Below are 57,346 nucleotides of genomic sequence, written 5' to 3'. Positions count from 1 at the left end.
AGGTCGGCGATCCTCGCGACCGTGACGTCGACCGGGACGTCGGGCCACACGCGAGCGGCCAAGGCCTCCAAACTCTCCCCCTCTCGCACGACCGTGGTGCCGGCGCTCTGCGAGATCACCTCATCGGTGCGCACGTGGGCGAGCACGAGGAGCATCGTGGTCGCGAGCGCGGTGAGGAGCACCGTCGTGGCCATCTGCCGCCAACTCGTGCCCTCCGCGGGCCGGCGACTGCGCGGTGCGATCTCCGAACGGCGGTGCAGGGGTTCCCGCGAGGGCGCGGCGACGCGCGGTCTCGTCCGCGCCGGGACACGGGTGCGATGGTGCAGCGTCGACGTCGCGATCGGCCGGATGCGATATGCCGCCGCCCCGGGCGCACCTGCTCCCGGCGGGCCCACGACGGTCCGCCCTGCCGTGCTCGTCCGGACTGAGGCACCGGTTCGGACCACCGCGCCCTGTCGCGCCGTACCCACCGGAACCGCCGTGTCGATCCGAACCGCTCTGCTCATCGGAAATCCTCCGTGTCGCTGTGCGTGGTCTTCCGACCCCGTCCGTGTCGCTTTGCATGGCCTTCCGACCCCGTCCGACCAATCGATCATGTGTTCGAACGAAAGTCTGTTCGAATGTTCTATCACGAGTCACAGCCTGACGGCAGCTCCTCGGAGGGTGAATCTCGAACATCTGTTTGATATACGCGCGGGATCTCGATAGATTCGAAAGGCAACTTGCAACCCATCCGACACTCGCCGCACGGAGGTCACGATGAAGGCGGACGGAACATCCACAGCCCGCCGGGGCGGACCCGCGACCGACGATCCCACCGCGAGCCTCACCGAGCGTCAGCGTCGTGTGCTCGAGGTCATCCGCGATTCCGTCAGCGAACGGGGGTACCCGCCGAGCATCCGTGAGATCGGCGACGCCGTCGGCCTCAACTCCACATCCTCCGTCGCACACCAGCTGCGCACGCTCGAACGGAAGGGCTTCCTGCGCCGGGATCCGAACCGTCCGCGTGCCGTGGACGTCCGCGGTCTCGAGCCCACCCCCGCACCCGAGTCCTCGCCCGAGGTGGTCGCCGGCTCGTCGACCGACGACATCCCTTCGGCGGCAATGGTTCCCGTCGTCGGCCGGATCGCTGCCGGTGGTCCGATCCTGGCCGAGGAATCGGTCGAGGATGTCTTCCCGCTGCCGCGCGAACTCGTCGGTCAGGGCTCGCTGTTCCTGCTCAAGGTCGTCGGCCAGTCGATGATCGACGCAGCCATCTGCGACGGCGACTGGGTGGTCGTCCGGCAGCAGAACGTCGCCGACAACGGCGATATCGTCGCCGCGATGCTCGACGGCGAGGCCACCGTCAAGACGTTCAAGCGGGTCGACGGCGACGTCTGGCTCATGCCGCACAACCCGATGTTCGAACCCATCCCGGGCAACGACGCAGTCGTCCTCGGCAAGGTCGTCACGGTCGTCCGCAAGATCTGATCCCCGGGCCACCGGAGACGAACGAGACCGGGGTGGCTCCGCACAGCGGAGCCACCCCGACCTTCTCGTACGTGCCTCAGACGTTGAGGCCGCGCCCGATGACTTCCTTCATGATCTCGTTCGTGCCGCCGTAGATCTTCTGCACGCGGGCATCGAGGTACGCCTTGGCGACCGGGTACTCGCGCATGTAGCCGTAGCCACCGTGCAGCTGCAGGCAGCGGTCGATCAGCTCGACCTGCTTGTCGGTGGTCCAGTACTTGGCCATCGCGGCCTCCTGGACGGTGAGCTTCTTCTCGTTGAGCAGCTCGATGCACCGGTCCACGAACACCCGGGCCAGCTGGGTCTCGGTGGCGAGCTCGGCGAGCTCGAAGCGGGTGTTCTGGAACTTGCCGATCGGCTTGCCGAACGCCTTGCGGTCGCGGCAGTACTGGATCGTGTCGTCGAGCACGCGCTCCATCGCAGCAGCGGCGACGACGGCGATCGCGAGACGTTCCTGCGGCAGGTTCTGCATCAGGTAGATGAAGCCCATGCCCTCCTGGCCGAGGAGGTTGGCCGCCGGGACGCGAACGTCGTTGAAGCTGAGCTCCGCCGTGTCCTGCGCGTCGAGGCCGATCTTGTCGAGGTTGCGTCCCCGCTCGAAGCCCGGCATGCCGCGCTCGACGACGAGCAGCGAGAAGCCCTGGGCGCCCTTCTCCGGGTCGGTGCATGCGACGACGATCACCAGATCGGAGTGGATGCCGTTGGTGATGAACGTCTTGGCGCCGTTGAGGACCCAGTCGTCACCGTCGCGCACCGCGCGGGTCTTGATGCCCTGCAGGTCGCTGCCGGTGCCCGGCTCGGTCATCGCGATGGCCGTGATCAGCTCACCCGAACAGAAGCCCGGGAGCCAACGCTTCTTCTGCTCCTCGTTGGCGAGCTCGAGCAGGTAGGGAGCGACGACATCGTTGTGCAGCATGAAGCCTAGACCGCTGAAGCCCAGCTTGGTGGTCTCCTCGGCCATGATGGCGTTGTAGCGGAAGTCGTCCATGCCACCGCCGCCGTACTCCTCCGGCACCGCCATGCCGAGGAAGCCCTGCGCGCCGGCCTTCTTCCACACCTCACGGTCGACGATCTTGTCCTTCTCCCACTGCTCGTGGAAGGGGGCCACCTCCTGTTCGAGGAACTTCCGGTACGACTCCCGGAAGAGGTCGTGCTCGGGCTCGAAAAGGGTGCGTTGCATCTGCGCTCCTGTGTGAGACGTCGTTCGACATACTCACGGTATGCAGACGAGGGCGCGGTGACGCTGACACAACCGAGCGCATTTTGTGACCCGGACGACCCCGGCGGGTACGCGTCGGTATCGAACGACCCGCGGGCACGGGTCGGTGTCGGCCGATGCGCCGGGTTCCGGTCAGCGGCGCAGATCCGCGAGTCTGCGCAGCAGCGGGTACGCGACGAGGATGCCGATCGAACCCCAGGCGATACCGCCGAGTTCGACCGAGCCGATCGACAGGGTCAGGTCGCCGATGCCGGCGACGAGCGCCGCGGCCGCGACCGTGAGGTTGACCGGATCCGTGAAGTCGACCTTCGCCTCCGTCCAGATGCGGACACCGAGGATGCCGATCAGGCCGTAGAGCACGAGGGTCGCGCCGCCGAGGACGCCCTCGGGCACGGTGAACACCAGCGCACCGAACTTCGGCGAGAAGGCCAGCACGACGGCGGTGACCGCCGCAACGGCGTATGCAGCGGTCGAGTACACGCGCGTGGCCGCCATGACGCCGATGTTCTCGGCATAGGTGGTCGTGCCCGAGCCGCCGCCCGCACCCGCGAGGGTGGTCGCAAGGCCGTCGGCGATGAGCGCATTGCCGGCCATGTCGTCGAGGTTTCGACCGGTCATCGCGGCGACCGCCTTGACGTGGCCTACGTTCTCCGCGACCAGCACGACGACGACGGGCAGCGCCAACAGCACGACCGACAGTTCGAAGGTGGGGCCGTGCAGATCGGGCAGACCGAACCACGCCGCGTCGCGCATGGCGTCGATGCGCTCGGACGCGATCGCCCCGGTGAACGCCGCGAAGATCCATCCGACGATCACACCGACGAGGATGCCGAGGCGGCCGAGCATGCCCGGGCCGACCACCGTCACGAGCAGTGTGACCACGAGCGTGATCGTGGCGACGAGCGGTTGGGCTTCGAACGATCCGGTGGCCGTCGGCGCGAGGTTGAGGCCGATGAGGGCGACGATCGCCCCGGTGACCACCGGCGGCATGACCGCGTCGATGATGCGCGAACCCGCCGCCTTGACCACGAGGCCGACAAGCACCAGCACGATGCCGACGGCGACGATCCCGCCGAGCTGCGCTGCCGGACCGGAACCGGCCGAGGCGCTGAGCGGCGCGATGAACGCGAAAGACGAACCGAGATAGCTGGGCACCCGGCCGCGCGTGATGATCAGGAACAGCGCGGTGCCGATACCGGAGAACAGCAGCGTGGTCGTGACGGGGAAGCCCGTGATCGTCGGCACGAGCAGGGTGGCGCCGAACATCGCGATGACGTGCTGCATCCCGATGCCGATGGTGCGCGGCCACGACAGTCGCTCGTGCGGTGCGACCACCGCACCGGGGTTGATGCGACGTCCGTCGCCGTGCAGGGTCCAGCCGCGGCGTGTGGTCGTGCGTCCGGTCGTGTTCGCTCGTTCGGTCACGACAGGTCATCGTAGAACCGGCAGCCTCATCGGCGTAGAACAGACCGCCCCGGCCGCGTAGAACAGACCGCCCCGGCCGCGTAGAACAGGCCGTCCCGGCCGCGTAGAACAGGCCGTCCCGGCCGCGTAGAACAGGCCGTCCCGGCCGCGCCGCTCAGTCCAGCAGTTTCGCTGCCGCGGCACGTGCCGCGACGGGGTCGTCGCTCGCGAGGACCGCCTCGGCCGCCTCACGGCAACGGTCCATCGGGACCGAGGAGAGCCGGGCGCCGACACCCGTCACCGCCGACGCGGCGCACGACAGGGACGTCACGCCCATTCCGGTCAGGACGCAGGCGAGGAGCGGGTCGGCCGCCGCCTCGCCGCACACCCCCACCGGCTTGCTCGCGGCCGCCCCGGCCTGCGCCGCGCGGGCCACGAGTGCGAGCACCGCGGGCTGCCACGGGTCGGTGAGTGCGGCGAGCTGCGGCGACATCCGATCGGCCGCCATCGTGTACTGGGCGAGGTCGTTGGTGCCGATCGACAGGAAGTCCAGGTGTTCGAGCAACCGATCGGCGAGCAGCGCCGCGGACGGAACCTCGATCATGACGCCGGGTGACAGCCGGCGCTCGCGCACCCGCGCGGCGAAATCGGCCGCCTCCGAGACGGTCGCCACCATCGGTGCCATGACCCACGGCGTGGCGCCGGTGCGCGAGGCCGCGGCGGCCACCGCGTCGAGCTGACGATCGAGGACTCCCGGCGCCGTGGTCGTGATGCGGATACCGCGGACGCCGAGTGCGGGATTGTGTTCGTCGGGGTGGTTGGCGAACCGGAGGGGCTTGTCGGAGCCGGCGTCGAGGGTCCGCAGGACGACCTTCCGTCCCTCGAACGCCTCGAAGACCTCCGCATAGATGTCGGCCTGCTCGTCCACCGTCGGTTCGGTGTCGCGGTCGAGGAAACACAGCTCGGTGCGGAACAGTCCGACGCCCTGCGCCGGCGTCCGGCGCGCCGCGCGGGCACCCGATCCGTCCTGCACGTTGGCGAGGATCTCGACCGGGTGACCGTCGGCGGTGGCGCCGGGACCGGACCAGCCCGCCACCCGCTCGCGCTCGACGCGGTCGCGTTCGACCTCGGCTGCGGCCTCGGCGCTGTCCGGGGAGATTACGATCCGGCCCGTCGCGCCGTCGACCAGCACCTCGGTGCCGGCAGGGACGTCGTCGAGACCTGCCACTGCGACGACACACGGGATGCCGAGCTGGCGCGCGATGATCGCGGTGTGGCTCGTGGGTCCTCCGAGGGAGGTGGCCAGCGCGACGACGACGGACGGGTCGAGTCCGGCGGTGTCGGCGGGTGCAAGATCGGCCGCGAGGAGCACGGACGGCGAATCGGGCATCTCGAGACCGGGTTCGGGGGCGCCCTGCAGTTCGGCGATCACGCGGTCGCGGATGTCGAGCAGGTCGGTGACCCGCTCGGACTGCAGCCCGCCCATCTTCTCGAACAGGGCCGCGAACTGGTCGGTGGCGGCGACGGTGGCGCCGACCGCGTCGGATCCGGACCGGATCTTCGTCGCGGTCGTCCCGCGCCAGGCGCGGTCCTCGACCAGCACAGCGGTGGCTTGGAGCACTTCTGCCGCGGCACCCGATGCACGCGAGGCGCGGGCGCGCAGCCGCTCGGCCACGACCTTCGCGGCGTCCTCGAACCGGCCCACCTCGGCCTCGCGCGCCGTGTCGGGGATCGAGGCGCCCTGCGCCGGGACCACAGGACGCGCGACGGGACGGATGACCGGCCCGTATCCGATACCGGGGACGACGGGGGTGCCGTGCAGGACGGACGCCGACTGCTCCATGGAGATCTCCTCACCGCAGTAGTTCGTTGTGACTCAGATTACTCGGAAGCCTTGACATGTCAACACAGACGGGCGTAAAACAACATAAACCAACATAGTTTTCCCCACAGATCGGGTACCCCCAGGAGTGTCGGTGTACGCAGAGGAACGGCAGCAGGCGATCGCAGCACTGGTGGCGGCACGTGGCCGCGTGTCGGTCGCAGTGCTCGCCGACCGGTACGGCGTCACCACCGAGACCGTGCGCCGCGACCTCGCACACCTCGAACGCCTGGGCCTCGTGCGGCGGGTTCACGGCGGCGCGATCCCGGCCGCCTCGCTCTCGGTGGCCGAGCCTGCCCTCTCCGAGCGCGAACACACCCGCGCCGAACACAAGGACCGCATCGCCGCCGCCGCGACGTCCTTCCTCCCGCCGTCCGGCGGAAGCGTGCTCTTCGACGCCGGCACCACGACCGGCAGGATCGTCGGAGCGCTGCCGCCCGAGGTCGACCTCACCGTCGTCACCAACTCGGTGCCGATCGCCGCGCGCCTCGCCGCAATGAGCACCGTGCAGCTGCACCTGCTCGGCGGTCGCGTCCGCGGTGTCACGCAGGCCGCGGTGGGTGCCGAGGCCCTCGCCACCTTGTCGACGGTGCACGTCGACGTGGCCTTCATCGGCACCAACGCGCTGAGCATCGACCACGGCCTGTCCACCCCCGACGCCGACGAGGCCGCGGTCAAGCGCGCGATGGTGCGCACCGCCGACCGGGTCGTCGTGGTCGCCGATTCGTCGAAGGTCGGTCGGCGCAATCTGCTGAGCTTCGCGTCGCTCGAACCGATCGACGTTCTGGTCACCGACACCGATCTCGACGACACCGACCGTCGGCAACTCATCGAACACGGAATCGAGGTGGTGACGACATGATCGTCACGCTCACGGCCAACCCCAGTCTCGATCGCACGGTCGGGCTGACGGGCCCGCTCGAGCGCGGGAAGGTGCATCGCACCGAGCGATCCACCGTCGATCCGGGCGGCAAGGGGATCAACGTCGCGCGTGTGCTGCACGCCGCGACGACCGAGGTCGTCGCCGTTCTCCCGGCCAACGCCGGCGATCCTCTGCTCGCCGCGCTGGACGAGCAGGGCATCGCCCATCGGGCCGTGCCCACCTCCGGGCCGACGCGCAACAACATCACCGTCGCCGAACCCGACGGCACCACGACCAAACTCAACGAACCCGGAACCCCCTGCACCGGACGCACACTCGGCGAGTTGCACGCAGTCCTGCTGGAATGCGCGCAGGGAGCCGCGTGGACCGTCCTGTCCGGTTCTCTTCCTCCCGGTGTGCCCGAGTCGTGGTATGCCGATCTCGTGGGTGCCCTGCGCGGTCTCGGATGCCGCATCGCGGTCGACACCTCCGAGCGGCCACTGCTCGCCCTCGCCGAGCGGTTCCCCGCGGCGGCCCCGGACGTGATCAAGCCGAACGCCGACGAACTGGCCCAGCTCACCGGCGCGGACGCCCACGAACTCGAATCCGGCGCCGCCGCAGGAGACGTCGGCGCCGTGGTCGACGCGGGACGGGTGCTGGTGGAACGCGGGGTCGGCGCGGTACTCGCGACCCTCGGCGGTGCGGGCGCGGTGCTGGTCACCGCCACCGGCGCGTGGCGGGCCACCGCCGACGACGTCACGGTCCGCAGCACGGTCGGCGCGGGCGACTCGTCGCTCGCCGGATATCTGCTCGCCGAGCAGGCCGGTCACACCCCCGACGAGTGCCTGCGCCTCGCCGTGGCGTACGGAACCGCAGCCGTCACGCTCCCCGGAACAGCCCTGCCCACAACCGATTCCGTCGATCCATCCCGAGTGCACGTCACCGACGTCCACCGCCGACCCCGACCGCTCCCCTCCCACTCCTAAGGAACGTCATGTCCGACACCACCTCCGGCTCCGCAGGCGGTTCCTCGATCATCGGCACGGAACTCGTCTCGCTCGATGTAGACCTGGGATCCGACAAGAACTCCGTCATCGCCGCGCTCGCCGAGCGTCTCGCAGCGAACGGTCGCGCATCCGACGCCGACGCACTCACCGCGGCCGTTCTCGAACGGGAGGCCAAGTCCGCCACCGGCCTTCCCGGCGGGATCGCGATCCCGCACGCACGCAGCGAAGCGGTGACCACGCCGTCGCTCGGTTTCGCCCGGCTGTCCCCGAAGGCCGACTTCGGTGCGCCCGACGGACCCGCCGACCTCGTCTTCCTCATTGCCGCGCCCGAAGGTGCGGGCGGCGACCACATGAAGCTGCTCACCGCTCTCGCTCGTGCACTCGTGCGCCCGGACTTCGTCGCGTCGCTGCGCGCGGCCGCGTCCGCGGACGAGGTCATCGCGCTGGTCGAGGACGTCCTCCCGCCCCGACCGGAGTCGTCGGGCAGCGCTCCTGCCGGCTCGACCGCAGCGCCGGAACAGCCGTCACCGACAGCCGCTGCGACGCCGGCGGTCGCGCCTCCGCAGAGCGCGGAACAGCCCGGAGGCCGCACGATCGTCGCGGTCACCGCGTGCCCGACCGGTATCGCGCACACCTACATGGCCGCCGATGCGCTGGCCGCCGCCGGTGAACGCGCGGGCGTGACGGTCCGGGTGGAGACGCAGGGATCGAGCGGCAGCACTCCCCTGCCCCCCGACGTGATCGCCGGCGCCGACGCCGTCATCTTCGCCACCGACGTGGGGGTCAAGGGCCGCGAACGGTTCGCCGGGAAGCCCGTGATCGCATCGGGCGTCAAGCGCGCGATCAACGAGCCGGACACCATGGTCGACGAGGCCCTGCGGGCCGCCACCGATCCGTCCGCACGCACCGTCGAGGGCACCGCGGGCGCCCCGGCGGGTGAGTCGGAGAGCGGCAGCGACCTCGGTTGGGGTACCCGGCTGCGGCAGATCCTGCTCACCGGTGTGAGTTACATGATCCCGTTCGTCGCGGCCGGTGGTCTGCTCATCGCTCTGGGCTTCCTGCTCGCCGGTCCCGACATCACCGACTCGGCCGCCGACATCGTCCTCGACAACACGCTCACCAACCTTCCCGAGGGTGGGCTCGGCACTTATCTCGGTGCGGTGCTGTACCAGATCGGCTCGTTGGCGTTCTCGTTCCTCGTCCCGGCACTGGCCGGGTACATCGCCTTCGCGATCGCGGACCGTCCGGGTCTGGCTCCGGGCTTCACCGCCGGTGCGGTGGCCGTCTTCGTCGGCGCCGGTTTCATCGGCGGTCTGGTCGGCGGCATCATCGCCGGCTTCGCGGCCCTGTGGGTCGGCCGTATCCCGCTGCCCACTTGGGCTCGTGGCCTGATGCCTGTGGTGATCATCCCGCTGCTCGCGAGCCTGATCGTCGGTGGGCTCATGTTCCTGCTGCTCGGTCGCCCGCTCGCCGCGATCACGACCGGTCTCACCGACTGGCTCAACGGTCTGTCCGGTGGTTCCGCGGTGCTGCTCGGTGCGATCCTCGGCCTGATGATGTGCTTCGACCTCGGCGGACCGGTCAACAAGGCCGCCTACGCCTTCGCGGTCGCGGGTCTCGACGTCGCCAACACCGGTTCGCTCGAGATCATGGCGGCGGTCATGGCCGCCGGTATGGTTCCGCCGCTCGCCATGGCACTGTCGTCGCTGGTGCGTCCGCGTCTCTACAGCACGGCCGAACGCGAGAACGGCAAGGCCGCCTGGCTGCTCGGTGCATCGTTCATCTCGGAGGGCGCCATCCCGTTCGCGGCGGCCGACCCGTTCCGGGTCATCCCGTCGATGATGCTCGGCGGCGCCGTGACCGGCGGCATCGTCATGGCGACGGGTGTCACGCTCACCGCTCCCCACGGCGGATTGTTCGTGCTGTTCGCGATGGACCGCGTCGTGTGGTTCCTGATCGCACTGGCAGCCGGTACGGTGGTCGCCGCACTCGCGGTCAGTATCGCCAAGTCGATCACGCGTCCCGCCCGGGTTGCCGCCGACGAGGCGAACCCCCAGCCCGTAGCGGCACGCTCCTGATCACAGCGGCACGCGCCTGATCTACCCGACTTCCTGCACGTCCCCACCACGAAGGAGATTCCCATGCCCAGCACCACCGTTGCCGTCGGTTCGTCCATCGGCCTGCACGCCCGTCCTGCAGGGATCATCGCCGAGGCCGTGGTCGCGGCCGGTGTCCCCGTGACCCTCGCGGTCGACGGCGGCGAGCCCGTCGACGCCGGTTCGGCCCTGATGATCATGACGCTCGGCGCAGAAAAGGGCACGCAGGTCACGATCTCGTGCGATGACGACGCGGTCCTCGCGCAGGTCGCGGAGCTGGTCGCCGCGGACCTCGACGCCTGATCTCGGCCGCGGTCGCGGCGTCTGATCTCAGCGGCGGGCGCGGCGCCGGACGACGAGTCCGAGCACCCCGAGGGCGATGACCCCGGCGGCCACGCCCGCACCGACGACCGGCAGTGCCGCGGGCGACATCTCGTCCGCGGCATCGTCGTCCGCGGGTGCGAAGAGATCGGTCGCACCGCGACGGATATGGATCGGTGGATTCTCCGTGCCTGCCGCGCCGCGCTCGGACGCGGTGACCAGGTCACCGTCGGCGGTGAATGCGACGGCTTCGCCCTGCGGTTCGCCCGGGACCGGGACGCGGAAGCGCGGACCGGCGACCAGAGCGGACGCGAGATCGCCGTCGGGGACGTGGAACAGGTAGACGTCGGTGTAGGTGCGGACCGCCGCGACCGTCCCGTCGGCGTTGACCGCACCGCCGGTGATCATCGAGGAGGACGCACCGGGAATGGGACCGCCGGGGGTGTCCGACGGTCCGAGTGCCAGCGACCCGACCCTCTCGAGGGGGGCAGGTCCCGGCACGGGGAGGCCGTCGATCGTGAGTCCGCGTGCGGGCCGGTAGACATTGCTCGAGCCGAACAGCGCCTTCGTCACGATCACAGGTTCGCCTGTCGCGGAGACGAGCACGGCCTCGGCGTCGCGGGGACCGTCGGGATAGGTCAGCCGGTGCAGATCTCCCTGCCCGGTGTCGGGGTCGAGGGAGATGAGCGCGATCGTCTCGCGGACGCGGGTGTTGTCGCCGAGATCCCCGAGCCACAACCGGCCGTCGGGCCCCGCGGCGAGATCCTCGACGTCGTAGGGATCGACGGGCGACGGAACGCGTTGCAGCACCGAGCAATCGTCGTCGAGTTCGACGATGCGTTCGTCCTCCCCGGCATCGGGCGTCGCGAACAGCCGGTCGCCGATCGTCGCGAGGCCGGACAGTTCGGTGAGCACGGGATCGTCGGGGGTACACAGCATCTCGGTCGGCAGATCCGCGACCGGAGTCCCAGCGTCCTGCGCGCCTGCGTGCGAGACCGGCACGAACGCCGCGACGGCAGCGAGCAGCGCCGCCCGGCGTACGACCCGCATCAGGCCGCGAAGTCGACCAATGCCGACGCCAGCGCTGCCGGCACCTTCGCGTGCACCCGCGTGCCGTCCACTTCGTGCTCGGACGACAGGATCTGACCGTCCGAATGGATGCGCGCGAGCAGATCACCGCGGGTGTACGGCAGGAGCAGCTTCACCTCGACGTCGGGATCCTCGAGCAGACCCGCGAGCTGGGTCTGCAACTCCTCGACGCCCACGCCGGTGTGCGCGGAGACGAACACCGCGCCGGGGATCGCGCTGCGCAACTGCGTCAGGGTGACCGGGTCGGCGGCATCGATCTTGTTGACGACGATCAGTTCCGGCGGCGGCGGTGCGTCCGATTCGCGGAGCACCTCGGTGACGACTTCGCGCACCGCCTTGATCTGCTCGGTGGGCATGGGGTCGGAGCCGTCGACGACGTGGAGCAGCACATCGGCGTCGGCGACCTCCTCGAGAGTCGACCGGAACGCCTCGACCAGCTGGGTCGGGAGGTGCCGGACGAAACCGACGGTGTCGGTGAGCACGTACTCGCGGCCGTCGGGCAGCGCCGACCGGCGGGTCGTCGGGTCGAGGGTCGCGAACAGTGCGTTCTGCACCAGGACGCCGGAGCCGGTGAGCTTGTTGAGCAGGCTCGACTTACCGGCGTTGGTGTATCCCACGATCGCGACGGACGGGATCTTGTTGCGCAGACGCCGGGTGCGCTTGGTGTCGCGCGCGGCCTTCATCGCCTTGATCTCGCGACGGAGCTTGGCCATCCGCTCACGGATCCGGCGACGGTCGGTCTCGATCTTCGTCTCACCGGGACCGCGCAGGCCCACACCGCCGTTGCTGCCGGCACGTCCACCGGCCTGCCGCGACATCGATTCGCCCCAGCCACGCAGACGCGGGAGCATGTACTCCATCTGTGCGAGGGAGACCTGTGCCTTGCCCTCTCGCGAGGTGGCGTGCTGGGCGAAGATGTCGAGGATCAGCGCGGTCCGGTCGATGACCTTGACCTTGACGACCTTCTCCAGCGCGGTGAGCTGGGCGGGGGTGAGTTCGCCGTCGCAGATCACGGTGTCTGCGCCGGTGGACAGGACGATCTCCCGGAGTTCGTCGGCTTTGCCGGAGCCGATGTAGGTGGAGGCATCGGGCCGGTCACGACGTTGGACCAGGCCTTCGAGGACCTCGGAGCCCGCAGTCTCGGCGAGCGCGGCCAGCTCGGCCAGGCTCGCTTCCGCCTGGGCGGCCGTTCCGCCCGTCCAGACACCGACGAGCACGACACGCTCGAGTCGGAGCTGGCGGTATTCGACCTCGGTGATGTCCTCGAGTTCAGTGGACAGACCGGCCACACGCCGCAACGCGCTACGGTCTTCGAGTTGCATCTCGCCGACGGACGGATCCTCGGCGGTCCAGCCTCCGGATGCGTCGTACGCGGTCGGAGTGCTGTCATCTGTGGTTGCGCGATGCATGCGCTGTGTGTTCGTCATACACCTCCATGGTGTCACGAAGCCCGAATCGGTGCATTCGAGTTTTTCTGCCGCATCCGCGCGGGGGGTACCCAAGTGCGCGCCGGCCGGGCCGAGCGGCGCCGATCAGATCGGCGCCGACCACCAGGTGTCGTCGAGTTCACCCGTCGCGACCAGCACAGACGGCCCGCGCAACCAGGCGCGACCGTTCTCGATGCGCACCTCGACCAAGCCACCGGGGATCCGCACCTGCACCGCGCCGTCGGATGCGCCGTCGAAGCGCAGGGCTGCAGCAGCCGCGGCCACCGTGCCGGTTCCGCACGAGCGGGTCTCCCCCACGCCGCGTTCGTGGACGCGCATGTGGACCGTCCCGGCCGCGATCGGGGTCAGGAACTCGATGTTGACCCCGTGCGGGAAGAAGCCCGGGTCGAAGCCGGGCGAGGTGAGGTCGAGACCGGCAAGGCTCGTGTCGTTCAGGTGCGGGTCCACGCACGCGAGGTGCGGGTTGCCGACGTCGATGCCGATGCCCGGATAGACCCGCCCGTCGATGGTCGCCGCCGACTCGCCGAGGGTGCGCACCGTCCCCATGTCCACGGTCACCTCGCCGAGGACCGGTCCTGTCTCGTGCACGGTGACGGGCTTGCCTCCCGCCCGGCTGCCGACGACGAACTCGCGGCGGTCCTCGAACCCGTGCGCGGTCAGATAGTGCGCGAACACCCGCACACCGTTGCCGCACATCTCGGCGATGGATCCGTCGCCGTTGCGGTAGTCCATGAACCAGTCGTCGGCGTCGGTGCCCTCGGGCAGTTCTCCGAGCGCGCCGGCCGACACCAGTGCCCCGGCTCGGGCCACGCGGAGCACACCGTCGGCGCCGAGCCCGCGACGCCGGTCGCACAGGGCCGCGATCCGGCCTGCGTCGAGGTCCAGGCGGGCGTCGGGATCCGGAAGGATCACGAAGTCGTTCTCGGTTCCGTGCCCTTTGCTGAACTCCATGCGCGCTACCTTATCGGGCTGGTGAGGCCGGTGATGTGCGTGCGTCCCGGACGGCCCGCAACGCGACGTCGAGCAGGTGGGGGTCGGCGCCGTCGAGCCAGTGGATGCGCGGGTCGCGGCGGAACCACGAGCGTTGCCGTCGCACGTAGCGCCGGGTCCCGATGAACGTCCGCTCGCGTGCGTGGTCGAGGTCGTACTCCCCGTCGATGTACGCGAGCACCTGTGCGTAGCCGATCGCGCGACGTGCGGTGACGCCCTCGCGCAGCCCGACTTCGAGGAGTCCGTGCACCTCGTCGACGAGGCCGCGTTCGAACATCAGGTCGGTGCGCCGCGCGATGCGGTCGTCGAGTTCGGCGGTGTCGCGGTCGACGCCCAGGATCACGGTGCCCCAGCGGGGCTCACCGATCGTCGGCTGCGACGCCGCGAACGGTTGCCCGGTCAGCTCGACGACCTCGAGCGCGCGGACCATGCGGCGGCCGTCGGTGGGCAGGATCGTCGCCGCGGCGGCGGGATCGGCGCTCTGCAGCGCCCGGTGGACCGCGGCGGGCCCCTCGGTCTCGAGCACCGCCTCCCACTTGGCACGGACCTGCGGATCCGTCGCCGGGAACTGCCATTCGTCGAGCAGTGCCTGCACGTACATCATCGATCCGCCGACGACGATCGGGAGGCGGCCGCGGCCGAGGATCGCCTCGACGTCGGCGATCGCGGCCTGCTGGTAGCGGGCGACCGTCGCGGTCTCGGTGACGTCGAGGACGTCGAGTTGATGGTGCGGGATCCCGCGACGCTCGTCCGGTGCCAGCTTGGCCGTCCCGATGTCCATCCCGCGGTACTGCTGCATCGCGTCGATGTTGACGATCTCGCCGCCGAGCGCTTCGGCGAGGTCCAGTCCGAGATCGGACTTGCCCGTGGCGGTGGGGCCCACCACCGCGATCGGTACGAGCGTGTCGGCGGGACCGGTGCTTTCTGCGCTCACGGTGTCCAGATCCCCACGTGGTAGCCCACGCCGTAGGGCGCGGCGGAGTAGGTGACGGACGCCGAGCGCGGGCGCGCTCCGAGGGTGGCCGCAAGGACGTGCCAGGCAGCGCGGCCGGTCAGCTTGATGTCCGAACACAGGTCGGGGTCGAGCGCCGCGAGCACCTCCGTGTCGCCGGCGCCGAGCGCTGCGGCCAGGGCCGCCTCGACCTCCTCCGAGCGCGGATCGTAGGCGCCGGGCGCCTTGGCGGTGAGGGTCGTCGCTCCGTCCGCGACGACGAGCAGTGCTCGCGGCAGATCGTCGCGGTCGAGCTCCGCACGCAGGTCGCGGCCGAGATCGGCGCAGTGGGCGGCGTCGGCGTCGGCGGCCACCACGTGGGTCGTCACGTGGGTGCCGGGTGCCGTGCGGTCGCGGATCCAGCCGGCCACCAGCGCGGTCAATGCGAGCGCGGGATCGGGTTCACCGGCGGCCTCAGGACCGAGCTGCACCGTGACGTCGACACCGAACCCGAGGAAGGTTCCGCGCGCGGTGGAAGGAACGGTCTGTTCGGCCGTCTCGGCTCCCACGACCACCCATTCCGCGGCACCGGACAGGCTGCGACCGACCTCGAGAACCGCCTCGCGCAGATCGTCGGTCTCGGAGACGGCGAGACCGGTGAGCTCGGGGACGAGCAGCGGTGGGGACGGCACGAACGCCGCGGCGGTCAACACATCGGCAACCGTAGTCCACCGGACCCGGCGCCCTGCATGGACACGACCTGTTTCAATAGTGAGCGGACACGATCGCGGAGCCCCGGGATCGACCGGCGGTAGACCCATGCGACCAGGCAGCCGTGCCGCGCGGCAGAGATGAGGTATCGATGAGCGACCCGAACGCACAGGACCGAACCGGCGAGTCGACGCAGGAGCGGACCCCGCGTCCCGGTCCCGCCACACCCCGAGCCCATGCTGCGACGCCCGGCCCCGCGGGCCGAGAGAACGGCAGTTCCACCGCAGCACCCCCGAAGCCGCATCCCGTCGCGGCCCAGACGCACCCCCACGTCCCGGCGGTGCCCGCGAGCGATCCGAGTCGGTTCGGACGCGTCGACGAGGACGGCACCGCATGGGTCCGCACGAGCGAGGGCGAGCGGTGCATCGGATCGTGGCAGGCAGGCGACGCCGCCGAGGGCCTCGCGCACTTCGGACGCCGTTACGACGATCTCGTCACCGAGGTGGCGATCCTCGAGACCCGGTTGACCTCCGGCACCGCCGACGTGAAGAAGACCCGCGCGGCCGCCGAGGCACTGGCCGAGTCGCTGCCGACCGCCGCCGTCATCGGTGATCTCGATGCGCTCGCCGCCCGGCTCACCGCGATCATCGAGCACTCCGAGGAGGCTGCGGCTCTCGCCAAGCAGGAAAAGGAGCGTCGGCGCGCCGAGAGCACGGCCCGCAAGGAGGCCCTCGCGGCCGAGTCCGAGACGATCGCCGCCGAATCCACCCAATGGAAGGCCGCGGGCGACCGGCTGCGCGAGATCCTCGAGGAGTGGAAGACCATCCGCGGGGTCGACCGGAAGGTCGACGACGTGTTGTGGCGTCGCTATTCGAAGGCACGCGAGGCGTTCAACCGGCGTCGCGGAGCCCACTTCGCCGAACTCGACCGCGAGCGCGCCGCGGCGAAGAGCCGCAAGGAAGAACTCGTCGCCCGGGCGGAGGAGCTGCAGAACTCCACCGACTGGGGTGCCACCGCCGCGGCCTTCCGCGACCTGCTCGCCGAGTGGAAGGCGGCCGGACGGGCACCGAAGGACGCCGACGACCAGCTGTGGAAGCGGTTCAAGGGCGCCCAGGACGTCTTCTTCGCCGCACGCAACGCCGCGAACGCCGAGCGCGACGCCGAGTTCGAGGAGAATGCCCGCGCGAAGGAGGCCCTGCTCGAGGTGGCCTCCTCGATCGACCCGTCGGCCGATCTCGAAGGTGCCCGGGCGCGCCTGCGCGAGCTGCAGGACCAGTGGGAGGCGATCGGCAAGGTGCCGCGCGAGCGCATGCACGATCTCGAAGGCCGTCTGCGGGCCATCGAGAAGAAGGTGCGCGAGGCCGCGGATTCCGAGTGGCGCCGCACCGATCCCGAGGCCCTCGCGCGTGCGGCCCAGTTCCGTGAGCGGGTGCGTCAGTTCGAGGAGCAGGCCGCCAAGGCGACCGCCGCCGGCCGGGCGAAGGAGGCCGAGAAGGCTCTCGCCCAGGCCGCGCAGTGGCGCGAGTGGGCCGACGCGGCCGAAGGTGCCGTCGGCGAGCGCTGACCCCGCGACATCCGAGACGGACGATCCCCCTCTCCCGGTCCGGGAGAGGGGGATCGTCGTGTTCGTGCCGGAGGCGTCAGGCCTCGGGGTCGTCGCGCATCAGGCGGGGCCGCTCGTGCTGTGCTGCGACCTTCCGCAACTCGGCCTCGGCCTCGAGCTGGGCCGAGGTCCGCGCCCACACCACGCGGGCCCAGTGGAAGACGATCACCATGACGGCGAACCAGCCGATCACGAGACCGAATCCCGGTCCCGCGGCGGACGACTCGACGGGCAGGGTCTGGCGCGACCAGATCGCGAGCATGCCGAAGACGATGGTCACCGCCGAGCCGGCCAGAGACACCCACGCCAACGCCCACTTGCGGGTGACGAGCGCGAGAATCGAGCCCAGCCCGGCGAAGACCACTGCGAAGCCGACGAACAGCCGCGACGGCAGACCGATCTCCTCGGTGGTCGCGTCCGGGGCGAAGGACAGCACCTCCCACCCGTTGGCGGATCCGGCGTGGGGCAGGCTGAAGGTCGCCAGCAGGATCAGGACGGCGATCGCGACGAACATCGCCCGGGCGCCCGGGTCGATGTCGCTCGCCACCTTCCGTTCGGCGGCTTCGAGTTCGGCGCGTACGTCACCCGTCGCGTGGTGATCGTGCGGCTTGTCGGTGGTCATGCGTTGCATCCCATCTGAGGCGGCAGCGGGTCGGGGACGCCGATGCTCGGCAGTCCGAGTCCGACACCGATCGGCGGTGTCTTGGGCAACCGGCCTTGTTCGAAGTGGTCGCCCGCACGTGTACGGCGGTGCGTGAGGATCGGGGTGTCCGCGACGAGGTGGTGCGGCGCGGCGTCGCTGACGACGATCGTGATGACGTCGCCGGGACGCACCGCGGTGTCGATCGCGCCCTCGGGACGGAAGTGGACGAGGCGGCCGTCGCGGGCACGCCCGCTCATCCGGGCGGTCTCGGCGTTCTTGCGACCCTCCCCCGCCGCGACGAGCAGTTCGACCTCCGTGCCGACGAGCTTGCGGTTCTCCTCGAGGGTGATGCGTTCCTGCAGCGCGATCAGACGGTTGTAGCGCTCCTGCACTACGGCCTTGGGGACCTGACCCTCCATGTCTGCTGCGGGCGTGCCGGGACGCTTCGAGTACTGGAAGGTGAACGCGCTGGTGAAACGCGCCTTCTCGACGACCTCGAGGGTCTGCTGGAAGTCCTCCTCGGTCTCACCGGGGAAACCGACGATGATGTCGGTGGTGATCGCGGCGTGCGGCATCGCGGCCCGAACCCGCTCGATGATGCCAAGGAAGCGTTCCTTGCGGTACGAGCGGCGCATGGCGCGCAGGATCCGGTCGCTGCCGGACTGCAGCGGCATGTGCAGTTGCGGGCACACGTTGGGGGTCTGCGCCATCGCGTCGATGACGTCGTCGGTGAATTCCGCCGGATGCGGGGACGTGAAGCGCACCCGCTCGAGGCCCTCGATGTCGCCGCACGCGCGCAGCAGCGACGCGAAGGCGCCCCGGTCGCGGGGCTGCTCCGGATCGGCGAAGGACCGGCCGTAGGAGTTGACGTTCTGGCCGAGCAGTGTCACCTCGAGCACGCCCTCGTCGACGAGCGCCTGCACCTCGGCGAGGATGTCACCCGGGCGCCGGTCGACCTCCTTGCCGCGCAGCGACGGCACGATGCAGAAGGTGCACGTGTTGTTGCAGCCGACGGAGATCGACACCCATCCGGCGTACGACGACTCGCGCTTGGCGGGCAGCGTCGAGGGGAACGCCTCGAGGGCGTCGAGGATCTCGACCTCGGCACGGCGATTGTGCCGCGCGCGTTCGAGCAGTGCGGGGAGATTGCCGATGTTGTGCGTGCCGAAGACCACGTCGACCCAGGGCGCCTTCTTCACGACCGTGTCGCGGTCCTTCTGGGCGAGGCAGCCTCCGACGGCGATCTGCATGTCGGGGTTGTCGTCCTTGACCGGACGCAGATGACTCAGATTGCCGTACAGCTTGTTGTCGGCGTTCTCCCGCACCGCGCAGGTGTTGAAGACCACCAGATCCGGTGACGCGCCGGGCACGGCCTTGGTGAAGCCGGCGTCCTCCAACAACCCCGACAGACGCTCGGAGTCATGTACGTTCATCTGGCAGCCGTAGGTGCGGACCTCGTAGGTCCGGGCACCGGTACGGGGGGCTTCTTCGTCGATCAGTGACACGTCTCAGGGTATCTCACCTCGGCGGGTCCCCTTTCCTCGCGCCGACCGCGCGTGCCCCGTCGAGGTATCCGTTACTGCTCGTGCAGTAAAAATCCCGTGACGCGTGCACCGAAGGTGTCCCGAAATGCGAAGTCTCGGGCGTCGGACGGCATAGGGTCTGCAGATATGACATCAGCGGCCGCCGGAACGGATCGTCCGTCCGAGAAGTCGGACACCAGCTCGTCCATGATCTCCATGAACGGGGTGAACAAGCATTTCGGATCCCTGCACGTACTGCAGGACATCAACCTCGAGATTCCGCGAGGACAGGTCGTCATCGTCGTCGGCCCATCGGGTTCGGGCAAATCGACCCTCTGCCGCACCATCAACCGGCTCGAACCGATCGATTCGGGAGAGATCCACGTCGACGGCACCCTGCTGCCGGAGGAGGGCAAGGCACTCGCCCGCCTTCGTTCGGACGTCGGCATGGTGTTCCAATCGTTCAACCTCTTCGCCCACAAGACGATCCTCGAGAACGTCATGCTCGGCCCCCTCAAGGTGCGCAGGATCAAGAAGGACAAGGTCCGCGAGTCGGCGATGCAGCTGCTCGACCGGGTCGGGATCGCCAATCAGGCCGACAAATACCCGGCGCAGCTGTCGGGCGGCCAGCAGCAGCGCGTGGCGATCGCACGCGCGCTCGCGATGAATCCCAAGGTCATGCTGTTCGACGAGCCCACCTCCGCCCTCGACCCCGAGATGGTCCAGGAGGTCCTCGACGTGATGACCTCCCTCGCGAAAGAGGGCATGACGATGGTCGTGGTCACCCACGAGATGGGATTCGCCCGGAAGGCCGGCGACCGCGTTCTGTTCATGGCCGACGGTCGCATCGTCGAGGACACCGATCCCGAGACCTTCTTCACCACACCGAAATCCGATCGCGCCAAGGACTTCCTCGGCAAGATCCTCAGTCACTGACCTGATTCCCGCACCGACGGGCCACCCGGTCCGTCGGACGTAGTTCCGAACCGCACCGGAGGTATTCGATGAAATTGTCCCGCTCCATCCGCCTGGGCATCGGCGCCGTCGCCGTGGCAGTGGTCGCCACGGCGTGCGGTGGCGACGAGACGCGCAGTGTCTCGCAGTCCGCGGACAACGGCACCCTGACGGTCGGTATCAAGTTCGACCAGCCGGGCCTGGGCCTGCGCAACCCGGACGGTTCGTTCAGCGGGTTCGACGTCGAGGTCGCCAAGTATGTCGCCGGTCAGCTCGGTGTGTCCGAGGAGAACATCGAATTCAAGGAAGCTCCGTCCGCCCAGCGCGAGACCCTCATCCAGAACGGTGAGGTCGACTACATCGTCGCGACCTACTCGATCACCGATTCCCGCAAGGAGAAGGTGGACTTCGCCGGCCCGTACTTCATTGCGGGCCAGTCGCTCCTCGTGCGCGCGGACGACACCGAGATCACCGGACCCGACTCGCTCAACGGCGGCAAGCGCCTGTGCTCGGTGGCGGGTTCGACCCCGGCCCAGAACGTGAAGGACAACTACGCGCAGGACGTCCAGCTCCAGGAGTTCGACACCTACTCGCTGTGTGTCGAGGCGCTGCGCAACGGCGCGGTCGACGCGGTGACCACCGACGACATCATCCTCGCCGGCTACGCCGCGCAGAGCCCGGGCGACTTCAAGGTCGTCGGTGAGCCGTTCACCACCGAGCGCTACGGCATCGGTCTCGCCAAGGGCGACGACGAGTCGCGCAATGCGATCAACGACGCGATCGAGGAGATGATCGCCAGCGGTGCGTGGGAGGCCGCATTCCAGGAGACGGTCGGCGCCTCGGGCTACGAGCTCCCGGAGCAGCCGAGCGTCGATCGCTACTGAGTGTCGATCGTCACCGAGTACGGGTACCACCCGTCACGTCCGGCGGTGCGGCCGGTCCGTAATCCCACGGACCGGCCGGACCGTTCCGGACTCCCACCCGTCCCCTCGATCCCGGAGTGACCTGTGGATCTGTTGAGCAAGTACAGCAGCCAGCTACTCGACGCGTTCTGGACCACGATCCAGTTGACCGTCATCTCGGCGATCGGTGCACTGATCCTCGGAACGATCCTCGCCGCGATGCGCGTGTCCCCCATCCCGGTGGCGCGTGCCGTCGGCGCCGCCTACGTGACGATCTTCCGGAACACCCCGCTGACCCTCATCATCATCTTTTGCCTGTTCGGTCTGTCCCAGACGCTCGGCATCAAGCTGGCCTCCGAGTCGTCGCCGACCTTCCTGGTGGACAACAACTTCCGGCTCGCTGTGCTCGGCCTGAGCGTCTACACGGCGGCCTTCGTGTGCGAGTCGCTCCGCTCGGGCATCAACACGGTCTCGCTCGGACAGTCGGAGGCCGGCCGCTCGCTGGGTCTGACCTTCAGCCAGAATCTGCGCCTGATCGTCCTCCCCCAGGCTTTCCGCGCGGTCATCGCCCCGCTCGGTTCGGTGCTCATCGCGTTGACCAAGAACTCGACGATCGCCTCCGTCATCGGCGTGTCCGAGGCCTCGCTGCTGATGAAGACGATGATCGAGAACGAAGCGGCCATCTTCGTCGTCGGTGGCATCTTCGCGCTCGGATTCGTCATCCTCACCCTTCCCACCGGCCTGCTCTTCGGCCGGCTCAGCAAGCGATACGAGGTCGCCCGATGAGTGCACACGGAACCGTTCTCTACGACGCACCCGGGCCCCGCGCCAAGGCGCTCTACCGGATCCTGTCGGTGGTCGTGGTCGCGCTCCTCGTCCTGGTCGGCTGGATCGTCTACCGCGCGCTCGACGCCAACGGACAGCTGACGGCCGCCAAGTGGGAGCCGTTCGTCGAATCGTCCAGCTGGACCACCTATCTGCTGCCCGGCATCCGCGGCACGATCATCGCGGCCGTCGCGTCGATCGTGCTGGCACTCGTGCTCGGCACGGTCCTGGGTATCGCGCGTCTGTCCGACCACCGGTGGGTCCGCTGGATCGCCGGCACGATCGTCGAGTTGTTCCGCGCCGTCCCGGTGCTGATCCTGATGATCTTCGCCTACCAGGTGTTCGCCGAGTACCGCGTCTTCAAGTCCGGATATCTCGCGCTCGCGGCGGTCATCACCGGCCTGACCCTGTACAACGGCTCGGTCATCGCCGAGATCGTGCGCGCGGGCATCCGATCGCTTCCGCGTGGTCAGAGCGAGGCCGCCTACGCGATCGGCATGCGGAAGAACCAGCTCATGCGACTGATCCTGCTGCCGCAGGCCGTGACGGTCATGCTCCCGGCGATCGTGTCGCAGATGGTGATCGCGCTCAAGGACTCCGCGCTCGGCTACCTCATCGGCTATGTCGAAGTGGTGCGTTCCGGCCAGCAGCTCGGCGCGTTCTTCCAGAACTACCTGCCGTCGCTGCTGGTGGTCGCGGCGATCATGATCATCCTCAACAGTGCGCTGACACAGTTCGCGATCTGGCTCGAGAAGCGTCTGCGATCCGGGAAGCGGAAGAAGGGTGCCGTGGCGGCCGAAGAGCCGCAGACGATGCCCACGATGTCGGTGCCGGGCCTGGACCTGAGCGGCGAGGGCCGCAAGTAACAGCAGCACTGCGGTTGCGAAGTTCGCAGTCGAGCCCAGGCGTTTCGCAGTCGGGCTCAGTCGTGCGGGAGGTCGCTCGCGTCGGCACCGAACGTCGCGAGTTCTTCCCGCACGACATCGAACGCCATCCCCTGCGCGTAGCCGCGCCGGGCCAGCATCCCGACCAGCCGCCGCACCAACTTGTCGCGTTCGGCCGCGATCTCGCGCCGATCCCCTTCGGTGGGCAGCGGCGGCTGGGTGCGGAGCTTCTTGCGGACCAGTTCGACCGCCCGTTCCCGTTCGTCGGCGGTGTCGATCTGTTCGAGGGCAGCCGCCGCGTCGTCGGCGTCGATTCCCTTGCGGCGCAGTTCGAGTGCGATCGCGCGCTTACCCTTCCCCGCGTGCAGATGCCGTGAACGTGCCCACTGGTTGGCGAAATCCGCGTCGTCGATCAACCCGACCTCGGTGAGACGGTCGAGGGCACGTTCGGCGACGTCGCACGCGAACCCCTTCTGCTCGAGCTTCGTCGCGAGCTCGGATCGGCTGCGTGCCCGATCGGTCAGCAGACGGAGACAGACGTCCTTGGCCTGCGCTTCGGTGCCGCCGCCGGGCAGTTCCTGCTCGGTGCGAGCCGAGCGCCGCCGTCCGCGTCGTTCGCGCCGAGCGTCGGGGCGTCGTTCCTCGGAGTCGTCCATGACGCGCACAGTAGCCGGACACACCGACAGCGCGGCCGGGTGCGGATACGCCACGGGGGCACGGACGACGTGCGTCCGTGCCCCCGTGGGGCCGTGGGGCCGTGGGGCCGTGGGGCCGTGGGCGGTGACTAGAAGTCGACCGGCTCCTCGACATCACTCGGATCGGTGAGAACGGCACCGATGCCGAGCTTCTCCTTGATCTTCTTCTCGATCTCGTCGCGCACATCGGTGTTCTCGAGCAGGAACTTGCGGGCGTTCTCCTTGCCCTGCCCCAGCTGGTCGCCCTCGTAGGTGTACCAGGAGCCGGACTTGCGGATGAAGCCCTGCTCGACACCCATGTCGATGAGCGAGCCCTCCTTCGAGATGCCCTGGCCGTACAGGATGTCGAACTCGGCCTGCTTGAACGGAGGCGAGACCTTGTTCTTGACGACCTTCACGCGGGTGCGGTTGCCCACCGCGTCGCCCCCGTCCTTGAGCGTCTCGATCCGGCGCACGTCCAGACGCACGGAGGCGTAGAACTTCAGCGCCTTACCGCCCGTGGTGGTCTCGGGCGAGCCGAACATCACGCCGATCTTCTCGCGCAGCTGGTTGATGAAGATCGCGGTGGTGCCGGAGTTGTTGAGCGCACCGGTCATCTTGCGCAGTGCCTGGCTCATCAGGCGGGCCTGGAGACCGACGTGACTGTCGCCCATCTCGCCCTCGATCTCGGCGCGGGGCACGAGCGCCGCGACCGAGTCGATGACGATGATGTCGAGCGCACCCGAGCGGATGAGCATGTCGGCGATCTCGAGGGCCTGCTCACCGGTGTCGGGTTGGGACACGAGCAGGGCGTCGGTGTCGACACCGAGCTTGCGCGCGTAGTCCGGATCGAGGGCGTGCTCGGCGTCGATGAACGCCGCGATGCCGCCGGCGGCCTGCGCGTTGGCGACCGCGTGGAGGGCCACCGTCGTCTTACCCGAGGATTCCGGGCCGTAGATCTCGATGACGCGCCCGCGCGGCAGGCCGCCGATACCGAGAGCCACGTCGAGTGCGATCGACCCGGTGGGAATGACTGCGATGGGCGGACGGACGTCCTCGCCCAGGCGCATCACCGAGCCCTTACCGAAGCTCTTGTCGATCTGCGCGAGGGCGAGCTCGAGCGCCTTCTCGCGGTCGTGAGCCTGTGCTGCCATCTTGGTCCCCTTAATAGAATCTCGTCCTTGTTGTCGACGACGTTAGAACCCGGCACCGACAAGTTCGCTGTCGCGACCGCGGAAACGCCGTATCTGTGGATGGAATCACCACCTGTGGACAACCCACCCGGCGTTCCCAGCATAGCCGAACACGTGTTCGAAATCCGGTCGCTTCGTGTACGCCAGGAATGGTCTCATCCCGGTCGGACAGAGAATCGATTCCGGCATCTACTCCTGCACCGATTCCGGTCGGGAACAGCCCCGACCGGCTCCGCGGCTACCGCCGCACGGGTGGGACGTCGAACTCGTCGCAGAGAGCGCGCCATACCTCCCGGGGCTCCTGTCCCGCCTCGATCGCCTCGGCCGCCGTCCGTCCACCGAGCGAAAGCAGCACGTGATCGCGCAGCAGGGCATCGCCGTGCATCTGTCCGAACTCGTCCCGGACCACCTCGTAGAACTCCGTCAACCGCACCCCGACCACGGTAGTCGCGCGCGGTGTGGCGCGACAGTCAGTCCGCTGCGGCCTCGCACACCGCGACCGGATCCTCCACGTCGCCGGCACCGTCCGCGGCCGCACGAGCCGCGGCGGCGAAGTCCGGCGACGACAGCACGGTGTCGATCGCGGAGCGGACCGCATCCGCGTCGAGCGGACGCACCACCACCGCACTCCCCTGCCGTGCGGCGCGGTTCGCCAGCTCCCACTGGTCGCCGCCCCCGGGAACGATCACCGCCGGAACCCCCGCACTCAGCGTCTTGGCGAGCATCCCGTGCCCACCCCCGCACACGACGACATCGGCCTGCCGGAGCAGGACGTCCTGCCTGCCGCGACCCGAGACGGCCCAGCTGGGGAGCGACTGCGGCGGAGGGTCGAGCATCGTCGCGGCGACCCGCATCCCGGCCCCGTCGAGTGCGTCGCAGACCGTCTCGACCATCCCGGTCACGCCGGTGACCGCGGTCGACGGCGCGACCATCACGAGAGGTCCGTCCCCTGGCGGCGGATCGAGGATCTCCACGGTGGGTTCCCACAGCAGCGGACCGACGACGTGCGCGTGCCCGGGCCAGTCGGGACGTGGCACCTCGAGTGCCGGCAGGGTGGCGATCAGCCGGGGCCGGGGCCCGGGATCGCGCGCCGGCAGACCGATCCCGACGCGTGCGGCAGAACGCTCGCGCTCCCCCTGCCGCAGCGATCTCGCGGTCATCGCTCGCAACGCGGCATCCCTCAACCGGCCCCGCACGCCCCTGCCCACATCGAGACCGCTGCCGATCGGCGGGAGCCCGCGCGACGGCAGGTACAACGGGTGCGGCGAGAGCTCGACCCACGGGATCCCCAGGCGCTCGGCGGCCATCCCTCCGCCGGCGGTGAGCACGTCCGCCACGACGAGGTCGGGTAGCAGGGCCCCGAGATCCGGGAGCATCTCGCTCGCGATATGGGCGGCGCGGGCGTGGATCTTCGCCCCCGCGTCGCCGTCGTCGTCCCCGCGCCGGGGCGCCAGCCCCTTCAACTCAGCGAACGTCACACCGGGCAGCTCGAGGCCGAGCCATCGTTCGCCCGTGAGGACGACCGCGTCGTGCCCGGCATCCGCGAGCCGCAGCGACAACGCGATCGCCGGAATCGCATGACCCGCATCGGGCCCGGCCACCACCGCCACTCGCACGCGCACAGCCTGCCACAGGCCACCGACGGCGGGACGCTTCCTATCCCGCGAAGGTGTACAACTCGAACCCGGAGGCGCGCTCGGCAGCGAATCCCGGCAGCGGCGCCGATGCGCGCTCCACCTGTTCGCGCGCTTGTGCCTCCACCGGCCTGTCGTCGAGAGCCTGCAGGTACAGACGGTGCGCCGCGAGGGACTCGACTGCCAGTTCGACCGTATCGGTCACGTCCACCGCGTGGGTCGGAGGCGAACCCGGACACACGGCAGCCCATCGCACGCCGTGCCACGGTTCCAGACCGCGTTCGGTGAGTTCCGGGAAGATCCATTCGTTCGCGGCATCGGAGACGGCGTCGAGGACGCTGATCCCGAGCGCCCGATGGTCGGCACTGTTGACCCAGCCCGGCCGGGGCGACAGCCCGAACGCGAGCGTGACCACCATCTCAGGACGATGACGTCGGATGGCGGAAGCGATGTCGCGACGGAGATCGAGACTCGGGACGAGTCGACCATCCGGGTGCCCGAGGAACTCGACGGTATCCACTCCGACGATCCGCGCGGACTCGCGCTGCTCCGATTCCCGCACCGGCCCGCTCTTCTCGGGCGACAGACCGGCGATGCCCGCCTCGCCACTGGTGGCCAGAACGTAGGAAATCTCCTTGCCCTGTCGGGTCCACCGCGCGATCGCCGCCGCCGCGCCGTATTCGATGTCGTCCGGGTGGGCGACGACGACGAGTCCGCGTTGCCAGTTCTCCGGTACCGCCTCCACAGCTGCCCCCTTCGTCTACAGACGTGTCAGGTCGTGCTTGTCACCTCCCGATACTGCCTTGTACAGCAGGTATCCGCCGAAGATCACGGCGCCGAGTACGAGAAAGCCGAACAGGTTGTCGAGCAGGGCGCCGAGGACGGCGAGACCGACCCACACCACCGCGACGATTCCTACGATCTTCCAGAACATTGGGTACTCCCACCCTCGATGCCGACCTCTTCCGAGTCGGACTCCGTTTGCTCGGTACGCCTCGATCCTGACAGCTCGAGCAATGAAAAACAGCAGGTCAGCGCAGATATCAGGGAAAGATCAGGGGACACCCGGAGGCGCACCCCGGTGTGGCCCACGGGCACCCGGAGACGGGTCGGTGACCCGCGGCACGCCGGTACGGCTTAGGCTCTACGGGTTCGCCGTCCATACCAGAAGGCTGAGTAACCGTGTCCTCGTCCCCCCGTATCCCCGCGCGCGACCTCGCGCAGATCGCCGTCTTCGCCGCCCTGATCATCGCCCTGGGACTGCCCGGTCAGATCAGTATCGGATCGTCCGGCGTGCCCATCACGCTGCAGACCTTGGGCGTGATGCTCGCGGGTGCACTGCTCGGCGCACGCAAAGGTGTCCTGTCGGTGCTCACCGTGATCGTGCTGGGGCTGGCGCTGCCCGTACTCGCCGGCGGGCGCACGACCCTCACCTCGCTGGCAGGTCCCACGGTGGGCTTCCTCATCGGCTGGATCCCTGCCGTCGCCGTGATCGGCTGGCTGAGCATGAAGATGCTGCCGCGATACCGCACGTTGCCCGGTGTGGCCGTCAACGTCCTCGGTGGCATCGTCGTCCTCTACGCCTTCGGTATCGCAGGCATGGTCCTGCGCACGGATCTCACGGTGTGGGCCGCCGCCGCGGCCAACGTCACCTTCCTGCCGGGCGATCTGGCCAAGGCGGTCGTCGCCGCAGCGGTCGCCGCCCAAGTGCATCGCGCCTATCCCGCACTGGCGGCACCGCGCATCGCGCACCGCCCCGCTGCGGGTCCTGCGCACTGACGCCGTCCGACCGTCGATGAGCGAGATCCGATTCCGGGAGGTGCGGCACGCCTACGGCGACCGCACCGTCCTCGACGGGGTCGACGTGGTCCTCACCGAACGACGCGTCGGCATCGTCGGAGCGAACGGCAGCGGCAAGTCGACGATGGCGCGCATGATCAACGGCCTGCTCGTCCCGTCGTCCGGCTCGGTGACCGTCGACGGCCTCGACACGACGCGCAAGGGCCGGGAGGTCCGCAAGAAGGTCGGATTCGTCTTCACCGACCCGGACCATCAGATCGTCATGCCGACGGTCGCCGAGGACGTCGCCTTCTCGCTGCGACGCAGCGGACTCGGCAAAGAGGAACGCGAAGCCCGGGTAGGGCAGGTCCTCGCCGACTTCGGGCTCGCGGGGCATCACGACCACCCCAGCCACCTGCTCTCGGGCGGCCAGAAGCAGTTGCTCGCGCTCGCCGCGATCATGGTGACCGACCCGGCGGTGCTCGTCGCGGACGAACCGACGACCCTGCTCGACCTGCGCAATACGAAGCTCATCGCGCGCACCTTCGCGAGCCTTCCGCAGCAGGTGATCGCGGTGACCCACAATCTCGAACTCCTCGTGGACTTCGATCGTGTGCTGGTGGTCGACTCGGGGCGGGTCGTCGCCGACGACGAACCGGCGTCCGCGCTCGCGTTCTACCGGAATCTGATCGGGTGAACACGTTCGGCCTCTACCATCCCGGACGCTCCGTCCTGCACCGGCTTCCGGCGGGAGCGAAGCTGCTCGCGGTCGCAGCACTGATCCTTGCGCTGACCCTGTGGATCCGGCAACCCTGGCAGGTGCTTCCCGCCCTGGCCTTGGCCGTGCTCGCGTATGCGGCCGCGCGCATACCTCCGCGTCTGGCGGTTGTGCAGCTGCGGCCGCTGGTGTGGATGCTGGCGATCATTGCAGCGTTCCAGGTGCTCGTGGCGGGGTGGGAACGGGCGGTGGTGATCTGCGGGTCGCTGCTCGTGGCGGTCGCCCTGGCCGCCCTGGTGACCCTCACGACGCGGACCACCGACATGCTCGACGCGATCGTGCGGGCGGCCCGTCCCCTCGCGCGCGTCGGGGTCGATCCCGACCGGGTGGGACTCGTGCTGGTGATGACCGTCCGCGCGATCCCGCTGATCGGCACCGTGGTCACCCGCGTGACCGAGGCACGCAAGGCGCGCGGTCTCGGATTCTCGTTGCGGGCGCTGGTGGTTCCGGTGGTGGTGGGAGCCCTCCGCACCGCGGAGGCGATGGGCGAGGCCCTCGCCGCTCGCGGTGTCGACGACTGAGAGGTGTCGACGACCGACGTGTTCGGCTCGCGGTGTCGATGATGGGGGTGTTCCACCCCTCAGGGGTGGTAACGCTGCTCGATCTGCCCCAACTCGCGCCAGGACTGCGCCCAGCTCTCGAGTTTGTCGGACGTGGCGATCAGTTCGGCGCGTCGCTGGTCGAGCATCGCCAGCGACCGGTTACTCTCGGCGGTCGCGGCGAGGCGTGCTGCGGCGGCGACGAGTTCCTCGAACTGGTCGACACCCGTCCCGAGACGCTCGCCCGCGTCGACGATGGCCGCGGACAGATGGGTCTTGGCGGCCGCACTGCCCTGCGCGGCGGATTCGAGGGCAACGACGTCCTCGACGACGGCATCGAGTGCGGATGCGGCTGCGCGGGCCGCGTCGTCGATCTCGGTGAGGTCGTCGGGGGCCACGGAGTTCGACCGCACGAGCACACCGAGCAGGCGCCGCAGGCTCTCCTCGTTCGCCGCGAGGCGTTCCATCGGGGCGCGGGCGACCGAACCGGCCGGTGGCAGCGACCGGCGGCGCGGCGGCGGTGGGGGCAGCGGCACCGCATCGAGGCGACGGAAGGTACGGACGGCGAGGACGGCAGGCACTGCGAGAGCCGCCGTCGCTCCCCCGGCCGCGACGAGCGTCCATTCGGGAGCCGACGCGACGGCCAGGGTCGCGGTGCCGATCGCCGTGGTGCCCGAGCCGGCACCGAAGAAACTGGCACGCCGACGCGCGCGACGCTTCTTACGCCGCAAGCGGGCGGCGGGATCGCGCCAGCGGCGCGCGGCCTCCATCGCGTTGCCGGTGGCATCGCGGAACGCAGAGACGACCGAACCGGGGATGTTCCCGGTCCGGTCGTCTCCGGAGACGTTCACGGCGGATCAGTTCCGAGGCGTGCGGATCAGCGGCCGGTGGTACCGGCAGCGTTCGGGGGCTCTTTGCGCGTGTCGACGGCAGGGTTGGCGGGGGTGCCCGGAAGCGCCTCGCCCTTCATCGACGCCCGGATCTGCTCGAGTCGGCTGTGACCGGCCATCTGGACGGTGGCCTGCTGAACCTCGAGCATGCGGCCCTGCACCGAGTTCTGGGCGAGCTCGGCCGAACCGAGAGCGTTGGCGTAGCGACGCTCGATCTTCTCGCGGACGGCATCGAGGCTCGGAGTGGTGCCCGGAGCTGCGAGGGTCGAATCCATCGAACGCAGCGACTCGCTCACGCGCTCCTGCATCTTGGCCTGCTCGAGCTGGCTGAGCAGCTTCGTGCGCTCTGCGACCTTCTGCTGCAGCGCCATGGCGTTCTGCTCGACGGCCTTCTTGGCCTGCGCGGCGGCCTGGAGCGACTGGTCGTGCAGCACCTTGAGGTCCTCGACGGACTGCTCGGCGGTGACGAGCTGTGCCGCGAAGGCCTCGGCCGCGTTCGTGTACTGGATCGCCTTCTCGGTGTCGCCCGCCGCCGTGGCCTGGTCGGCCATCATGACGGCCTGGCGGGCACTCGCGTTGAGCTTCTCCACCTCGTCCAGCTGACGGTTGAGCTTCATCTCGAGCTGACGCTGGTTACCGATAACGGAGGCCGCCTGCTGCGAGAGCGCCTGATGCTGACGCTGCGCGTCCTCGATCGCCTGCTGAATCTGGACCTTCGGATCGGCCTTCTCATCGATCTTCGAGTTGAAAAGCGCCATCAGGTACTTCCAGCCCTTGACGAAAGGATTAGCCATGGGTGTGATCCTGCCTCCATCTGGTACGCCGCGCCGAACGCGACCCGGTACGCGGCCCTCGCGCCCCGGTTCGAAGATCGCCGGTCCGCTGCTACCCCCGACGACCCACCTGCCCCGGCCGGGTCCGTGCACGCACCACGCCCCGGCTCGATGTCGCTTACGACCGTATCCGGCGAGACCGGCACGGTTCGTGATCCATGTTAGGCGGCTGCCAGCGCCTGTGCGGCGGGTGCAGGGATCACCATGCGCGGCTCCTGCGCGAGCAACCCGGGCTCGGCGGTGGCGCCGTCGTCGGACCGCTCGGCCGGTGCCGTGTCGGCTGCGGTGGTCTCCATGTCCGTGCGACGGTCGAGGCCGTCCGCCAGCAGACCGCTCACATCGAACAGCACGTCGGACAGCGGGACCTCCAGTGCATCGCAGATGGCCGCGAGCAGTTCGCTCGAGGCTTCCTTCCTGCCGCGCTCGATCTCCGAGAGATAGCCGAGGCTGACCCGGGCGCTGCTGGAGACTTCGCGCAGGGTGCGGCTCTGCGAAACACGGGTGCGCCGAAGGCTGTCACCGAGTGCCTCACGCAACAACAGCGCCATCCCATCCTCCTTCGTCCGTCGTGCCGACACCTCGTCAACGCACGACGACGCTGCGAGGTTCCCGCAGACCGATCGGACCTCGATACTGCGGTGTCCAGACATTACAACGCCGACGGCGGTTGCAGACGCCCGAGTAGTCCCGACACAGCGGTGTCGACCGCACCGAGCCGGATCCCGCACGTCCCGCCCCGTGGTTACCGGGCGTCCTCACCCACCGTGCGGCCGTCGCCCGGCATGTCCTGGGCAGCGGCGCCCTCCCCCGCGGCGCCCTCCCCCGCGGCGCCCTCCCCCGCGGCGCCCTCGCCCGCGACGTCCACCCTCGGGACGTCCTCCGCACGGGCGGTCTCGCTCTCGCTCCGGCGCACCCCGGTACGCAGCCGGATCGCCTGGACCACGTAGTCGAGTCCCGTCACCACCGTCAGGGCGACCGCCAGGATCATCAGGCCGATCGCCACCGGCGCCACCGATTCGGGCAGCGGCAGCAGGTAGACACCGATGGCGAGCGTCTGCACCAGCGTCTTGAGCTTGCCACCGCGACTCGCCGGGATCACGGCGTGCCGGAGCACGGCGAACCGCAGGGCGGTGATCCCCAGCTCCCGAGCAGCGATGATCCCGGTGACCCACCACGACAGGTCACCGAGCATCGACAGCCCGACCAGCGCGGCACCGATGAGGGCCTTGTCGGCGATAGGATCGGCGAGTTTGCCGAAATCGGTGACGAGACCGTGCTTTCGCGCGAGTTGACCGTCGATCCGGTCGGTGATGGCGGCGATCGCGAAGACTCCGGTCGCCGCGAGCCTCCACCCGATGTCGTGCCCGTCGCCGACGAAGAGCAGCACCAGGAAGACCGGTACCAACGCGATCCGACCCACCGTCAAGATGTTGGCGATGTTCCACAACGGCACCGGATCGTGCGGGCTCCCGGCGTGCGGTCCCGGTGCGGCGCCGCTCCCGCCCGACGCGGTGACATGCTGGCGGGGCGTGCTCATGTGCCCCACAATATCGGTAGCCGCACGCGCTACTGTTCACCGCATGACGACACCGCCGACGAACCACGACTCGAACGATCGAATGGTCGTACGGCGCGCCCGAACCTCCGACGTGCCCGAGATCAAGCGGCTCATCGACATCTATGCGGGCAGGATTTTGCTCGAGAAGAATCTGGTGACCCTGTACGAGGCCGTCCAGGAGTTCTGGGTGGCCGAACTCGGGGGTCGGGTCGTCGGGTGCGGGGCCCTGCACGTGCTGTGGTCGGATCTCGGCGAGGTGCGCACCGTGGCCGTCGACCCGTCCGTCAAGGGCCACGGCGCAGGTCACCTGATCGTCGAGCGCCTCATCGAGGTCGCCCGCGAGCTCGAGCTGGAACGACTGTTCGTGCTCACCTTCGAGGTGGAGTTCTTTGCGCGGCACGGTTTCACGGAGATCCAGGGGACTCCGGTGACGGCCGAGGTCTATGCGGAGATGTGCCGGTCGTACGATACGGGCGTCGCGGAGTTCCTGGACCTGAGCTACGTGAAACCGAACACGCTCGGGAACACCCGGATGCTCCTCACCCTCTGATCGAGACCCACGAAAGCGAGGCCCGCATGGCCCTGTTCGCCGTCGAGTACACCTATTCGGATGCGACCGCCTCGGCGCGCGACGAGCACCGCCCGAAGCACCGAGCATGGCTCGGCGATCTCGTCGAACAGGGCATCGTGCGGGCGACCGGCCCGTGGACCGACGGTTCGGGTGCGCTCATCCTCGTCGACGTGGCCGACGAGGCCGCGGCGCGCGAACTGATGGCCCAGGACCCGTTCGCGCAGCGCGACCTCGTCGATGCCGTGCGCATCACCGGGTGGAACCCGGTGATGGGCGTGTTCAACTCCTGACGGATTCCTTCTCACCGCGCGTCTTGAGCAGGCTGGCCACCGTCGTCACGGCCAGCACTCCGACGATCACGATCAGGGACACGCCGGTGGAGATCTCCGGGACGGCGACGTGCTCGCCGCCGTTGATCCAGCCGAGCGTGTTCTCATGCAGGGCGTGGAGCACCAGCTTCACGCCGATGAACGCGAGGATGATCGACAGTCCGTAGGACAGGTAGACCAACCGCTCGAGCAGACCGCCGATGAGGAAGAACAGCTGGCGCAGGCCCATCAGCGCGAAGGCGTTCGCAGTGAACACCAGGTACGGCTCGTTGGTCAGACCGTAGATCGCGGGGATCGAGTCGAGCGCGAAGAGGATGTCGGTGAAGCCGATCGCGACGAGCGCGAGCAGCATCGGCGTGACGAACTTCTTGCCGTCGATGCGGGTGACGAGGCGGTCGCCGTCGTACTCGTCGTGCACCGGCAGGAACTTCCGGGCCAGCTTGACCATCCGGTTCTCCGAGATGGCCTGCGGGTCCTCACCGTGGTCGCGGATGAGCTTGACCGCCGTGTAGATGAGGAAGAAGCCGAACAGGTAGAACACCCAACTGTAGGCGTTGATCGCCGCGGCACCGACCGCGATGAAGGCTCCGCGCATGACCAGCGCCAGCACGATGCCGATGGTGAGGACCTTCTGCTGGTACTCACGGGGCACCGCGAAGGTGGCCATGATGATGACGAACACGAAGAGGTTGTCGACCGACAGCGCCTTCTCGGTGATGTAGCCGGCGAAGTACTCACCGCCGTAGGTCGGTCCCCAGACCGCGAAGACGATCACGCCGAAGAGGATCGCGATGGCGACGAAGACGGCCGACCAGAAACCGGATTCGCGCAGTGTGGGCGCGTGCGGCTTGCGGACGTGGGCGAAGAAGTCGAAGATGAACAACCCGATGATGACGGCGATCGTGATCAACCAGGTAGTCAGGTTTACGTGCATGGGCACATAGGCCTTCCGGTAGGTATGTGTACCTGCCGGAGGTCTCTCCCGCCCGGACTATCGCCGGACCGACGGCCCCGGGACGGCATCGGTGCCGAACGTGTTGACGAGACCGCCGCGGATCTGGGGATACTCCCCTCCACAGCTCCCACGATTGTGCCACACATCGTCACTTCCCGCCGGAAGGCAACAGGGACGGCCGGTCGAACGGGCATGTCTCACTGCTCTGCGGCAGGCACTTCCACCGGATCCCCGCCGCCACGGATCGAGTACAGCAGGCCGTCGAGTTCCTCGGGTTTGACCAGCACCTCGCGGGCCTTGCTGCCCTCGCTCGGCCCGACCACGCCTCGGGTCTCCATCAGGTCCATCAGGCGACCGGCCTTGGCGAAGCCGACGCGGAGCTTGCGCTGCAGCATCGACGTCGAACCGAACTGGCTCGTGACGACGAGTTCGACGGCCTGCAGGAAGACGTCGAGGTCGTCGCCGATGTCGGGGTCGACGTCCTTCTTGTCGCCGGCCTTCGGGGCGGTGACGCCCTCGTTGTACTCGGGTTCGGCCTGGTTCTTGGCGAAGTCGACGACCCCTGCAATCTCCTCGTCGGTGATGAACGCACCCTGCAGGCGGATCGGCTTGCCCGCACCCATCGGCAGGAACAGTCCGTCGCCCATACCGATGAGCTTCTCGGCACCGGGCTGGTCGAGGATGACACGCGAGTCGGTGAGCGAACTCGTCGCGAACGCGAGTCGCGAGGGCACGTTCGTCTTGATGAGACCCGTGACGACGTCCACCGAGGGTCGCTGGGTGGCGAGCACGAGGTGGATGCCGGCGGCGCGGGCCTTCTGGGTGATGCGGACGATCGCGTCCTCGACGTCGCGTGGGGCCGTCATCATCAGGTCGGCGAGCTCGTCGACGATGGCGAGGATGTACGGATACGGCCGGTACACGCGCTCGCTACCGAGCGGTGCGGTGATCTCCCCCGATTTCACCTTCGTGTTGAAGTCGTCGATGTGGCGCACGCGGTTGGCCTGCATGTCCTGGTAGCGCTGCTCCATCTCCTCGACGAGCCAGGCCAGTGCCGCCGCGGCCTTCTTCGGCTGCGTGATGATCGGCGTGATCAGGTGCGGGATGCCCTCGTAGGGCGTCAGCTCGACCATCTTGGGGTCGATGAGGATCATCCGCACCTCGTCGGGCGTCGCGCGGATGAGCAGCGACACGAGCATCGAGTTGACGAAGCTCGACTTACCGGAACCGGTCGAACCGGCGACCAGCAGGTGCGGCATCTTCGCGAGGTTGGCGGAGACGAAGTCGCCCTCGATGTCCTTGCCGAGACCGATGACGAGGGGGTGATGGTCGCGGCGGGTCGACGGTGCTGCGAGCACGTCCGACAGCCGCACGAGTTCGCGGTCGGTGTTGGGGACTTCGATGCCGACGGCGGACTTGCCCGGGATCGGTGCGAGCAACCGGACGTTGTCGGTCGCAACCGCATACGCGATGTTGCGGGCGAGCGCGGTGATCTTCTCGACTTTGACGCCGGGGCCGAGTTCGACCTCGTAGCGGGTGACGGTCGGGCCACGGGTGAAGCCGGTGACCGCGGCGTCGATCTTGAACTGTTCGAGGACCTCGGTGATCGCCTCGATCATCTGGTCGTTCGCGGCCGACCGCGTCTTGGGCGGGTCGCCCTTGGTGAGCAGCTCCAGTGAGGGCAGCGTGTAGTCGCCGTCGACCTCGCGGTCGCGCACGAACGTCTCGGCCGGTTCCGGCTCGGAGGTCTGATCGACGACCTCGGGTACCGGGGCGGCCTTCGGCTTCTTGCGGGCGGGAGCCGGGGCCGGCGCTGCGGCCGGGGTCTCGGCGACCGAGGGCACCTCCAGTGTGGCCGGCGGTGAGGCGGGCGCCTCGGGTTCGGATGCGCGGTCGTCCCACAGCGGGAGCACCTCGGTCTTCGCGTCGCCGTCGAACTCGTCAGGCGGGTAGTTCTCCACCGGGGTACGCTGGCGGCGGGACCGCTTGGGGGCGGGCGGCTCGTCGATCGGGTAGCCGTCGGCGTCGAACATCGGCGGCTCGTCGTAGCCGTAATCGTCGTCGTAGTCGCCGTACTCGTCGTCGGCGCGGTAGCCGAGGCCGAAGTAGTCGCGGAACAGTTCGGGCAGCTCCCGCACCGTGGTGCCGGTGAGCAGCAGGATCCCGAAGCCCGCCGCGAGGAGCATCAGCGGCACGGACAGCCAGACGGTGAGCCCGGAAGTGAGCGGGCCGCCCACGGCGGCACCGACGAAACCGGCCCCTTCCGAGCGGCCCTCCGCGTCGGTGGGTGAACCGGAGGCGACGTGCCACAGGCCCAGTGCGGGGAGACCGACGAGCAGTCCGCCGACGACGAGCCGGGGACGGATCTCGGGATGCGGTTCGGTGCGCATGAGCGTCACCGCGATGCCGACCGCGACGAGCGGAAGGACCGCGCTCGCACCACCGGTTATGGCGCGGACGGCCGTCTCGACCCACTCCCCCACCGGGCCGCCGACGCCGAACCACACCGTGCCGGCGATGATCACACCGATGGAGATCAATCCGAGCGCGATGCCGTCGCGACGGTGTCCGGACTCGATCTCGGTGGCGCGACCCATCGTGCGGGTCGTGGCTCCGACAGCGCGGGCCGTCATCATCCAACCGGCGCCGACGGTGCGGCCCACGGCGGTGAGGATCCCCCCGGAACTGCGCCGGGGACGAGCGGGCGCGGGGCGTCGACTCGCGGCCGGAGCGCGACGTGCGGTGCCGCCGCTGCGACGGTTCGCGGTCGAGGCCGCGGCGCGCGGCTTGCGCGCAGGGGTGGACCGGGTCGATCCGGACGCCTTCGTCTTCGCGGTCGATCTGGTCTTCGAGGTGGAGGCACCCGCGCTGCGAGCACGGGAGGTGCTGCCGCCCGAGCCCCGCGCCCCCGTCCGCGACCGAGAGGTCGTAGACGACGTTCCGCGGCTGCCCGACGACTTTCCTGCCATATCCGCCAGGGTAGCCGCACGGACCTCTCATGAACCATCAGCAACACGGGTACCGGTCGGCGGCACTGGTCACACGCCGTCCGGGCGAGCGCTCACAGGCCGCGTTTCGATCCCGCCAGTTCGGAGACCGCCGACTCGTCGCCCTCGATCTCGAGCCGCACCTGGTCGCGGCCGAAGGCGTGCAGCACGAGTTCGGACGGTTCGCCGCGCAGCACGACGGTGCGCGGACCGCGCTTGCGCAGGGCGACCCGCTCGCCGGAACCGGACCTCTCGAAGATCACCGTGACGTCGCATCCGCCGTAGCTGTTGCGTCCGATCATCCGCGCGATGCGCCAAAGCTGGTCCTGATCGTCCGCCGACAGCGTCCGCGGCTCCCATCCGGGCTGCGCGCGGCGCACGTCCTCATGGTGCACGAACATCTCCGCCGCGTTGGCGACGGCGTCGAACAGGAACATCGGCGACCACTTCGGCGGGCCGGAATCGACGTCGGCGAGCACGTGTGCCCACTGTCGGTCGGTGGCGGAGCGTCGCACCTTCTCCGTGTGATCGGCCAGGGCCGGGACGACGATGCCGGGCATCGCGTCCACGCGGCGCTCGCGGACGAGCAGGTGCGCGGCGAGATCCCGGACCGTCCAGTCGCCGCAGAGCGTCGGCGCGTCGGGTCCGACCTCGGACATGGTGCGGACGAGGGCATGTCGTTCGCTTCGGGCGAGGCTCATTCCGCCACTCTAGCGATCACTCCTGCCCTCGCCCATCGCGCGAGCCCGCGTGTTCGGCGGGCCCGCGCGGACCGAAATCAGGAGACCGGGATCACCGTGGGCACGATCATCGGGCGACGACGATAGGTCTCGGCGACCCAGCGGCCGACGACCCGGCGGATGCCCTGGGCGATGCGATGGGTCTCCGTGACCCCTTCGGCAGCGAGTTCGTTGAGCGCCTTGTCGACGAGCTGCGCCGCCTCGTCGAGTGCGTCCGGGTCGTCGGAGAAACCGCGACCGGAGACCTCCGGGGTGCTCACCGCACGGCCGGTCGCGGCGTCGACCGCGACTGAGATGGAGATGAAACCACCCTCGCCGAGGACGAGACGATCGGACAGCGTGGACTCGCCCACGTCGCCTACCGACAGGCCGTCGACGTAGACGTGACCGACCGGGACGCGCCCGACGATTTCCGCGAGTCCGTCGACCATGTCGACGACCACACCGTCCTCCGCGAGCACGATCCGCTCGCGGGGAACACCCGTGGCCTCGGCCAGTGCGGCGTTCGCCCGCAGGTGGCGCCACTCGCCATGGACGGGCATCGCGTTGGTGGGTCGCACCGCGTTGTAGAGATACAGCAGCTCGCCGGCCGACGCGTGACCGGAGACGTGCACCTTCGCGTTCTGCTGGGTGACGACCTTCGCGCCGCGCTTGGCCAGGCCGTTGACGACCGCGAACACGGAGTTCTCGTTGCCAGGGATCAGCGACGACGCGAGGACGACGAGGTCGTCGGCCCGGATGTTGATCTGCCGGTGCTCGCCGCGCGCCATCCGGGACAGCGCCGAGAGCGGTTCGCCCTGCGAACCGGTGGAGACCAGCACGACCCGGTCGTCGGGCAGGCTCGCGGCGGTGTCGATGTCGACCTCGAGGCCGTCGGGCACGTTCAGGTAGCCCAGATCCTGCGCGATCTGCATGTTGCGGACCATCGACCGGCCGACGAACGCCACACGCCGGTTGTAGCGCTCGGCGACGTCGACGATCTGCTGGATGCGGTGCACGTGGCTCGCGAAGGACGCGACGATCACCCGGTTGGCGGCCTTGCCGATGACGGTGTCGAGCACTCCGCCGATCTCGCGCTCCGGTGTGACGAAGCCGGGGACCTCGGCGTTCGTCGAGTCGACGAGGAACAGGTCGACACCCTCGTCGCCGAGGCGGGAGAAGCCCGCGAGGTCGGTGAGACGGTTGTCGAGCGGCAGCTGGTCGAGCTTGATGTCGCCGGTGTGCAGCACGATGCCCGCAGCGGTGCGGATCGCGACGGCGATCGCGTCCGGGATGGAGTGGTTGACCGCGAAGTACTCGCACTCGAACGGACCGTGCGAGGTGGTCTGCCCCTCGACGACCTCGACGAGGTTGGGACGCTGGCGGTGTTCGCGGCACTTCGCCGCGACGAGCGCCAGGGTGAACTTGGACCCGACGACCGGGATGTCGGGGCGCAGGCGCAGCAGGAACGGCACGGCACCGATGTGGTCCTCGTGGCCGTGGGTGAGGACGATCGCCTCGACGTCGTCCATCCGGTCCTCGATGTACCGGAAGTCGGGCAGGATCAGGTCGACGCCCGGCTGCTGGTCCTCGGGAAAGAGCACCCCGCAGTCGACGACGAGCAGCCGGCCCTGGTGCTCGAAGACCGTCATGTTGCGGCCGATCTCGCCGATACCGCCGAGCGCGACGACCCGCAGACCGTCGCGAGGAGCCTTCGGCGGCAGACCCAATCGCTCGGTGGGATCGACGATGCGGGCGTCCGGACGCTGGGGGTTCGCCGAGTTCTGCGCGACACGCCGCGGAACGCGGGCGGGCGGACCGGCGTTGCGGGTGGCGCGGCCCCGGCCGCGTGCGGGGCGGCTCATCACAGCACCCCCGCAGCCTGGAGATCCGCCGCGAGAGCGTCGATCTGCGCGGTCACCGGGGCGACCTGCGGCAGACGAGGCTCTCCGACGTCGATGCCGAGCAGCCGCAGGGCGGCCTTCGAGGCGCTCACGCCGCCCAGCCGAGCGACGGCGCGATAGATGGGCACCATCGACAGATTGATGCGGCGGGCGAGTTCGAGATCGCCGGCTTCGAAAGCGGTGTGCAGCTCGCGCAGGCGACCGGGCACGAGATGGCCGATGACGCTGACGAATCCGACGGCGCCGACGGACAGCCACGGCAGGTTCAGGGGGTCGTCGCCCGAGTAGAACTTCAGGTCGGTGGTACCGATCAGCTCGGCGCCCGCGTTCAGATCGCCCTTGGCGTCCTTCACCGCGACGATCCGGGGGTGCTCGGCGAGCAGACGCAGTGTGTCGGTCTCGATCGGCACGACGGATCGAGGTGGGATGTCGTAGAGCATGACCGGCAGATCGGTCGCGTCGGCCACCGCGACGAAGTGGGCGTAGAGGCCGGCCTGCGGGGGCCGCGAGTAGTACGGGGTCACCACGAGCAGGCCGTGTGCACCGGCTCGCGCGGCGTCGCGGGCGAGCTCGACGCTGTGGGCGGTGTCGTTGCTGCCGGCCCCGGCGATGATCTTGGCGCGGTCGCCGACGGATGCGAGCACGGCCCGCATCAGCTCCATCTTCTCGTTCTCGGTCGTCGTGGGCGATTCGCCGGTCGTACCGGCGAGAACCAGTGCGTCACAGCCACCGTCGACGAGGTAGTTCGCCAGACTCACGCCCGCATCCACGTCGAGCTTGCCATCGGCAGTGAACGGGGTCACCATCGCTGTGGCGACGGTGCCGAACGGAAGCTCGACAGCAGTTGCGGAATCACCGTTGGTCATGGTCAGAAGGCTACCGCGTGGCAGGGCCGCCTCGACACACGCCCGCCCCTCGGAGACGGATCACAGATCGGTGTAGCGGTCGATCAGAGGTCGGTCGCAAGCGTGGGAGCTGCGATCTCACTGCCGTCGGCCAGCTTCGTGATCGCGAAGTCCGAGAACGCGTTCGGTGCGGCATCCGCGAGCTGACGCACACATTCGACGGCGAGACGCCGGATCTCGACGTCGGCATGTTCGGTCGCGCGCATGGCGACGAAGTGACGCCACGATCGGTAGTTTCCGGTGACGACGATGCGGGTCTCCGTGGCGTTGGGGAGCACCGCCCGGGCGGCCTCCCGGACCTGCTTGGCGCGCAACGGACCGGCGGGAAGATGCGAGAGCTTCTCGTCGAGCGCCGCCAACAGCGCCACATACGCCTCGCGGCTGCGCTCCGCGGCCGCGAAGAACAACTCCTCGAGTTCGGCATCGCCCGCAATCGCGGGCGGAACCACCACGGGCACCTCACCGTCGGCGACGAAACGCTGCGACAGCTGCGAGAACGAGAAGTGCCGGTGCCGGATCAGCTCGTGCGTGCACGAACGGGAGATGCCGGTGATGTAGAAGGTCGCCGTCGCGTGTTCGAGAACGGACAGGTGCCCCACGGTGAGCAGGTGACGGAGATATCCGCCGTTCGTCGCGGTGCGGGGGTTGGGCTTGGACCAGCTCTGGTAGCAGGCGCGACCGGCGAACTCGACGAGCGCTTCGCCGCCCTCGGCGTCGGTGTCCCAGTCGACGTCGTCGGGGACGTGGAACTCCGTCGTGGCGATGAGCCGGACCTTCGGAACGGCGGGTTCGGGCGCCATCGTCTCCTCCTCGCCTCGGTCGTCGCGCATCCTCCGGACGCGCCGTCTCTTCCGTCCGCACACTAACGCGCCTCGACCTGCGACGATCGATGACATCACGATGACACCTTGCGTGACATCATCGGTGACGTCACACTGGCGTCATGGACATCGACAAGTACACGTCCGCCATCACGGACTCCGTGATCTCCGCAGCCGAACTCGGCGACGAGCAGACCCGACGCACCGCCGCAGCCCTCGCGACCGCCATCGCCGCACCCGTCCGCCTCGCGGTCCTGGCAGCACTGTCCGACATGGCCAACGAGATCAGCGACGAACTCGGCGACCGCACCGTCACGGTGCGCCTCGACGGCACCGATGCCGTCCTCGCCGTCCACAGCGAACCCGCTCCCCCGCACGAGGATCCGACGCCGTCCTTCGAGGAGATGACGGGCGACATCAGCCGGGTCACCCTGCGCCTCGTCGAACAGATCAAGACCAAGGCCGAGGAAGCGGCGCAGCAGAGCGGAGTGTCACTCAACTCCTGGATGGCGCAGGCGGTACAGGGCGCCCTACGGGAGCAGATGCGCTATCAGCGCCGCGCCGACGAATGGCGCCGTCAGGGTGGCTGGGCGAAGCCCACCCCGCCCGCACCCACCGAGCCGCAGCCGTCCGACCCGAGCGACACCGCGGGCCCGGACGACGCCGCCGGCCGCAACGACACTGCGGGCCCCGACGACACGAACCCGCGCAGCGACGCGTAAGGCACCTCACCGCACGATAGAGTGCCGACGCACACAATCGGGCGACGCGGAGGGCGCATGGCAGTCAGCAGCACCAGGAGTTTCGACATCGACGCAACCCCGGAGCAGGTGATGGCCGCGCTCGCCGCGGTCGAACGCCTGCCCGAGTGGTCGTCGACCCACAAGTCCGTCACCGTCGAGTCCACCCACCCCGACGGACGACCCCAGCGCGTACGGATGACCGTCTCGATCGTCGGCATCACCGACGAGCAGGTCGTCGAGTACTCCTGGAACGGCGACGGGTCGATGTCGTGGACCCTGGTGGAGAGCAGCCAGCAGCGCCAGCAGGACGGCGCCTACACCCTCACCGCCAAGGGATCCGGCACGACGGCCGAGTTCTCACTGACGATCGATCCGAAGGTCCCCATCCCCGGATTCCTCGTGCGGCGCGCCGAGAAGATGGCCCTCGAAACCGCCGGAAAGGGCCTCAAGTCGTTCACGGAGAAGAACTTCCGCTGACGTCAGATGTCACCGGCCGCGGTCGCCGCGACGATGGCGCCGAGCTCGTAGCACTGCTCGCGTACCTTCGCGTCGACCGGTCCGGTGATCTCGAGATCGGCAGCAGCCTGCACGAGACCCAACCCGGTGGTCAAGCGCCGAACCGACGCCACAGCGCCGGCGGTGTCGTTGTTCCCGTGCACCCACAGACCGTAGGGACGGCCGGCCACGGCATCGAGACACGGGTAGTAGACCGTGTCGAAGAAGTGCTTGAGCGCACCCGACATGTAACCGAAATTGGCTGTCGTGCCGAACAGGAAGCCGTCGGCGGCCAGCACATCGGGCACCGTGGCGCCCAGCGCGGGGACCACCCGGACGGTGACACCCGTGATCTCCGGGTCCCGCGCTCCCTCCAGGACGGCTTCGAGGATCTCGCGAGTCGGCGGCGAGGGGGTGTGATGCACCACCAGCACTGTGCGGGATCCGTCCTCGCGCCCTGTCTCGCCCGCCCCTGCCCGGTCTTCCACAGCCTCGTCCGTCACATCAGCAGGCTGCTGCACCATCTCGAGGTTGTCAAAGCCGCTCGCCGGTTCAGGAACCGGCGTGGCCGTCCCGTTCGAGCTTCTCGAGCGCAACGGCTCGGCGCATCGTCTCCCGCGCACGACTGCGGTCGCCCGCATAGTCGTAGGCGCGTGCGAGCCGGTAGGAGTTGCGCCAGTTGTCGGGGTCGGCTTCCCATTCCTGCTTCACGGTCGCGAACAGTTCGTCGGCGGCGTCCCGCTCGACCCGCCCCGACGGCATGCGGGGCAGGTCGTCGACGTCGAGTTCGAGGCCTTCGTCGTGGATCCGCCGCGCGAGGTGCTGATGCTGCAGCCCTGCGCGGAGGGTCGCGTAGACGATCCAGGCTCCCACGATCGGGAGAATGAGGATGCCGATCCCGAGACCGATCGCCGCGACCTCACCGGACCGGACCAGTTCCAGGCCGGTGGAGCCGAGCAGAACGAAGTAGAACCCCAGCGCCACCACGATGAACGCAATGGGGACGAGGACCTTGAGCGAGCCGGTTCTCACAGGTCGAGGAGGGGATCGATTCCGACGGTCAGACCCGGTCGCTTACCGATCTCCCGCACACCGAGCAGCACGCCGGGAGCGAAGGAGGAACGGTCGATCGAGTCGTGCCGAATGGTGAGGGTCTCGCCCTGGGTGCCGAGCAGCACCTCCTGGTGAGCGACGAGGCCGGCGAGACGCACGGAGTGCACGCGGACACCGTCGACGTCACCGCCGCGCGCACCGTCGAGTTCGGTGGTGGTGGCGTCCGGGCTCGGAGCCACACCGGCCTCGGCGCGGGCCTGCGCGATCAGACGGGCGGTGCGGTAGGCGGTGCCGGACGGGGCGTCGGCCTTGTTCGGATGGTGCAGCTCGATCACCTCGACGGAATCGAAGAACCGGGCGGCGGCCTGAGCGAAGCGCATCGACAGCACGGCACCGATCGCGAAGTTCGGCGCGATGAGCACGCCCACCTCGGGACGATCCGCGAGCCAGCTCCGCACCCGGTCGAGGCGCTCGTCGTCGAAGCCGGTGGTTCCGACCACGGCGTGGATGCCGTTCTCGACGAGGAAGTGCAGGTTGTCCATGACGACGTCGGGGTGGGTGAAGTCGACGACCACCTGGGTCTGCGAGTTCACGAAGGCGTCGAGGCTGTCGCCCTTGTCGACGGTGGCGACGAGCTCGAGATCGGACGCGGCGTCGACGGCGGCGCAGATCGCCTGGCCGACCTTGCCGGCAGCACCGAGTACACCCACCCGAACCTTTGTTGCATCCACTTGCGTCGTCACGCCCTTTCGTTGCCGTCTCCCCCGGAAATCCTACGCAACCACCCGTAGACGTCCCGAGCGGGTCGAACGCCACCTACTGCTGCGCGCAGAGCGCGTCGACCTCGGACGCCTCCGGAGCCGACTGGCTCAGCTGAGGACGATTCAGGACACGAGCGCGCGCACCGACGCCGGAAGATCACGCGTGCGCCGGTAGGGGCCGGCGACGGCGACCGCGAACGGCCGGTGCAGCAGGTCGGCTGCCACGCTGCGCACCTCCTCGGTGGACACCGACGAGATGCGTTCGAGGGTCTCAGTGATGCCCCAGTGCTGCCCGTAGCTCAGTTCGCTGCGGCCGATCCGGTGCATGCGCGCCCCGGTGTCCTCGAGTCCGAGCACGAGACCGCCGCGCAGCGACCCCTTTGCGCGAGCGCATTCCGCGTCGGTGATGCCGTGTTCGGCCACGTCGGTGAGCACCTCACGGACCACCGCGCCGACCTCACCGAGATTGTCGGGCTGGCAGCCCGCGTACACGGAGAAGGCGCCGGTGTCGGCGAAGGTGTCGGTGCCGGAGTACACCGAGTAGGCCAGGCCCCGCTTCTCGCGCACCTCCTGGAACAGGCGCGAACTCAGCCCACCGCCGACGGCTGCGTTGAGCACCGACAGCGCCCAGCGACGCCCGTCGTGCCGACCGAAGGACCGCACGCCGAGCGTCAGGTGCGCCTGCTCGTTGTCGCGCTCGACGATGCTCATCGTCGGTGCAGTGCGCAGTTCGAGCCGTCCGTCGCGGCAGGGCGCGGGGGTGGCCGCGTCGTCCAGGTGACCGGCGAAGGCGCGGCGGACCAGTTCGACGGTGTGCGCGTGGTCGACGTTGCCGGCGACCGCGACGACCATCCGCGGCGGGGTGTAGCGGCGCACATGGAACGAGTGCAACTGGGTCCGGGTCATGGACTCGATCGACTCGACGGATCCGATGATCGGCCGGCCGATGGGGTGATCGCCGTACAGCGCGGTGAGCAGCGAGTCGCCGAGCAGATCCTCCGGATCGTCGTCGCGCATCGCGATCTCCTCGAGCACCACCTGACGCTCGACGTCGACGTCCGCGCTCAGACACCGGCCGCGCAGGACGACGTCTGCGACGACGTCGACGGCGATCGGCAGGTCGTCGTCGAGGACGTGCGCGTAGAAGCAGGTGTGTTCCTTGCTGGTGAACGCGTTGAGCTCTCCCCCGATCCCGTCCATCGTCTCGGCGATGTCGAGAGCGGTACGCGTCGGGGTCGCCTTGAACAGCAGGTGCTCGAGGAAGTGGGCGGCACCTGCGACCGACGGTTGTTCGTCGCGGGATCCGACACCGACCCACACGCCGACGGCCGCCGAGCGCACTCCCGGGACGTGCTCGGTGACGACCCGCACTCCCCCGGGAAGGACCGAGCGGCGGACGCCGGTGGCCGCGACGGGTGCGGGGGTCGAAGCGTCGTTCTTCACGTGGGAACTGGAAGCCATGGGGATCTTCGGTGGTCCTGACAAGGTCGGAGGGCGCGGAACATTTCACAGTACACCGGGACTGTCCCCCACCATCGGTCGCGCTCACCACCCCCGTCGTTGCGGTTGCGAACCCACGAGCCGGCCGGGACGTGCCTCCTCGCGGCTGCGGTAGACGATGTACGGCCGGAACAGGTATCCGACGGGGGCACTGAAGGCGTGGACTAGGCGGGTGAACGGCCATATCGCGAAGAGCACGAGGCCGATCAGCGCGTGCAGCTGGAAGCTGAACGGCGCCTCCACCATCAGGTCGCCGCGGGGTTGCAGGACCCAGATCGACCGGAACCACGGCGAGACGGTCTCCCGGTAGTTGTGTTCCTCGCCCACGACACCCGACCCCATCAGCGTGGTGGCGAGACCCGCCACGATCGCGGCGACGAGCACGACATACATGACCTTGTCGTTGAGAGTGGTGGCGCTGAAGACGGGACCGCTGGTGCGACGGCGATACACGAGCAGGGAGATGCCGACGAGCGTCGAGACACCCGCGATCGTGCCGAGCGTGATGGCCTGCACGTGATAGGCGTGCTGACTCAATCCCACGGCGTCGGTCCACGACTGCGGGATCACCAGGCCGATGACGTGGCCGACGATCACGACCAGGATCCCGAAGTGGAACATGGGGCTCGCGATGCGCAGCAACCGCGCCTCGTACAGCTGGGACGAACGGGTGGTCCATCCGAACTTGTCGTATCGGTACCGCCACCAGGTCCCCACCGCGACGATCGCGAGTGTCACGTACGGCACCACGTCCCAGAAGATCTCTCCTGCACTCATGATTCCGGAACTCCTCGCCGGGGCGGCACCGTCAGGGTGAAGGGCTGCAGACCGATCGACTCGCGGGGCGGTCCCGCCTGCGCGAGGCGCCGGGCCCGTTCCTCGTCCCGGGCGGTGACCGGCGGGAGCGTCGCGCACACGGCCGCGACGACCTGCGCGTACGCCGAGCCGGCCTCGTGCAGGGAGGTGTGCAGCACGTCGAGGGCCACCCGATACCGGGTGAGGAGTTCCTCGCCCACGGCGGGATCCACGGTGGCCGCGAATTCGAGGACGACCGGCAGATGGTCGGGTGATTCGTGGGCGGGCGGCTCGACTCCCGCGGCGCGGTAGGCACTCGCGAAGGCGTGCATCTCGGCGCCGCGATTCCGGGTGTCGCCCGCGGTCCAGTAGGTCAGGTACATCGTCGAGCGTCGCCGCAGGTCGAAGGTCTCGACGTACCGCTGGGCCAGGACGAGCAGATCCGGTTCGTCCAGTGCGCGGACCGCCGTCCCCAGCATGTCCTGCTCGGGACCGGTGATGTGGTCGACGAGCTGCCCGGCGACGTCCAGCCGTCCGGCGTGTCCGGCGTCGGGATAGGCGAGCAGCAGCGACGCGGCCTGACGGACGAGGCGACGGTGCAGGGCGCGAGCGACGCCGGCGCGCCGTGGACGCAGCAGTCTCATTGCTTCTCCCCCCTCGTGTCGTGACCGCCCGGGAACATGCCCGTCGGTACGCCCTTGCCGTCCCAGTTCAGGAGGTTCACCCGCGACGGGTTCGACGCGTTCGCCGCCATCCCCTCACTGGTCTGCCGCTGTGCGAGGGCGTGGAAGGTCTCGACCGCCACCGGGACCGGGACGCCGCTGGCCTCCCCGAACGGACCCGACTCGTACATGCCGGGGCCACCTTCGTAGGACAGCGCGCAGTCCGTCGCCGACTCCTCGAGCCGATGCCCTTCGGCCGCGTAGGCGGTCGGGATGACGTACCGCTCGTCGTACTTGGCGAGCGCGAGGAGCCGGTACATCTCGTAGATCCGTTCCTCGGTCATGCCGACGGCCTCGGGGATCTCGGGGCGGGTCTCGCGGCCGAGATTGATGTCGCGCATGTAGGAGCGCATCGCGGCGAGTCGTCGCAACACCGCCTCGACCGTCGCGGTGTCCCCGGCGGTGAACAGTTCCGCGAGGTACGCGATGGGGATGCGCAGGGCGTCGAGGGCGCCGAACAGGTTGCCGATGTCCTCGCCGTCGTGTCCCTCCCGGCTGACGGCGTCGACGACCGGTGACAGCGGTGGCACGTACCAGACCATCGGCATCGTCCGGTATTCCGGATGCAGCGGCAACGCGACCCGGTACGTGCTGATCAGGTCGTAGACCGGGGACCGTTGCGCGGCCTCGATCCACTCGTCGGAGATGCCCTCGGCGCGGGCGCCGGCGATCACCTCGGGGTCACGGGGGTCGAGCAGCAGGCCGCGTTGCGCCTCGTACAGGTCGGTGTCGTTCTCCACCGATGCCGCCTCCAGGACCCGATCGACGTCGTAGAGGACCAGACCGATGTACCGGAGCCTGCCCACGCACGTCTCCGAACACACGGTCGGCAGCCCCACCTCGACCCGCGGGTAGCAGAAGGTGCACTTCTCGGCCTTCCCGGTCTTGTGGTTGAAGTACACCTTCTTGTACGGGCATCCGGACACGCACATCCGCCAGCCGCGGCACCGGTCCTGGTCGACGAGGACGATGCCGTCCTCCGACCGCTTGTACATCGCGCCGGACGGACACGACGCCACACACGACGGGTTGAGGCAGTGCTCACAGATCCGCGGCAGGTAGAACATGAAGGTCTGCTCGAACTCGAGCTTGATCCGGTCGCCGACCTTCTTCAGGATCGGGTCGTCGGGCACGATCGCCGGTGAGCCACCGAGGTTGTCGTCCCAGTTCGCCGACCATTCCACCTTCATCGGTTCACCGGAGATGAGGCTGCGCGGCGAGGCCACCGGGACGTGGTCGCCGAGCGGGGCGTTCGTCAGGTTGTCGTAGTCGTAGGTCCACGGTTCGTAGTAGTCGTGGATCGACGGCATCTTCGGGTTCGAGAAGATGCGGGCGAGTTTCGCGAGGCGTCCACCGTCGCGGAGACGCAGCCGTCCCTTGGTATCCCGGACCCAGCCACCGCGCCAGCGTTCCTGGTCCTCGTAGGTGCGCGGATAGCCCTGGCCCGGGCGGGTTTCGACGTTGTTGAACCACACGTACTCGGTGCCCGACCGGTTGGTCCACGCCTGTTTGCAGGTCACCGAGCAGGTGTGGCATCCAATGCACTTGTCGAGGTTCATCACCATCGCGAGTTGTGCCATGACCTTCACGATCGCCTCGCTTCCTGCTCACGCATCAGTAGACGACCTCCTGGGATCGGCGACGCACGATCGTCACCTCGTCGCGCTGGTTGCCCGTCGGGCCGAGATAGTTGAACGCGTAGGCCGTCTGCGCGTATCCACCGGCCAGGTGGCTCGGCTTGATGAGGATGCGGGTCAGCGAATTGTGGATGCCGCCGCGGCGTCCGGTGGTCTCGCTGCGCGGGACGTCGATGACGCGGTCCTGGGCGTGGTAGACGAACACCACCCCTTCGGGCATCCGGTGCGAGACGATCGCCCGGCACACCACGACACCGTTGCGGTTGACGGCCTCGACCCAGTCGTTGTCGCTCACCGAGATCTTTGCGGCGTCGGCCGGCGACATCCACATCGTCGGCCCGCCCCGGGACAGCGACAGCATGAACAGGTTGTCCTGATATTCCGAGTGGATCGACCACTTCGAGTGCGGGGTCAGGTATCTCACCGTCAGACCGACACCGTCGCCGGAGCCGACCGCCTGTTCGCCGAACAACCGCGACATGTCGAGTGGGGGCCGGTAGACCGGGAGCTGCTCCCCGAGCTCTTCGAGCCAGTCGTGGTCGACGTAGAAGTGCATCCGGCCCGTCAACGTGTGGAACGGTTTCAGCTCCTCGATGTTCATCGTGAACGGCGCGTACCGGCGACCTCCCGTTTCGCTCCCCGACCATTCCGGGCTCGTGATGACCGGTACGGGACGGGCCTGGGTGTCGGCGTAGGTGATCCGCCGTTCCTCGCTGCCCTCCGCGAGGTGCACGAGTCGCCGTCCGGTGCGTTTCTCCAGTTCACGGAAACCCTCGACGGCGAGCCTGCCGTTGGACGTGCCCGACAGCGCGAGGATCGTGTCGGCCATGCGTTCGGCGGTGGTGATCGCCGGACGTCCCTGTCCGGCACCGGAATCCATCACGCCGAATCTCTGTGCCAGTTCGGCGACCTCACGGTCCGGCCGGGTCACGACGCCCTTGGTGTTCAACCCGAGGGACTCGACGAGCGGACCGAGCGTCGCCCACTTCTCCGCGATCGCACCGTAGTCCCGTTCGACGACGGTGAGCGGACCCATCGTCCTCCCCGGAACCGGCACCTCGCCGGTCGAGCGCCAGTCCCGCTCGGTGCCGGACGGATACGCCATCGCTGCGGGCGTGTCGTGCTGCAGTGTCCCCATCACGATGTCGGTGCGGGTTCCCAGGTGGGTCCGGGCGAGGGTGCTGAAGGTCTGCGCGATGGCGCCGAAAGCGTCGTAGTCCGAACGGGTTTCCCAGGGCGGATCGACCGCTGCGGTGAAGGCGTGGATGTAGGGGTGCATGTCGGTGCTCGACAGGTCGCCCTTCTCGTACCAGGTCGCGGCGGGCAGGACGATGTCGGAGAACAACGTTGTCGAGGTCATGCGGAAGTCGATCGACATGAGCAGGTCGAGTTTTCCTTCGGGCAGGTCGTCGGGCCACGCCACCTCACCGGGCCGCAGGCCGGGGGCGGTCGGCTCGGCCTGCACGTTGGAATCGGTGCCGAGCAGGTGCCGCAGGAAATACTCGTTGCCCTTGCTGGACGAGCCGAGCAGGTTCGACCGCCACACGCTGAGCACGCGCGGCCAGTTCCGCGGGTCGTCGGGGTCGGTCACCGACAGTTTCAGTTCACCCGAGGCGAGTTGCTGCGCGACGTGCTGCGGGATCTCCCGTCCCGCCGCCCGTGCCTGTTCGGCAATCTCGTGGGTGTTGCGGTCGAACTGGGGATAGAAGGGTGTCCAGCCCATGGCGACCGCGGACGCCATGACGTCCATCGTGTGCTTGTCGCGGAAACGACCTCGTCCCAGCGGACTGGCCAGCGCGTCGGCACGGTAACCGTCGTAGCGCCACTGGTCGGTGTGCACGTACCAGTAGGAGGTGCCGGCCATCTGGCGAGGTGGGCGAGACCAGTCCGTCCCCATCGCCATGGCCGCCCATCCCGTGACGGGACGGCACTTCTCCTGGCCGACGTAGTGCGCCCACCCGCCTCCGTTGCGTCCCATGCAGCCGGTGAGCATGAGCAGCGCAAGTACGGCGCGATAGGTCGCGTCGCCGTGGAACCACTGGCAGATGCCGGCCCCCATGATGATCATCGAACGCCCGCCCGACTCCTCGGCGTTGCGGGCGAACTCCGTCGCGATCCGGATCGCCTGGGCCGCGGGCACCCCGGTGAGGGCCTCCTGCCAGGCCGGGGTGTACGGCGAGCCCGGGTCGTCGTACCCGCTCGGCCACTGCCCGGGCAGGTCGAGCTCCGGACGGTTCACCCCGTACTGCGCGAGCATCAGGTCGAAGACGGTGCACACGAGGTGGTCCCCGATCCGACGGACCGGCACGCCCCGTTCGATGCTTTCACCGTGCCCGTCGACGGTGTCGAAGCTCGGCAGGTACACCGCCGCGGTCTCGCCCGCTCCCCCGCCGCCGGGCGCGACCGTCAATGTCGGGACGAGGTCGCCGAGTTCGAGATTCCACTTTCCGATGCCGTCGTCGCCGTAGCGGAAGCCGAGGGAGCCCGGGGGTACGACGACGGTGTCGGTCGCACCGTCGACGAAGACCGGTTTGAAGGCCGCGTTCTCGACGCTGTGCCCGAGATCGGCGGCGGTGAGGTTCTTGCCCGGCACGAGCCTTCCGTCGCGTTCCTCGACCCGCACGAGGAAGGGCAGGTCGGTGTACCGGCGCACGTAGTCGACGAAGAACGGCACGCGCTGCCGCACATAGAACTCGGTGAGGAGCACGTGGCCCATCGCCATCGCCAGGGCACCGTCGGTACCGGCCGCGCACGCCATCCACTCGTCGGCGAACTTGGTGTTGTCGGCGTAGTCCGGACTCACCGAGACGACCTTGGTGCCGCGGTAGCGGACCTCCGTCATCCAGTGCGCGTCCGGGGTGCGGGTGACGGGCACGTTCGAACCCCACATCATCAGGTAGGAGGCGTCCCACCAGTCCCCGGACTCGGGTACGTCGGTCTGATCGCCGAAGACCTGCGGCGACGCCACCGGTAGGTCGGCGTACCAGTCGTAGAACGACGTCATCACGCCGCCGAGCAGTTCGACGAACCGGGATCCGGCGGCGAAGGAGACCATCGACATGGCGGGGATCGGCGAGAAGCCGGCCACCCGGTCGGCTCCGTACTCCTTGATGGTGTGGACGTGCGCGGCGGCGATCATCTCGGTGGCCTCGGCCCACGTGACGCGCACCAGTCCGCCCTTGCCGCGGGCACGCTGGTAGCGGCGGCGCCGTTCGGGATCGTTCTGGACGTCGGCCCAGGCGAGCACCGGATCGCCGAGTCGCTGCCGCGCCTCCCGGTACATCTCGACGAGCAGCCCGCGCGCGTACGGATAGCGCACGCGCGTCGGCGAGTAGGTGTACCAGGAGAAGGCCGCGCCGCGCGGGCATCCGCGCGGTTCGTACTCGGGACGGTCGGGACCGACTGTCGGATAGTCGGTTTCCTGGGTCTCCCAGGTGATGATGCCGTCCTTGACGTAGATCTTCCACGAGCACGAGCCGGTGCAGTTCACCCCGTGGGTCGAGCGGACGACCTTGTCGTGGCTCCAGCGGTCCCGGTAGAAGATGTCGCCCTCGCGGCCACCGCGCCGCGTGACCGTGCGTGTGTCGTCGGACTGCTCGCCGGAGGTGAAGAACCGTCCGCTGCGCACGAGCAGTTCCTCGATCCGGTTCCCGACTCCGGCGGTGTCCGTCACGGCTTCTCCTCACGTACGTCGCGGGTTCCGGATCGTGCGACAGGGGGCGGTTCGTGGGCGTGCAGCCGAAATGCGGTGTAGAACAGGCACACCAGTGCCGTCGCCGCGAGCAGGAGCAGACCGACGGTGTAGTCGTTGCCTTCGGCGTCGTAGGTCGCGCCCATCACCAGTGGCGGGAAGTAGCCGCCGAGCCCACCGGCAGCGGCGACGATGCCGGTGACACTGCCCACTGTGTGCGCCGGGGCGCGGCGCGCCACCCACGCGAAGACACCGCCGGTGCCGATGCCGAGGAAGATCGCCATTGTGATGAACGTCAGCGCCGACCACAGGTCGGGCGGGGGCTGGAAGGTCGCGATCACCGCCATCACGGCGGTGCCGGTGAACGAGGCCAGGACCACGTATTTCGGCGGCACCCGGTCCGACAGCGCTCCGCCCACGGGCCGGGCGAGGACCGCGGCGAGCGCGAAACCCGCCGTGCGCGTACCGGCGTCGACGGCGGAGAAGCCGTAGATCGTCTTGATGTAGGTGGGCAGATAGTTGCTGAACGCCACGAATCCGCCGAACACGACCGCGTACAGGAACGACATCTCCCAGGTCACACCGAGTTTCGCCGCGGCTGTCAGTTTGGGCAGCACCGGGTCGGTGTTGGGACGGAAATCGGGAGCATTGCGCATCATCAGGATGCACACCACGGCGGTCACGGCGAGGGCGGCCGCCACGACGATGTGGGTGGGCACCAGCCCGAACCAGTTCACGAAACGCGGGGTGAAGAAGGCCGACAGGGCCGTGCCCACCATGCCCGCCCCGAACACGCCGGTCGCGAAGCCGCGGCGGGCGGGTTCGTACCAGTTGTTGGCGAACGGGATCCCGACCGCGAAGATCGTGCCGGCGATGCCGAGGAAGAACCCGCAGACCAGGAGCAGCGGATAGGAGCCGGCCTCGGCGGCGAATCCGACCGCGACGACGGGAACGATCGACGACAGCGAGACGGCGATGAACATCGCCCGTCCGCCGTACCGGTCCGTCATCGCCCCGACCGCGATGCGACCGAGGGAGCCCACGAGGATCGGCGTGGCCACCAGCATCGACGCTTCCGTGCTGCTGAGCGACATGTCGGTGGCGTAGGTCGTCGACAGCGGCCCGATCATGTTCCAGGCCCAGAAGTTGATGGCGGACACCCAGGTTGCCAGAGCCAGATTCGCTCCGCGCAACCTCCCGAGATCCGCCTGCGTGTCCGTTCTCACATACTCAGGGAACCATTCCCGGGCGCGGTCCGGACCCGGTTCGGCGGAACCTCACCCGGATGACGTCCGGCCGTTGCACCCCGGTAACCATGGTCTGCCGGAAACGACGCACCCGTGGTGCCCGACCGGATGTCGGGCGCCACGGGTGCGGGGTTCACGCGCCCACCGGGAACCGGCAGGCGGGTGGGTGATCAGGACTCGGCGTTCTCGCCGGTCGCAGCGGCCTCGGCCGACTCGTCCTCGACGGGGACGAGGCTGATCTTGCCGCGGTTGTCGATGTCGGCGATCTCGACGCGGATCTTCGAACCGACGTTCACGACGTCCTCGACCTTGGCGATGCGCTTGCCGTTGCCGAGCTTGCTGATGTGCACCAGGCCGTCGCGGCCGGGGAGCAGGGAGACGAACGCTCCGAACGCCGTGGTCTTGACCACGGTGCCGAGGAAGCGCTCGCCGACCTTCGGCAGCTGCGGGTTGGCGATGGCGTTGATCTTGTCGATCGCGGCCTGCGCGGACGGGCCGTCCGCTGCACCGACGTAGACGGTGCCGTCATCTTCGATGGAGATGTTGGCGCCGGTCTCCTCGGTGATCGAGTTGATCATCTTGCCCTTGGGGCCGATGACCTCACCGATCTTGTCCACCGGGACCTTGATGGTGGTGATTCGCGGAGCGAATTCGCTCATCTCGTCGGGCGTGTCGATGGCCTCGGCCATGACCTCGAGGATCGTGGCGCGGGCATCGTGGGCCTGCGAGAGCGCACCGGCGAGGACCTGCGACGGGATACCGTCGAGCTTGGTGTCGAGCTGCAGGGCGGTCACGAAGTCCTTCGTGCCGGCGACCTTGAAGTCCATGTCGCCGAACGCGTCCTCCGCACCGAGGATGTCGGTGAGGGCGACGTAGCGGGTCTCGCGGGTGCCGTCCTCGAGCTCGACCTCGTCGGAGACCAGGCCCATGGCGATACCGGCGACCGGGGCCTTGAGCGGCACACCGGCGTTGAGCATCGATAGCGTCGAGGCGCAGACCGAACCCATGGACGTCGAGCCGTTCGAGCCGAGGGCCTCGGAGACCTGACGGATGGCGTAGGGGAACTCCTCCTGGCTCGGCAGAACCGGGATGAGCGCGCGCTCTGCGAGGGCACCGTGGCCGATCTCGCGACGCTTCGGCGAGCCGACACGACCGGTCTCACCGGTGGAGTACGGCGGGAAGTTGTAGTGGTGCATGTAGCGCTTGCTGGTCTCGGGACCGAGCGAGTCGACCTGCTGCGCCATCTTCACCATGTCGAGCGTGGTGACACCCATGATCTGGGTCTCGCCGCGCTCGAACAGCGCCGAACCGTGGGCGCGGGGAACGACCGCGACCTCGGCGGAGAGGGCACGGATGTCGGTGACACCGCGGCCGTCGATGCGGAACTGGTCGCGCAGGATGCGCTGGCGCACGAGCTTCTTGGTCAATGAGCGGAAGGCAGCGCCGATCTCCTTCTCGCGACCCTCGAAGTTCGGAGCGACCTGCTCGAGCACCTCGACCTTGATCTCGTCGGTGCGGTCGTCGCGCTCCTGCTTGCCGGCGATGGTGAGCGCCTCGGCGAGCTTCTCCGACGCGGCGGACTCGACCGCGGTGTAGACGTCGTCCTGGTAGGGCGGGAACAGCGGGAACTCACCGGTGGGCTTCGCGGAGGCGGCGGCGAGCTGCTGCTGCGCGATGCACAGGCGGGCGATGAACGGCTTCGCCGCCTCGAGGCCCTCGGCCACGACGGACTCGGTGGGCGCCTGGGCGCCACCGTCGACGAGCGCGATGACGTTCTCGGTCGCCTCGGCCTCGACCATCATGATCGCGACGTCCGCGGTGTCGGGGTTGTCTCCCCCACCGACAATGCGACCGGCGACGACCATGTCGAAGACGGCGTTCTCGAGCTGCTCGACGGTCGGGAACGCGACCCACTGGCCCGACTTGTTGTCGTCGGAGACGATGAGCGCGACACGCACGCCACCGACCGGGCCGGAGAACGGCAGGCCGGCGAGCTGGGTGGAGGCCGACGCGGCGTTGATCGCGACGACGTCGTAGAGGTCGTTCGGGTTCAGGCTCAGAACCGTGACGACGACCTGGATCTCGTTGCGCAGACCGTCGACGAAGGACGGGCGCAGCGGCCGGTCGATCAGACGGCAGGTCAGGATCGCGTCGGTGGAGGGGCGTCCCTCACGACGGAAGAACGAGCCGGGGATGCGACCCGCGGCGTACATGCGCTCCTCGACGTCCACCGTCAACGGGAAGAAGTCGAACTGGTCCTTGGGCTGCTTCGAGGCGCTGGTGGCCGAGAGCAGCATGGTCTCGTCGTCGAGATAGGCGACGACCGAACCGGCGGCCTGGCGTGCGAGGCGGCCGGTCTCGAAACGGATGGTGCGGGTGCCGTAGGCACCGTTGTCGAGCGTTGCGGTGGTCTCGTAGACCCCTTCGTCGATCTCGACTGCGGTAGTGCTTGTCATCTGTATGTCTTCTCTTCCCTCTTCGTCTTCGCCGTACCCGCGCGGGCGCCGCGACCCCCGTGGCCACGGCTGCGCACCGACTCACGGAGGCGGTCGTCGATCGAAACCCTCCGGCGGATTCGGGATACGACACCCGACGGGACCGGAAGGTCACTACCGAGGACCGACACCGTCGGTGCATACGGATCATCACCATTGGAGGCGATGGAAGTCGCCGGCCGAACCGGCACAAACACCGACAGCCAACGAGGCCCAGTGTAGTGGGTACCCCGTCGGCTGCCGGAAAAGATCAGCGAATGCAGATCAGGTCGTGTCCTGTCCGCGTCAGCGACGCAGACCCAGACGCTGGATGAGCGAGCGGTAACGCTCGACGT

55 protein-coding genes (2 of these 55 running past the window's edge) are annotated in these 57,346 nt (G+C 68.9%); 17 read left to right on the top strand and 38 right to left on the bottom strand.

Going from position 1 to position 57,346, the window contains the following annotated elements; translation table 11 throughout:
- Window positions 1-506 carry the 5' portion of a LysM peptidoglycan-binding domain-containing protein gene (locus tag K3M35_RS25960; RefSeq protein WP_255026822.1) on the bottom strand. The gene continues 70 nt to the left of window position 1, outside the view, so only the first 506 of its 576 coding nucleotides appear in the window; the start codon lies at window positions 504-506; the stop codon falls past the left edge of the window.
- Window positions 507-759: 253 nt separating this feature from the next.
- On the opposite strand from K3M35_RS25960, the gene lexA reads away from it, so the two are divergent.
- Complete coding sequence (gene lexA / locus K3M35_RS01620) at window positions 760-1,470, top strand: transcriptional repressor LexA (protein WP_006551315.1); 711 nt, start codon at window positions 760-762, stop codon at window positions 1,468-1,470.
- Between the two features lie 76 nt (window positions 1,471-1,546).
- On the opposite strand, the gene K3M35_RS01615 is transcribed toward lexA, so the two are convergent.
- The 3 genes from K3M35_RS01615 to ptsP all read right to left on the bottom strand — a co-directional run bounded on the left by K3M35_RS01615 (window position 1,547) and on the right by ptsP (window position 5,975).
- The gene (locus K3M35_RS01615) at window positions 1,547-2,689 is read right to left on the bottom strand and encodes an acyl-CoA dehydrogenase family protein (protein ID WP_006551314.1); all 1,143 of its coding nucleotides are present in this window, start codon (window positions 2,687-2,689) and stop codon (window positions 1,547-1,549) included.
- A gap of 171 nt (window positions 2,690-2,860) precedes the next feature.
- Window positions 2,861-4,153, bottom strand: coding sequence for a solute carrier family 23 protein (locus K3M35_RS01610; RefSeq protein WP_052039972.1), 1,293 nt, complete (start codon window positions 4,151-4,153; stop codon window positions 2,861-2,863).
- A gap of 154 nt (window positions 4,154-4,307) precedes the next feature.
- Window positions 4,308-5,975, bottom strand: a complete 1,668-nt coding sequence (gene ptsP, locus K3M35_RS01605; RefSeq protein WP_220665907.1) for a phosphoenolpyruvate--protein phosphotransferase — start codon at window positions 5,973-5,975, stop codon at window positions 4,308-4,310.
- A 133-nt stretch (window positions 5,976-6,108) separates the two neighbouring features.
- Between ptsP and K3M35_RS01600 the strand changes: the two genes are divergently transcribed.
- From K3M35_RS01600 to K3M35_RS01585, 4 genes are all read left to right on the top strand, one after another.
- Window positions 6,109-6,876 carry a DeoR/GlpR family DNA-binding transcription regulator gene (locus tag K3M35_RS01600; RefSeq protein WP_019289185.1) on the top strand — a complete coding sequence of 256 codons (768 nt, stop codon included), beginning with the start codon at window positions 6,109-6,111 and terminating at the stop codon, window positions 6,874-6,876.
- Window positions 6,873-7,862 (top strand): 1-phosphofructokinase, encoded by a 990-nt coding sequence (pfkB, locus tag K3M35_RS01595; protein WP_220665906.1) that lies wholly within the window; start codon window positions 6,873-6,875, stop codon window positions 7,860-7,862. The genes K3M35_RS01600 and pfkB overlap by 4 nt, the downstream gene beginning before the upstream one ends.
- A gap of 8 nt (window positions 7,863-7,870) precedes the next feature.
- On the top strand, window positions 7,871-9,961 hold the full coding sequence (locus K3M35_RS01590) for a fructose-specific PTS transporter subunit EIIC (RefSeq protein WP_220665905.1): 2,091 nt from the start codon (window positions 7,871-7,873) through the stop codon (window positions 9,959-9,961).
- 63 nt (window positions 9,962-10,024) lie between these two features.
- Window positions 10,025-10,282: an HPr family phosphocarrier protein gene (locus K3M35_RS01585; RefSeq protein WP_006551308.1), complete on the top strand. Its 258-nt coding sequence runs from the start codon at window positions 10,025-10,027 to the stop codon at window positions 10,280-10,282.
- 27 nt (window positions 10,283-10,309) lie between these two features.
- Here K3M35_RS01585 and K3M35_RS01580 read toward each other — a convergent pair whose 3' ends face one another.
- The 5 genes from K3M35_RS01580 to K3M35_RS01560 form a co-directional block, all read right to left on the bottom strand.
- A complete protein-coding gene (locus K3M35_RS01580; RefSeq protein ID WP_220665904.1) occupies window positions 10,310-11,350 on the bottom strand; it encodes a hypothetical protein in 1,041 nt (346 codons plus the stop codon).
- Window positions 11,350-12,816, bottom strand: a complete 1,467-nt coding sequence (gene hflX, locus K3M35_RS01575) for a GTPase HflX (RefSeq protein ID WP_006551306.1) — start codon at window positions 12,814-12,816, stop codon at window positions 11,350-11,352. Before hflX ends, K3M35_RS01580 begins: the two co-directional genes overlap by 1 nt.
- 105 nt (window positions 12,817-12,921) lie before the next feature.
- Complete coding sequence (gene dapF, locus K3M35_RS01570; protein WP_220665903.1) at window positions 12,922-13,788, bottom strand: diaminopimelate epimerase; 867 nt, start codon at window positions 13,786-13,788, stop codon at window positions 12,922-12,924.
- 10 nt (window positions 13,789-13,798) lie between these two features.
- On the bottom strand, window positions 13,799-14,761 hold the full coding sequence (gene miaA / locus K3M35_RS01565) for a tRNA (adenosine(37)-N6)-dimethylallyltransferase MiaA (RefSeq protein ID WP_019289178.1): 963 nt from the start codon (window positions 14,759-14,761) through the stop codon (window positions 13,799-13,801).
- A complete protein-coding gene (locus tag K3M35_RS01560; RefSeq protein ID WP_039587028.1) occupies window positions 14,758-15,471 on the bottom strand; it encodes a hypothetical protein in 714 nt (237 codons plus the stop codon). Before K3M35_RS01560 ends, miaA begins: the two co-directional genes overlap by 4 nt.
- 149 nt (window positions 15,472-15,620) lie before the next feature.
- Between K3M35_RS01560 and K3M35_RS01555 the strand changes: the two genes are divergently transcribed.
- Window positions 15,621-17,033: a DUF349 domain-containing protein gene (locus tag K3M35_RS01555; protein WP_019289176.1), complete on the top strand. Its 1,413-nt coding sequence runs from the start codon at window positions 15,621-15,623 to the stop codon at window positions 17,031-17,033.
- 76 nt (window positions 17,034-17,109) lie between these two features.
- Here K3M35_RS01555 and K3M35_RS01550 read toward each other — a convergent pair whose 3' ends face one another.
- Window positions 17,110-17,703, bottom strand: coding sequence for a hypothetical protein (locus K3M35_RS01550; protein WP_016692697.1), 594 nt, complete (start codon window positions 17,701-17,703; stop codon window positions 17,110-17,112).
- The gene (miaB, locus tag K3M35_RS01545) at window positions 17,691-19,220 is read right to left on the bottom strand and encodes a tRNA (N6-isopentenyl adenosine(37)-C2)-methylthiotransferase MiaB (RefSeq protein ID WP_033096540.1); all 1,530 of its coding nucleotides are present in this window, start codon (window positions 19,218-19,220) and stop codon (window positions 17,691-17,693) included. The genes K3M35_RS01550 and miaB overlap by 13 nt, the downstream gene beginning before the upstream one ends.
- A gap of 225 nt (window positions 19,221-19,445) precedes the next feature.
- On the opposite strand from miaB, the gene K3M35_RS01540 reads away from it, so the two are divergent.
- From K3M35_RS01540 to K3M35_RS01525, 4 genes are all read left to right on the top strand, one after another.
- Window positions 19,446-20,174, top strand: coding sequence for an amino acid ABC transporter ATP-binding protein (locus K3M35_RS01540; RefSeq protein ID WP_174556276.1), 729 nt, complete (start codon window positions 19,446-19,448; stop codon window positions 20,172-20,174).
- A gap of 68 nt (window positions 20,175-20,242) precedes the next feature.
- Window positions 20,243-21,076, top strand: coding sequence for a glutamate ABC transporter substrate-binding protein (locus K3M35_RS01535; protein WP_064060786.1), 834 nt, complete (start codon window positions 20,243-20,245; stop codon window positions 21,074-21,076).
- 123 nt (window positions 21,077-21,199) lie between these two features.
- Window positions 21,200-21,880, top strand: coding sequence for an amino acid ABC transporter permease (locus K3M35_RS01530; protein WP_006551296.1), 681 nt, complete (start codon window positions 21,200-21,202; stop codon window positions 21,878-21,880).
- Window positions 21,877-22,785, top strand: coding sequence for an amino acid ABC transporter permease (locus K3M35_RS01525; protein ID WP_006551295.1), 909 nt, complete (start codon window positions 21,877-21,879; stop codon window positions 22,783-22,785). Before K3M35_RS01530 ends, K3M35_RS01525 begins: the two co-directional genes overlap by 4 nt.
- 56 nt (window positions 22,786-22,841) lie before the next feature.
- On the opposite strand, the gene recX is transcribed toward K3M35_RS01525, so the two are convergent.
- The 6 genes from recX to K3M35_RS01495 form a co-directional block, all read right to left on the bottom strand.
- Entirely contained in the window at window positions 22,842-23,459 is a 618-nt protein-coding gene (recX, locus tag K3M35_RS01520) for a recombination regulator RecX (RefSeq protein ID WP_220665902.1), read from the bottom strand.
- 128 nt (window positions 23,460-23,587) lie between these two features.
- Window positions 23,588-24,631 carry a recombinase RecA gene (recA, locus tag K3M35_RS01515; protein WP_006551292.1) on the bottom strand — a complete coding sequence of 348 codons (1,044 nt, stop codon included), beginning with the start codon at window positions 24,629-24,631 and terminating at the stop codon, window positions 23,588-23,590.
- A 277-nt stretch (window positions 24,632-24,908) separates the two neighbouring features.
- On the bottom strand, window positions 24,909-25,103 hold the full coding sequence (locus K3M35_RS01510; protein WP_006551291.1) for a DUF3046 domain-containing protein: 195 nt from the start codon (window positions 25,101-25,103) through the stop codon (window positions 24,909-24,911).
- Between the two features lie 37 nt (window positions 25,104-25,140).
- Complete coding sequence (locus tag K3M35_RS01505; RefSeq protein ID WP_220665901.1) at window positions 25,141-26,286, bottom strand: glycosyltransferase; 1,146 nt, start codon at window positions 26,284-26,286, stop codon at window positions 25,141-25,143.
- 40 nt (window positions 26,287-26,326) lie between these two features.
- Window positions 26,327-27,049 carry a PIG-L deacetylase family protein gene (locus K3M35_RS01500; RefSeq protein WP_033096535.1) on the bottom strand — a complete coding sequence of 241 codons (723 nt, stop codon included), beginning with the start codon at window positions 27,047-27,049 and terminating at the stop codon, window positions 26,327-26,329.
- Window positions 27,050-27,064: 15 nt separating this feature from the next.
- Window positions 27,065-27,238, bottom strand: coding sequence for a hypothetical protein (locus tag K3M35_RS01495; RefSeq protein WP_006551287.1), 174 nt, complete (start codon window positions 27,236-27,238; stop codon window positions 27,065-27,067).
- A gap of 248 nt (window positions 27,239-27,486) precedes the next feature.
- On the opposite strand from K3M35_RS01495, the gene K3M35_RS01490 reads away from it, so the two are divergent.
- The 3 genes from K3M35_RS01490 to K3M35_RS01480 are packed head-to-tail and all read left to right on the top strand — an operon-like array spanning window position 27,487 to window position 29,382.
- The gene (locus K3M35_RS01490; protein WP_220665900.1) at window positions 27,487-28,083 is read left to right on the top strand and encodes a biotin transporter BioY; all 597 of its coding nucleotides are present in this window, start codon (window positions 27,487-27,489) and stop codon (window positions 28,081-28,083) included.
- A gap of 16 nt (window positions 28,084-28,099) precedes the next feature.
- On the top strand, window positions 28,100-28,780 hold the full coding sequence (locus K3M35_RS01485) for an energy-coupling factor ABC transporter ATP-binding protein (RefSeq protein ID WP_220665899.1): 681 nt from the start codon (window positions 28,100-28,102) through the stop codon (window positions 28,778-28,780).
- Entirely contained in the window at window positions 28,777-29,382 is a 606-nt protein-coding gene (locus tag K3M35_RS01480; RefSeq protein WP_019289168.1) for a CbiQ family ECF transporter T component, read from the top strand. Before K3M35_RS01485 ends, K3M35_RS01480 begins: the two co-directional genes overlap by 4 nt.
- A 59-nt stretch (window positions 29,383-29,441) precedes the next feature.
- On the opposite strand, the gene K3M35_RS01475 is transcribed toward K3M35_RS01480, so the two are convergent.
- The 4 genes from K3M35_RS01475 to pgsA all read right to left on the bottom strand — a co-directional run bounded on the left by K3M35_RS01475 (window position 29,442) and on the right by pgsA (window position 32,660).
- Complete coding sequence (locus K3M35_RS01475; protein ID WP_220665898.1) at window positions 29,442-30,251, bottom strand: hypothetical protein; 810 nt, start codon at window positions 30,249-30,251, stop codon at window positions 29,442-29,444.
- Between the two features lie 26 nt (window positions 30,252-30,277).
- On the bottom strand, window positions 30,278-31,084 hold the full coding sequence (gene pspA / locus K3M35_RS01470; protein ID WP_006551283.1) for a phage shock protein PspA: 807 nt from the start codon (window positions 31,082-31,084) through the stop codon (window positions 30,278-30,280).
- 200 nt (window positions 31,085-31,284) lie between these two features.
- Window positions 31,285-31,671 carry a helix-turn-helix domain-containing protein gene (locus K3M35_RS01465; RefSeq protein ID WP_006551282.1) on the bottom strand — a complete coding sequence of 129 codons (387 nt, stop codon included), beginning with the start codon at window positions 31,669-31,671 and terminating at the stop codon, window positions 31,285-31,287.
- Window positions 31,672-31,865: 194 nt separating this feature from the next.
- Window positions 31,866-32,660 carry a CDP-diacylglycerol--glycerol-3-phosphate 3-phosphatidyltransferase gene (pgsA, locus tag K3M35_RS01460; protein ID WP_220665897.1) on the bottom strand — a complete coding sequence of 265 codons (795 nt, stop codon included), beginning with the start codon at window positions 32,658-32,660 and terminating at the stop codon, window positions 31,866-31,868.
- A gap of 43 nt (window positions 32,661-32,703) precedes the next feature.
- On the opposite strand from pgsA, the gene K3M35_RS01455 reads away from it, so the two are divergent.
- Entirely contained in the window at window positions 32,704-33,231 is a 528-nt protein-coding gene (locus K3M35_RS01455; protein ID WP_228045020.1) for an amino-acid N-acetyltransferase, read from the top strand.
- A gap of 26 nt (window positions 33,232-33,257) precedes the next feature.
- Window positions 33,258-33,542, top strand: coding sequence for a YciI family protein (locus K3M35_RS01450; RefSeq protein WP_033096530.1), 285 nt, complete (start codon window positions 33,258-33,260; stop codon window positions 33,540-33,542).
- Here K3M35_RS01450 and K3M35_RS01445 read toward each other — a convergent pair.
- The 6 genes from K3M35_RS01445 to thyX form a co-directional block, all read right to left on the bottom strand.
- Window positions 33,532-34,515 carry a TerC family protein gene (locus tag K3M35_RS01445; protein WP_006551278.1) on the bottom strand — a complete coding sequence of 328 codons (984 nt, stop codon included), beginning with the start codon at window positions 34,513-34,515 and terminating at the stop codon, window positions 33,532-33,534. The two genes, K3M35_RS01450 and K3M35_RS01445, sit on opposite strands and share 11 nt — an antisense overlap.
- 218 nt (window positions 34,516-34,733) lie before the next feature.
- Window positions 34,734-37,505, bottom strand: coding sequence for a DNA translocase FtsK (locus K3M35_RS01440; protein WP_220665896.1), 2,772 nt, complete (start codon window positions 37,503-37,505; stop codon window positions 34,734-34,736).
- A gap of 92 nt (window positions 37,506-37,597) precedes the next feature.
- Entirely contained in the window at window positions 37,598-38,224 is a 627-nt protein-coding gene (locus K3M35_RS01435) for a TIGR03085 family metal-binding protein (RefSeq protein WP_033096529.1), read from the bottom strand.
- 77 nt (window positions 38,225-38,301) lie between these two features.
- A complete protein-coding gene (locus K3M35_RS01430) occupies window positions 38,302-40,107 on the bottom strand; it encodes a ribonuclease J (protein ID WP_019289160.1) in 1,806 nt (601 codons plus the stop codon).
- Complete coding sequence (gene dapA / locus K3M35_RS01425; RefSeq protein ID WP_064852441.1) at window positions 40,107-41,012, bottom strand: 4-hydroxy-tetrahydrodipicolinate synthase; 906 nt, start codon at window positions 41,010-41,012, stop codon at window positions 40,107-40,109. Before dapA ends, K3M35_RS01430 begins: the two co-directional genes overlap by 1 nt.
- 83 nt (window positions 41,013-41,095) lie before the next feature.
- The gene (gene thyX / locus K3M35_RS01420) at window positions 41,096-41,851 is read right to left on the bottom strand and encodes an FAD-dependent thymidylate synthase (RefSeq protein WP_024100675.1); all 756 of its coding nucleotides are present in this window, start codon (window positions 41,849-41,851) and stop codon (window positions 41,096-41,098) included.
- A gap of 143 nt (window positions 41,852-41,994) precedes the next feature.
- On the opposite strand from thyX, the gene K3M35_RS01415 reads away from it, so the two are divergent.
- Both K3M35_RS01415 and K3M35_RS01410 read left to right on the top strand, forming a co-directional pair.
- On the top strand, window positions 41,995-42,594 hold the full coding sequence (locus K3M35_RS01415; protein ID WP_006551249.1) for a hypothetical protein: 600 nt from the start codon (window positions 41,995-41,997) through the stop codon (window positions 42,592-42,594).
- Between the two features lie 57 nt (window positions 42,595-42,651).
- The gene (locus K3M35_RS01410; protein WP_220665895.1) at window positions 42,652-43,092 is read left to right on the top strand and encodes an SRPBCC family protein; all 441 of its coding nucleotides are present in this window, start codon (window positions 42,652-42,654) and stop codon (window positions 43,090-43,092) included.
- Between the two features lie 2 nt (window positions 43,093-43,094).
- Here the strand turns inward: K3M35_RS01410 and K3M35_RS01405 are convergent, their stop codons facing one another.
- The 11 genes from K3M35_RS01405 to rpsO form a co-directional block, all read right to left on the bottom strand.
- On the bottom strand, window positions 43,095-43,598 hold the full coding sequence (locus K3M35_RS01405; RefSeq protein WP_220665968.1) for a flavodoxin family protein: 504 nt from the start codon (window positions 43,596-43,598) through the stop codon (window positions 43,095-43,097).
- A gap of 64 nt (window positions 43,599-43,662) precedes the next feature.
- Window positions 43,663-44,142 (bottom strand): hypothetical protein, encoded by a 480-nt coding sequence (locus K3M35_RS01400; protein ID WP_039587008.1) that lies wholly within the window; start codon window positions 44,140-44,142, stop codon window positions 43,663-43,665.
- Window positions 44,139-44,894 (bottom strand): 4-hydroxy-tetrahydrodipicolinate reductase, encoded by a 756-nt coding sequence (gene dapB, locus K3M35_RS01395; RefSeq protein WP_170318494.1) that lies wholly within the window; start codon window positions 44,892-44,894, stop codon window positions 44,139-44,141. Before dapB ends, K3M35_RS01400 begins: the two co-directional genes overlap by 4 nt.
- 153 nt (window positions 44,895-45,047) lie before the next feature.
- The gene (locus K3M35_RS01390; RefSeq protein ID WP_088898230.1) at window positions 45,048-46,385 is read right to left on the bottom strand and encodes a pitrilysin family protein; all 1,338 of its coding nucleotides are present in this window, start codon (window positions 46,383-46,385) and stop codon (window positions 45,048-45,050) included.
- An 84-nt stretch (window positions 46,386-46,469) separates the two neighbouring features.
- Window positions 46,470-47,201, bottom strand: a complete 732-nt coding sequence (narI, locus tag K3M35_RS01385; protein ID WP_064060418.1) for a respiratory nitrate reductase subunit gamma — start codon at window positions 47,199-47,201, stop codon at window positions 46,470-46,472.
- Window positions 47,198-47,863, bottom strand: coding sequence for a nitrate reductase molybdenum cofactor assembly chaperone (gene narJ, locus K3M35_RS01380; protein ID WP_220665894.1), 666 nt, complete (start codon window positions 47,861-47,863; stop codon window positions 47,198-47,200). The genes narI and narJ overlap by 4 nt, the downstream gene beginning before the upstream one ends.
- A complete protein-coding gene (gene narH / locus K3M35_RS01375) occupies window positions 47,860-49,530 on the bottom strand; it encodes a nitrate reductase subunit beta (RefSeq protein WP_064060416.1) in 1,671 nt (556 codons plus the stop codon). The genes narJ and narH overlap by 4 nt, the downstream gene beginning before the upstream one ends.
- Window positions 49,531-49,555: 25 nt before the next feature.
- Window positions 49,556-53,251 carry a nitrate reductase subunit alpha gene (locus K3M35_RS01370; protein WP_220665893.1) on the bottom strand — a complete coding sequence of 1,232 codons (3,696 nt, stop codon included), beginning with the start codon at window positions 53,249-53,251 and terminating at the stop codon, window positions 49,556-49,558.
- Complete coding sequence (locus tag K3M35_RS01365) at window positions 53,248-54,495, bottom strand: NarK/NasA family nitrate transporter (RefSeq protein WP_160875927.1); 1,248 nt, start codon at window positions 54,493-54,495, stop codon at window positions 53,248-53,250. The genes K3M35_RS01370 and K3M35_RS01365 overlap by 4 nt, the downstream gene beginning before the upstream one ends.
- A 191-nt stretch (window positions 54,496-54,686) precedes the next feature.
- Window positions 54,687-56,972 (bottom strand): polyribonucleotide nucleotidyltransferase, encoded by a 2,286-nt coding sequence (locus tag K3M35_RS01360; RefSeq protein WP_033096524.1) that lies wholly within the window; start codon window positions 56,970-56,972, stop codon window positions 54,687-54,689.
- Between the two features lie 324 nt (window positions 56,973-57,296).
- A protein-coding gene (gene rpsO, locus K3M35_RS01355; protein WP_006551263.1) for a 30S ribosomal protein S15 crosses the window boundary here: on the bottom strand, window positions 57,297-57,346 show its 3' end. Its footprint extends 220 nt past the window's final position; 50 of the gene's 270 nt are visible here — the last part of the coding sequence; its start codon lies off the right edge, out of view; the stop codon is at window positions 57,297-57,299.

The organism is Rhodococcus sp. DMU2021 (genome assembly GCF_019641445.1).
Taxonomy (GTDB): domain Bacteria; phylum Actinomycetota; class Actinomycetes; order Mycobacteriales; family Mycobacteriaceae; genus Rhodococcus; species Rhodococcus pyridinivorans.
The sequence above is the reverse complement of the archived record's forward strand: the minus strand, read 5'-3'. Positions and strand labels throughout refer to the sequence as shown.

Bases quoted from the DNA above. Each gene is read 5' to 3' on its own strand.
- K3M35_RS01550 (WP_016692697.1), bottom strand. From the start codon at position 17,703: ATGCAACGCATGACCACCGACAAGCCGCACGATCACCACGCGACGGGT.
- hflX (WP_006551306.1), bottom strand. From the start codon at position 12,816: ATGACGAACACACAGCGCATGCATCGCGCAACCACAGATGACAGCACT.
- K3M35_RS01535 (WP_064060786.1), top strand. From the start codon at position 20,243: ATGAAATTGTCCCGCTCCATCCGCCTGGGCATCGGCGCCGTCGCCGTG.
- K3M35_RS01455 (WP_228045020.1), top strand. From the start codon at position 32,704: ATGACGACACCGCCGACGAACCACGACTCGAACGATCGAATGGTCGTA.
- K3M35_RS01435 (WP_033096529.1), bottom strand. From the start codon at position 38,224: ATGAGCCTCGCCCGAAGCGAACGACATGCCCTCGTCCGCACCATGTCC.
- K3M35_RS01440 (WP_220665896.1), bottom strand. From the start codon at position 37,505: ATGGCAGGAAAGTCGTCGGGCAGCCGCGGAACGTCGTCTACGACCTCT.
- pspA (WP_006551283.1), bottom strand. From the start codon at position 31,084: ATGGCTAATCCTTTCGTCAAGGGCTGGAAGTACCTGATGGCGCTTTTC.
- K3M35_RS01615 (WP_006551314.1), bottom strand. From the start codon at position 2,689: ATGCAACGCACCCTTTTCGAGCCCGAGCACGACCTCTTCCGGGAGTCG.
- lexA (WP_006551315.1), top strand. From the start codon at position 760: ATGAAGGCGGACGGAACATCCACAGCCCGCCGGGGCGGACCCGCGACC.
- K3M35_RS01445 (WP_006551278.1), bottom strand. From the start codon at position 34,515: ATGCACGTAAACCTGACTACCTGGTTGATCACGATCGCCGTCATCATC.
- K3M35_RS01590 (WP_220665905.1), top strand. From the start codon at position 7,871: ATGTCCGACACCACCTCCGGCTCCGCAGGCGGTTCCTCGATCATCGGC.
- narI (WP_064060418.1), bottom strand. From the start codon at position 47,201: ATGAGTGCAGGAGAGATCTTCTGGGACGTGGTGCCGTACGTGACACTC.
- narJ (WP_220665894.1), bottom strand. From the start codon at position 47,863: ATGAGACTGCTGCGTCCACGGCGCGCCGGCGTCGCTCGCGCCCTGCAC.
- K3M35_RS01430 (WP_019289160.1), bottom strand. From the start codon at position 40,107: ATGAGCCGCCCCGCACGCGGCCGGGGCCGCGCCACCCGCAACGCCGGT.
- K3M35_RS01390 (WP_088898230.1), bottom strand. From the start codon at position 46,385: ATGGCTTCCAGTTCCCACGTGAAGAACGACGCTTCGACCCCCGCACCC.
- dapA (WP_064852441.1), bottom strand. From the start codon at position 41,012: ATGACCAACGGTGATTCCGCAACTGCTGTCGAGCTTCCGTTCGGCACC.
- K3M35_RS01410 (WP_220665895.1), top strand. From the start codon at position 42,652: ATGGCAGTCAGCAGCACCAGGAGTTTCGACATCGACGCAACCCCGGAG.
- K3M35_RS01525 (WP_006551295.1), top strand. From the start codon at position 21,877: ATGAGTGCACACGGAACCGTTCTCTACGACGCACCCGGGCCCCGCGCC.
- K3M35_RS01415 (WP_006551249.1), top strand. From the start codon at position 41,995: ATGGACATCGACAAGTACACGTCCGCCATCACGGACTCCGTGATCTCC.
- K3M35_RS01465 (WP_006551282.1), bottom strand. From the start codon at position 31,671: ATGGCGCTGTTGTTGCGTGAGGCACTCGGTGACAGCCTTCGGCGCACC.
- K3M35_RS01360 (WP_033096524.1), bottom strand. From the start codon at position 56,972: ATGACAAGCACTACCGCAGTCGAGATCGACGAAGGGGTCTACGAGACC.
- ptsP (WP_220665907.1), bottom strand. From the start codon at position 5,975: ATGGAGCAGTCGGCGTCCGTCCTGCACGGCACCCCCGTCGTCCCCGGT.
- dapF (WP_220665903.1), bottom strand. From the start codon at position 13,788: ATGGAGTTCAGCAAAGGGCACGGAACCGAGAACGACTTCGTGATCCTT.
- K3M35_RS01585 (WP_006551308.1), top strand. From the start codon at position 10,025: ATGCCCAGCACCACCGTTGCCGTCGGTTCGTCCATCGGCCTGCACGCC.
- K3M35_RS01485 (WP_220665899.1), top strand. From the start codon at position 28,100: ATGAGCGAGATCCGATTCCGGGAGGTGCGGCACGCCTACGGCGACCGC.
- recX (WP_220665902.1), bottom strand. From the start codon at position 23,459: ATGGACGACTCCGAGGAACGACGCCCCGACGCTCGGCGCGAACGACGC.
- thyX (WP_024100675.1), bottom strand. From the start codon at position 41,851: ATGGCGCCCGAACCCGCCGTTCCGAAGGTCCGGCTCATCGCCACGACG.
- recA (WP_006551292.1), bottom strand. From the start codon at position 24,631: ATGGCAGCACAGGCTCACGACCGCGAGAAGGCGCTCGAGCTCGCCCTC.
- K3M35_RS01580 (WP_220665904.1), bottom strand. From the start codon at position 11,350: ATGCGGGTCGTACGCCGGGCGGCGCTGCTCGCTGCCGTCGCGGCGTTC.
- pfkB (WP_220665906.1), top strand. From the start codon at position 6,873: ATGATCGTCACGCTCACGGCCAACCCCAGTCTCGATCGCACGGTCGGG.
- K3M35_RS01555 (WP_019289176.1), top strand. From the start codon at position 15,621: ATGAGCGACCCGAACGCACAGGACCGAACCGGCGAGTCGACGCAGGAG.
- K3M35_RS01450 (WP_033096530.1), top strand. From the start codon at position 33,258: ATGGCCCTGTTCGCCGTCGAGTACACCTATTCGGATGCGACCGCCTCG.
- pgsA (WP_220665897.1), bottom strand. From the start codon at position 32,660: ATGAGCACGCCCCGCCAGCATGTCACCGCGTCGGGCGGGAGCGGCGCC.
- K3M35_RS01495 (WP_006551287.1), bottom strand. From the start codon at position 27,238: ATGTTCTGGAAGATCGTAGGAATCGTCGCGGTGGTGTGGGTCGGTCTC.
- K3M35_RS01540 (WP_174556276.1), top strand. From the start codon at position 19,446: ATGATCTCCATGAACGGGGTGAACAAGCATTTCGGATCCCTGCACGTA.